Source organism: Hydrogeniiclostridium mannosilyticum, from assembly GCF_003268275.1.
GTDB classification, from domain to species: Bacteria; Bacillota; Clostridia; order Oscillospirales; family Acutalibacteraceae; genus Hydrogeniiclostridium; species Hydrogeniiclostridium mannosilyticum.
In genome coordinates, this window is record NZ_QLYR01000011.1 from 1 (window position 1) to 57,671 (window position 57,671).

General features: G+C 56.2%; 48 protein-coding genes, 2 tRNA genes and 1 pseudogene (1 of these 51 running past the window's edge). 42 read left to right on the forward strand and 9 right to left on the reverse strand.

What is annotated here, in order from left to right; genetic code table 11:
• The 5 genes from DPQ25_RS12210 to DPQ25_RS12230 form a co-directional block, all read left to right on the forward strand.
• The coding region (locus DPQ25_RS12210) for an ABC transporter permease subunit (RefSeq protein ID WP_112333460.1) at positions 1-722 on the forward strand (722 nt) is incomplete at its 5' end.
• A gap of 19 nt (positions 723-741) precedes the next feature.
• Entirely contained in the window at positions 742-1,659 is a 918-nt protein-coding gene (locus tag DPQ25_RS12215; RefSeq protein ID WP_177577059.1) for a carbohydrate ABC transporter permease, read from the forward strand.
• Positions 1,660-1,857: 198 nt separating this feature from the next.
• Positions 1,858-3,618 (forward strand): type 2 periplasmic-binding domain-containing protein, encoded by a 1,761-nt coding sequence (locus tag DPQ25_RS12220; protein ID WP_112333462.1) that lies wholly within the window; start codon positions 1,858-1,860, stop codon positions 3,616-3,618.
• A gap of 276 nt (positions 3,619-3,894) precedes the next feature.
• On the forward strand, positions 3,895-5,901 hold the full coding sequence (locus tag DPQ25_RS12225) for an alpha-amylase family protein (protein WP_112333463.1): 2,007 nt from the start codon (positions 3,895-3,897) through the stop codon (positions 5,899-5,901).
• A complete protein-coding gene (locus DPQ25_RS12230) occupies positions 5,901-6,863 on the forward strand; it encodes a D-2-hydroxyacid dehydrogenase (protein WP_112333464.1) in 963 nt (320 codons plus the stop codon). Before DPQ25_RS12225 ends, DPQ25_RS12230 begins: the two co-directional genes overlap by 1 nt.
• Before the next feature lie 316 nt (positions 6,864-7,179).
• On the opposite strand, the gene DPQ25_RS12235 is transcribed toward DPQ25_RS12230, so the two are convergent.
• The 3 genes from DPQ25_RS12235 to DPQ25_RS12245 all read right to left on the reverse strand — a co-directional run bounded on the left by DPQ25_RS12235 (position 7,180) and on the right by DPQ25_RS12245 (position 14,346).
• A complete protein-coding gene (locus DPQ25_RS12235) occupies positions 7,180-10,284 on the reverse strand; it encodes a glycosyl hydrolase (protein ID WP_112333465.1) in 3,105 nt (1,034 codons plus the stop codon).
• A gap of 295 nt (positions 10,285-10,579) precedes the next feature.
• Positions 10,580-11,866, reverse strand: a complete 1,287-nt coding sequence (locus tag DPQ25_RS12240; RefSeq protein ID WP_262510522.1) for a cation:proton antiporter — start codon at positions 11,864-11,866, stop codon at positions 10,580-10,582.
• Positions 11,867-11,994: 128 nt separating this feature from the next.
• Positions 11,995-14,346: an ATP-dependent DNA helicase gene (locus DPQ25_RS12245; RefSeq protein ID WP_112333467.1), complete on the reverse strand. Its 2,352-nt coding sequence runs from the start codon at positions 14,344-14,346 to the stop codon at positions 11,995-11,997.
• Between the two features lie 273 nt (positions 14,347-14,619).
• On the opposite strand from DPQ25_RS12245, the gene DPQ25_RS12250 reads away from it, so the two are divergent.
• Both DPQ25_RS12250 and DPQ25_RS12255 read left to right on the forward strand, forming a co-directional pair.
• Entirely contained in the window at positions 14,620-16,104 is a 1,485-nt protein-coding gene (locus tag DPQ25_RS12250) for a DUF1846 domain-containing protein (RefSeq protein ID WP_112333534.1), read from the forward strand.
• A gap of 15 nt (positions 16,105-16,119) precedes the next feature.
• The gene (locus DPQ25_RS12255) at positions 16,120-16,614 is read left to right on the forward strand and encodes a gamma carbonic anhydrase family protein (RefSeq protein ID WP_242978338.1); all 495 of its coding nucleotides are present in this window, start codon (positions 16,120-16,122) and stop codon (positions 16,612-16,614) included.
• Between the two features lie 5 nt (positions 16,615-16,619).
• Here the strand turns inward: DPQ25_RS12255 and DPQ25_RS12260 are convergent, their stop codons facing one another.
• The 3 genes from DPQ25_RS12260 to DPQ25_RS12270 form a co-directional block, all read right to left on the reverse strand.
• Complete coding sequence (locus DPQ25_RS12260) at positions 16,620-16,952, reverse strand: branched-chain amino acid transporter permease (protein WP_112333469.1); 333 nt, start codon at positions 16,950-16,952, stop codon at positions 16,620-16,622.
• Entirely contained in the window at positions 16,949-17,650 is a 702-nt protein-coding gene (locus tag DPQ25_RS12265) for an AzlC family ABC transporter permease (protein WP_112333470.1), read from the reverse strand. Before DPQ25_RS12265 ends, DPQ25_RS12260 begins: the two co-directional genes overlap by 4 nt.
• Positions 17,651-17,835: 185 nt before the next feature.
• A complete protein-coding gene (locus DPQ25_RS12270) occupies positions 17,836-18,846 on the reverse strand; it encodes an ECF transporter S component (protein ID WP_177577061.1) in 1,011 nt (336 codons plus the stop codon).
• A gap of 140 nt (positions 18,847-18,986) precedes the next feature.
• On the opposite strand from DPQ25_RS12270, the gene pdxR reads away from it, so the two are divergent.
• Positions 18,987-20,375, forward strand: coding sequence for a MocR-like pyridoxine biosynthesis transcription factor PdxR (pdxR, locus tag DPQ25_RS12275; RefSeq protein WP_177577063.1), 1,389 nt, complete (start codon positions 18,987-18,989; stop codon positions 20,373-20,375).
• 55 nt (positions 20,376-20,430) lie between these two features.
• Here pdxR and DPQ25_RS12280 read toward each other — a convergent pair whose 3' ends face one another.
• Positions 20,431-21,720 (reverse strand): PepSY1/2 domain-containing protein, encoded by a 1,290-nt coding sequence (locus DPQ25_RS12280; protein ID WP_112333473.1) that lies wholly within the window; start codon positions 21,718-21,720, stop codon positions 20,431-20,433.
• Between the two features lie 291 nt (positions 21,721-22,011).
• On the opposite strand from DPQ25_RS12280, the gene DPQ25_RS12285 reads away from it, so the two are divergent.
• The 11 genes from DPQ25_RS12285 (at position 22,012) to tnpA (ending at position 33,150) form a co-directional block, all read left to right on the forward strand.
• Positions 22,012-22,719 (forward strand): gamma-glutamyl-gamma-aminobutyrate hydrolase family protein, encoded by a 708-nt coding sequence (locus tag DPQ25_RS12285; protein ID WP_177577065.1) that lies wholly within the window; start codon positions 22,012-22,014, stop codon positions 22,717-22,719.
• 94 nt (positions 22,720-22,813) lie between these two features.
• Positions 22,814-24,214 carry a UDP-N-acetylmuramoyl-L-alanine--D-glutamate ligase gene (murD, locus tag DPQ25_RS12290; RefSeq protein ID WP_112333475.1) on the forward strand — a complete coding sequence of 467 codons (1,401 nt, stop codon included), beginning with the start codon at positions 22,814-22,816 and terminating at the stop codon, positions 24,212-24,214.
• Positions 24,215-24,237: 23 nt separating this feature from the next.
• A complete protein-coding gene (locus tag DPQ25_RS12295; protein ID WP_112333476.1) occupies positions 24,238-25,269 on the forward strand; it encodes a zinc-binding metallopeptidase family protein in 1,032 nt (343 codons plus the stop codon).
• Positions 25,262-26,311 carry a M42 family metallopeptidase gene (locus DPQ25_RS12300; protein ID WP_112333477.1) on the forward strand — a complete coding sequence of 350 codons (1,050 nt, stop codon included), beginning with the start codon at positions 25,262-25,264 and terminating at the stop codon, positions 26,309-26,311. The genes DPQ25_RS12295 and DPQ25_RS12300 overlap by 8 nt, the downstream gene beginning before the upstream one ends.
• A 36-nt stretch (positions 26,312-26,347) precedes the next feature.
• Positions 26,348-27,106 (forward strand): GNAT family N-acetyltransferase, encoded by a 759-nt coding sequence (locus DPQ25_RS12305; protein ID WP_242978346.1) that lies wholly within the window; start codon positions 26,348-26,350, stop codon positions 27,104-27,106.
• A gap of 20 nt (positions 27,107-27,126) precedes the next feature.
• Complete coding sequence (locus DPQ25_RS12310; RefSeq protein WP_177577078.1) at positions 27,127-28,395, forward strand: methionine gamma-lyase family protein; 1,269 nt, start codon at positions 27,127-27,129, stop codon at positions 28,393-28,395.
• A gap of 85 nt (positions 28,396-28,480) precedes the next feature.
• On the forward strand, positions 28,481-30,586 hold the full coding sequence (locus DPQ25_RS12315; protein WP_112333480.1) for a beta-galactosidase: 2,106 nt from the start codon (positions 28,481-28,483) through the stop codon (positions 30,584-30,586).
• A 32-nt stretch (positions 30,587-30,618) separates the two neighbouring features.
• Complete coding sequence (locus tag DPQ25_RS12320) at positions 30,619-31,590, forward strand: N-acetylglucosamine kinase (protein WP_112333481.1); 972 nt, start codon at positions 30,619-30,621, stop codon at positions 31,588-31,590.
• Positions 31,591-31,607: 17 nt separating this feature from the next.
• Entirely contained in the window at positions 31,608-32,528 is a 921-nt protein-coding gene (murQ, locus tag DPQ25_RS12325; protein WP_112333482.1) for an N-acetylmuramic acid 6-phosphate etherase, read from the forward strand.
• Positions 32,529-32,622: 94 nt separating this feature from the next.
• Positions 32,623-32,707 (forward strand) — tRNA-Leu (locus DPQ25_RS12330).
• 164 nt (positions 32,708-32,871) lie between these two features.
• Positions 32,872-33,150 carry an IS200/IS605 family transposase gene (tnpA, locus tag DPQ25_RS12335; protein WP_177577069.1) on the forward strand — a complete coding sequence of 93 codons (279 nt, stop codon included), beginning with the start codon at positions 32,872-32,874 and terminating at the stop codon, positions 33,148-33,150.
• A 75-nt stretch (positions 33,151-33,225) separates the two neighbouring features.
• On the opposite strand, the gene DPQ25_RS12340 is transcribed toward tnpA, so the two are convergent.
• Positions 33,226-33,738 (reverse strand): flavin reductase family protein, encoded by a 513-nt coding sequence (locus tag DPQ25_RS12340; RefSeq protein ID WP_112333484.1) that lies wholly within the window; start codon positions 33,736-33,738, stop codon positions 33,226-33,228.
• A 450-nt stretch (positions 33,739-34,188) separates the two neighbouring features.
• On the opposite strand from DPQ25_RS12340, the gene DPQ25_RS12345 reads away from it, so the two are divergent.
• The 14 genes and pseudogenes from DPQ25_RS12345 to DPQ25_RS12410 all read left to right on the forward strand — a co-directional run bounded on the left by DPQ25_RS12345 (position 34,189) and on the right by DPQ25_RS12410 (position 50,135).
• Positions 34,189-35,421, forward strand: coding sequence for an argininosuccinate synthase (locus DPQ25_RS12345; RefSeq protein WP_112333485.1), 1,233 nt, complete (start codon positions 34,189-34,191; stop codon positions 35,419-35,421).
• Between the two features lie 131 nt (positions 35,422-35,552).
• Positions 35,553-36,971 (forward strand): argininosuccinate lyase, encoded by a 1,419-nt coding sequence (gene argH, locus DPQ25_RS12350; RefSeq protein WP_112333486.1) that lies wholly within the window; start codon positions 35,553-35,555, stop codon positions 36,969-36,971.
• Positions 36,972-37,001: 30 nt separating this feature from the next.
• Positions 37,002-38,048, forward strand: coding sequence for an N-acetyl-gamma-glutamyl-phosphate reductase (gene argC, locus DPQ25_RS12355; RefSeq protein WP_112333487.1), 1,047 nt, complete (start codon positions 37,002-37,004; stop codon positions 38,046-38,048).
• Positions 38,049-38,086: 38 nt separating this feature from the next.
• On the forward strand, positions 38,087-39,238 hold the full coding sequence (locus DPQ25_RS12360; protein WP_112333488.1) for an MGDG synthase family glycosyltransferase: 1,152 nt from the start codon (positions 38,087-38,089) through the stop codon (positions 39,236-39,238).
• 18 nt (positions 39,239-39,256) lie between these two features.
• Entirely contained in the window at positions 39,257-40,471 is a 1,215-nt protein-coding gene (gene argJ / locus DPQ25_RS12365; protein WP_112333489.1) for a bifunctional glutamate N-acetyltransferase/amino-acid acetyltransferase ArgJ, read from the forward strand.
• 29 nt (positions 40,472-40,500) lie between these two features.
• Positions 40,501-41,358, forward strand: a complete 858-nt coding sequence (gene argB, locus DPQ25_RS12370) for an acetylglutamate kinase (protein ID WP_112333535.1) — start codon at positions 40,501-40,503, stop codon at positions 41,356-41,358.
• Between the two features lie 36 nt (positions 41,359-41,394).
• The gene (locus DPQ25_RS12375) at positions 41,395-42,570 is read left to right on the forward strand and encodes an aspartate aminotransferase family protein (protein WP_112333490.1); all 1,176 of its coding nucleotides are present in this window, start codon (positions 41,395-41,397) and stop codon (positions 42,568-42,570) included.
• Positions 42,571-42,610: 40 nt separating this feature from the next.
• Positions 42,611-43,513, forward strand: coding sequence for an ornithine carbamoyltransferase (gene argF, locus DPQ25_RS12380; RefSeq protein ID WP_112333491.1), 903 nt, complete (start codon positions 42,611-42,613; stop codon positions 43,511-43,513).
• A gap of 209 nt (positions 43,514-43,722) precedes the next feature.
• A complete protein-coding gene (locus DPQ25_RS12385; RefSeq protein WP_112333492.1) occupies positions 43,723-45,009 on the forward strand; it encodes an FAD-dependent oxidoreductase in 1,287 nt (428 codons plus the stop codon).
• 33 nt (positions 45,010-45,042) lie between these two features.
• The gene (gene pepT, locus DPQ25_RS12390; protein ID WP_112333493.1) at positions 45,043-46,278 is read left to right on the forward strand and encodes a peptidase T; all 1,236 of its coding nucleotides are present in this window, start codon (positions 45,043-45,045) and stop codon (positions 46,276-46,278) included.
• Positions 46,275-46,577, forward strand: a complete 303-nt coding sequence (locus tag DPQ25_RS12395; RefSeq protein WP_112333494.1) for an Asp-tRNA(Asn)/Glu-tRNA(Gln) amidotransferase subunit GatC — start codon at positions 46,275-46,277, stop codon at positions 46,575-46,577. Before pepT ends, DPQ25_RS12395 begins: the two co-directional genes overlap by 4 nt.
• Positions 46,574-48,027: pseudogene (gene gatA / locus DPQ25_RS12400) on the forward strand (Asp-tRNA(Asn)/Glu-tRNA(Gln) amidotransferase subunit GatA). The gene DPQ25_RS12395 and the pseudogene gatA overlap by 4 nt, the downstream one beginning before the upstream one ends.
• The gene (gene gatB, locus DPQ25_RS12405) at positions 48,017-49,438 is read left to right on the forward strand and encodes an Asp-tRNA(Asn)/Glu-tRNA(Gln) amidotransferase subunit GatB (protein ID WP_112333495.1); all 1,422 of its coding nucleotides are present in this window, start codon (positions 48,017-48,019) and stop codon (positions 49,436-49,438) included. Before gatA ends, gatB begins: the two are co-directional and overlap by 11 nt.
• Before the next feature lie 22 nt (positions 49,439-49,460).
• On the forward strand, positions 49,461-50,135 hold the full coding sequence (locus DPQ25_RS12410) for a hypothetical protein (RefSeq protein WP_112333496.1): 675 nt from the start codon (positions 49,461-49,463) through the stop codon (positions 50,133-50,135).
• 178 nt (positions 50,136-50,313) lie between these two features.
• Here the strand turns inward: DPQ25_RS12410 and DPQ25_RS12415 are convergent, their stop codons facing one another.
• Entirely contained in the window at positions 50,314-51,120 is an 807-nt protein-coding gene (locus DPQ25_RS12415; RefSeq protein WP_112333497.1) for an alpha/beta hydrolase, read from the reverse strand.
• A gap of 215 nt (positions 51,121-51,335) precedes the next feature.
• Between DPQ25_RS12415 and DPQ25_RS12420 the strand changes: the two genes are divergently transcribed.
• From DPQ25_RS12420 to DPQ25_RS12460, 9 genes are all read left to right on the forward strand, one after another.
• Positions 51,336-51,962, forward strand: coding sequence for a cytidylate kinase-like family protein (locus DPQ25_RS12420; protein ID WP_112333498.1), 627 nt, complete (start codon positions 51,336-51,338; stop codon positions 51,960-51,962).
• Between the two features lie 107 nt (positions 51,963-52,069).
• Positions 52,070-52,146 (forward strand) — tRNA-Arg (locus tag DPQ25_RS12425).
• Between the two features lie 405 nt (positions 52,147-52,551).
• Positions 52,552-53,193 (forward strand): DUF6883 domain-containing protein, encoded by a 642-nt coding sequence (locus tag DPQ25_RS12430; protein ID WP_242978340.1) that lies wholly within the window; start codon positions 52,552-52,554, stop codon positions 53,191-53,193.
• 1 nt (position 53,194) lies between these two features.
• Positions 53,195-53,446 carry a hypothetical protein gene (locus tag DPQ25_RS12435; RefSeq protein WP_112333499.1) on the forward strand — a complete coding sequence of 84 codons (252 nt, stop codon included), beginning with the start codon at positions 53,195-53,197 and terminating at the stop codon, positions 53,444-53,446.
• Between the two features lie 643 nt (positions 53,447-54,089).
• Positions 54,090-54,947 carry a hypothetical protein gene (locus DPQ25_RS12440; RefSeq protein ID WP_112333500.1) on the forward strand — a complete coding sequence of 286 codons (858 nt, stop codon included), beginning with the start codon at positions 54,090-54,092 and terminating at the stop codon, positions 54,945-54,947.
• Entirely contained in the window at positions 54,944-55,645 is a 702-nt protein-coding gene (locus DPQ25_RS12445) for a hypothetical protein (protein ID WP_112333501.1), read from the forward strand. Before DPQ25_RS12440 ends, DPQ25_RS12445 begins: the two co-directional genes overlap by 4 nt.
• Positions 55,638-56,399 (forward strand): hypothetical protein, encoded by a 762-nt coding sequence (locus DPQ25_RS12450; protein ID WP_112333502.1) that lies wholly within the window; start codon positions 55,638-55,640, stop codon positions 56,397-56,399. Before DPQ25_RS12445 ends, DPQ25_RS12450 begins: the two co-directional genes overlap by 8 nt.
• A 14-nt stretch (positions 56,400-56,413) precedes the next feature.
• Complete coding sequence (locus DPQ25_RS12455) at positions 56,414-57,082, forward strand: ATP-binding cassette domain-containing protein (protein ID WP_112333503.1); 669 nt, start codon at positions 56,414-56,416, stop codon at positions 57,080-57,082.
• A gap of 5 nt (positions 57,083-57,087) precedes the next feature.
• Positions 57,088-57,671 carry the 5' portion of a hypothetical protein gene (locus DPQ25_RS12460; protein WP_112333504.1) on the forward strand. Its footprint extends 178 nt past the window's final position, so the window shows 584 of its 762 coding nt (coding positions 1-584); its start codon is at positions 57,088-57,090; the stop codon falls past the right edge of the window.

Genomic DNA, 57,671 nt, shown 5'->3' on the forward strand with positions numbered 1-57,671 from the left:
TCGAGGTTTTCCAGGAGCCGGAGATGCTGAACCTGATCAAGAACACGCTGGAAATCAGTATCATGCGTTTGTTCTGGGGCTTCTGGCCGCCGATTTTGCTGGCCATCTGTATTTTTGACATCCTCACCCCCTGGTACAAGAAGTTCTGCCAGACCATGGTCTACATCCCCTACTTCTTCTCCTGGGTTATCGTTTACGGCATTGTCTTCGCGTTTTTCTCCGGCAATGGCCTGATCAACAGCATTATGAAGGATCTGGGCATGGGGAATGTCGACTTCCTGACCAGCAAGGATGCTTTCCGCCCGCTGCTGATTGGCTCGCAGGTGTGGAAGGGCGTCGGATGGGGCACCATCCTCTACTTCGCGGCGCTTACCAACGTCAGCCCGGACCTTTACGACGCGGCCAAGGTGGACGGCGCGGGCCCGCTGCGCAGAATTATGGCTATCACCCTGCCGACCATGATGCCTGTCATCACTTTCCAGCTCATTATGAGCTTGGGGCAAATTCTGAACAATGACTTCGAGCAAATCCTGATGTACTACAACGCCGCTGTTTATGATGTTGCCGACATCATCGACACCTGGGTGTACCGTGTCGGCCTGGGCAAAATGCAGTACAGTTTAGGCCAGGCAGTCACGATGATGAAGGCGGTCATCGGTATGGTCCTCATCATCGGCTCGAACTATGTATCCAACAAAGTCGCCGGACGCGGCATGTGGTAAGGAAGGAGGAACGAATATTATGGCTTTATTTAAGAGAAATCCGAATAAAATTAAGCTTACCCATGCGGAGCGTCTTTATCAGGCGATCATCATCATCATCGTCGGCCTGGTCACACTGACCTGCCTATTCCCACTGATCTATGTCATCGGCATGTCTTTTACCGGCCAGGCGGAGATGGTTGAAAAGAATTACTTTGTCATCATCCCGGAAAATCCGACCCTCTTGGCTTATCAGACGATTTTAAAGAAATCGAACTTTTGGAGCTCCTTTTTGATTTCGGTTTTCCGCGTATTACTCGGCGTTCCGGCAGCTCTGCTGCTGACGGTGCCCGGCGGCTATGTGCTCGCCAACAAGCAGATGCCCGGCCGCAGATGGTTTATGATTTACTTCATCATCACCATGATCCTCGGCGGCGGCACCATTCCCACCTACCTGCTCATGCGCGACCTGCACCTGCTGAACACCTTCTGGGTCTACATTGTGCCTGCCTTCGGCGGCGCGTTTAATATGCTGATTGTCAAACTCTTTGTGGAGGGTATTCCCACGGAGATCATCGAGTCCGCGGATCTGGATGGCGCTTCTGAAATGCAGAAGATGCTGCACATCGCGGTGCCGCTGCTGGTTCCCACACTGTGCGCTCTCGGTTTGTTCGCGGCGGTCGGCCACTGGAACTCCTGGTTCGACGCCATGCTATACATACGTGACGAAAATCTGAGAACTGTACAGTATGTCATCCGTGAACTGCTGCTTTCCAGCGGTTCTGCAGAATCTTTGGATAGTCTCGGTAATACAACTTTGGTTATTACCGGCAAGGTCACCTCGGAGGCACTCAAGATGGCGTCTGTGGTCGTGGCATTGATCCCAATCCTCTGCGTCTATCCGTTCCTGCAAAAATACTTCATCTACGGCATGTACACCGGCTCTGTCAAGGGCTGAGCATACATACTCAATAGCCTTACGGCTTGAAAACAAAAAACTCATTGGCCAGCAGGCAAAAGCTGACTTCTATCAAATGTGTTTCGGATTAAAGGCGGAAAGCCTTAATCATATCGGGGTTGTATCAATTCAGGCTGGATAGCCTGAAGGGCTATGCGCTGAAAAGCAACAAACGAACTTCTTTAAGGAGGAAGAGAAATGACAAAACGAGCACTTGCACTTATGCTGGCGCTGAGCATGTCGGTGGGCATCGTTCTCTCCGGCTGCACGGATTCCGGCAGCACGTCTTCAGCCGGCGGCGACACAGCTTCCGGTGGCGGGGGATCTTCCGGCGCCACGGATGTCGGATCCTTTGACGACATTGAGTTCCCGGATTCCCTGCCTACCACCATCGTCATGGGCGACGGCTTCGACTACAGCTATGACGACATGACCGAGAAGTACAGCATCGAGATCATGTCTACAAGCTATGGTAAATCTCCTTTGCCGGTTGAAGAGGACCCGGTCAACCAGTGGCTGAGCGACAAATTTAACCTGGATATTACATTGACTGCACCGGCTGCGGACGATTATCAGACGCTGGTTTCCACCCGCTTCTCCGCAAATGAATATCCGGATATCCTTCAATTGCCGAGCCGTGAGTACGGCTTTACCCTGTCCGATCAGGGCCTGCTGGTGGATGCGAAGAACATCTATCCGTATTTGCCGCTCTCCAACAACTACACCACAAAGAACATGATTAAGTGGAGCACCAATACCAGCAACGGTGAAATCCCGTTCATCACCAAGTACGCCATTCAGGACGGCGTTTGGGGCTGGGTTATCCGTCAGGACTGGCTGGATGCGCTGGATATGGAAATCCCGACCACGAAGGAAGAGCTGCTCGAATATGCCAAGGCTGTTACCTTTAACGACCCCGACGGCAACGGCAAGGACGACACCTACTTCATGACCGGCGGCGGACAAGGCAAGGGCTGGGGCAACCTGGACGGCTTTGCCACTATGTTCGGCAACCCCGCTATCTATGTGGAAAACGGCGAGCTGCAGCATCCGTATTTCAACGATGTAAGTAAAAATAGGCTCAGCTTCTTTAAAGAGCTGATTGACGCGAAGGTTATGGCCCCCGACTGGTTCACTAAGAACTGGGATCAGGCGTGCGCTGATATGGCGAATTACCAGGTCGGTATGGCCTGGTTCCCGGCCGGTACATTTGAAGCGCAGATTGTCACCAACTTCAGTACAGTCAGAGAAACGGACCGTTTCGTGTGGACTTATCTGGAGGATTCCCCGACCGAGGAAGGCAAATACCCTGCTAACGGCAACCCCGGTTACATGTGGGCGTTCCTGAAAGAGAAGTTCGATGGCCAGGACGGCAAGCTGAAGAGAGTCGCGCACATGATCGACACCATGACCATGGGCGGCGAAAACTACTTCCAGACCATTCAGCAGTCCATTCCTGAGGTTTATGAGGCCGCAGGCATTGAGGTTAGCGGCAGTGAGCGCCCCCATGGCTACACCGACGATAACAAGTCGTTCTACATTCAGGATGCCATGCAGGCCGGCTTCCTCACGCAAGACGAGTTTGATAAATATGAGCCCTCCGGTATTTGGCAGATGTGGGGCCTGTGCACCTCCTACCAGATCGACTATGAAGATCCCGATGCCGATGAATTTACCAAGGCGTATGTCGAATCTGGCAACAACGGCAGAGCGGCTATTGCTGCTAATGAAAAATGGCCGAACGACGGACTGCTGGTTACCCTGACTGGGGAAGCCGCCGAGTTCCAGACCAGCAATGCCGACTGGGTTATGTCTCAGGAATATGCTTTTGCTACCGGCGAAAAGAGTTTTGACGATTGGGATTCCTTCACGAAGGAATGGCTCGACAAGGGCGGTAAGCTCGTTATCCAGCAAGCCGCAGAGCAGCTCGGTGTTGAGGTTCCCGATTACGCAAAATAATCCAAGCTTATAAGCTCAAAGCTTTAACTAAAAGCCCCTGAACCCCTTTTATTGTATGAAGACGGCGCACATACAATAAGCAAAAGGCTGTTTCACAATTACTGTGAGACAGTCTTTTTGTTTTACGCTTGTGCCTGCTGAAACGGCAGGAGTTTCAGGCTTTTTTCATTAAAAAGCATTGTGTTCCCGGCGTGCTTATAGTAAAATGTGTTTGATTTCTATTCGGTGGGAACTCGGCGTGAAAAAGCCCTGTTTCCCGATAAAGGAGGAGTAAAGATGAATTTTAGACAGGTGCATGCCGACTTCCATACCTCAGAAAAGATACCGGACATAGGCGCGCGCTTTTCAAAGGAGCAGTTTCAGGAGGCCCTGAAAACCGGCTGTGTAAATTCCATAACCGTTTTTTCAAAGTGCCATCATGGCTGGGCCTATCATCCGAGCAAGGCCAATGAGCCACACCCGCATTTGAAAATAGACCTGCTGGGCGCGCAAATTGAGGCTGCCCATGAAATCGGGGTAAAAACACCGGTTTACCTTTCCGTTGGCTTTGATGAAAAGCTGGCGCGCCGTCACCCGGAGTGGCTGGCAAGAAACCGGGATGAAACGGTGGTAGGCACTCCGGATTTTGCCAGGCCGGGCTACCATAAGTTCTGCCTGAATACCCCTTACCTAGAGATAGTGCTGGCTCAGATTAAAGAGGTGGCTGAAAGCTATGACGCGGACGGGATCTTTCTTGATATTGTCGGCGTACAGCCCTGCTACTGTCAAAGCTGTATCCATACCTTGCTGGAGCGCGGCCTGGATCCCTACGATGAGCAGAATATTTATAAGCTGGCGGAGGAGGTCTATGAGACCTATGCCCGGCGCGTCAGAGAGACCGTGGACGCGGTTAAGCCGGGCTTGCCGGTGTTTCATAATTGCGGGCATATTAAGCGCGGGAATCGTGCGGCGGCCCATTACAGCACCCACCTGGAGCTGGAGAGCCTGCCGACAGGCGGCTGGGGCTATGACCACTTCCCACTGTCGGCCCGCTACGCCCAGACCCTGGGGATGGAGTACCTCGGCATGACGGGTAAATTCCATACAACCTGGGGCGAATTTGGCGGCTACAAGCATAAAAATGCCATTCGTTATGAGGCCGCGCTCAGCGTTGCAAATGGAGCGAAATGCTCTATTGGGGATCAGATTCATCCCAGTGGGGCGATGGATTTAGCCACCTACAAGCTAATAGGGGCAGGCTACCGGGAGGTAGAACAGAAGGAGCCCTGGCTGGACGGCGTTGTGCCGGTAACAGACATCGGCCTGCTTTCGGCCGAGGCGATGCAGTCCGCGGGTGGAACCGTCCGTGATGAGAATACCACCGCGCATGATGCGGGCGCCGTCCGTATTTTGCTGGAGGGAAATTATCTTTTCAATGTAATCGATGCCGAGGAGGATTTTTCGCATTACAGGGTCCTGATCTTACCGGACGTTATTACAATTTCTGCTGCGCTCAAAAATAAGTTGAATCGTTTTGTCCAGCAGGGCGGTAAGATATTGGCGGCCGGAAAATCCGGCCTTTGGGAAAATAAGACGGATTTTGCGCTCGATTTCGGCGTCAGCTATGAGGGGGTATGCAGTTTTCGCCCATCCTATTTTCATCCCTTTTTTACACCGGAGGATATGGAGGAGGCCGCCTACATTTTCTATGCGGAGGGGGAAAATATTAAGCTGCGGGGCGGCCGGGAGCTTGGCCGCCGGGAACTGCCCTATTTTAACCGTGAGACGCTGCGCTTCTGCTCCCATCAGCATGCGCCGGACAGCGGGGAAAACGGCGGACCCGGCATGGTACAGGGCAGGGACGGTATTTATATTGCCTGGCAAATTTTTGAGGATTATTTTGAAAAGGGAAGCCTGATTTTGAAAAAGACGGTTTGCCATGCGCTCGACCTGCTTTTGGGCGAGGACAAAACCTTAACGACAAACCTGCCCGCACAGGGAATTGTAACCCTGATGGACCAGCCCAGGGAGAGCAGGCTGGTGAACCACCTGCTCTATGCGGCGCCGGTGCGCCGCGGGCAAAATGTTGAGGTGATTGAGGACATCATTCCGCTTGTCAACATTCAGGTGCGCCTGAAGACCAAGCGCGCTGTCCACAAAGTGTACCTGGCGCCGCAGATGCAGGAAATACCCTTTACTCGGGAAGGGGACTTTATTTCTTACCTGGCGCCGCGGCTGGAATGCCACCAGATGGTGGTACTGGATTATACGGACCCCCGCGAACAGAAAGGAAAAACAGATTAATGGAAAAAACAGTTTTGGTGGTTCTTCCGCTGCAGGCGCATCACCGCGCGCTTTTAGAAGAGAGCGCCCCGGGCTATGCGTTTACTTATGCGGCAAAAGAGGCGGTAACGGCGGAAATGGTGAAGCAGGCAGACGTTATCATCGGCAATGTTCCGGCCCAATGGCTGCGGGCATCGCCAAGGCTGGCGTGGCTACAGCTCGATTCAGCGGGCGCGGATGCTTACATAGCACCCGGCGTTCTCGCGGAGCACACGGTTTTGACCTGTGCGACAGGCGCATACGGAAAGGCGGTAGCGGAGCATCTGTTTGCAATGCTGTGGATGCTGCAAAAAAAGCTGCACCTGTACCGCGACCACCAGAACCGGCACGAATGGACGGATGAGGGCCCGGTGACATCGGTCGCGGGGAAAACAGTCCTGGTGGTGGGGCTGGGGAATATCGGCCTTTATTTTGCCCGTCTGGTTAAAGCGGTGGGCGCCCATGTAATTGGGGTAAAACGCCGCCCCACGGAGCAGCTGCCGGATTGTGCCGACGCGGTTTACCAGATGGACCGGCTGCAAAGCCTGTTGCCGCAGGCGGACGTTGTAGCCTCCGTACTGCCCGGCACTCAGCAGACCCGGCGGATATTCGGGGCATCGGCCTTTGCGGCGATGAAACCGGAGGCGTTTTTCCTCAACGCCGGGCGTGGAATCAATGTGGACACCGATGCGCTCTGCAGCGCGTTGAAAAGCCGCCAAATTGCCGGAGCAGGCATTGATGTGACCGACCCGGAGCCGCTTCCCGCCGGGCACGCGCTTTGGTCCTGCCCCAATGCACTGATTACCCCGCATATTTCCGGGCAGTTTCATCTACAGGATACCCTTGAACAGATTGTGCAGATTGCGGCTGAGAATTTAAGACGCTTTGCGAATGGACTGGAGCTGAAAAGTGTAGTGGACTTTGAAAGCGGCTATAGCCGTTAAACCCATGCTGCGCGCTTTGTGCGCGGCAGGCTTTAGTATGGCCGCGAATGACGCCGCACTGGTTTTAGAAGGCTACGGCTTCGGGAGATCGGCCTCCTTGCCGCGAAGTATGAGTACTGCTCGTGAAATATAAGCTCCTTATCGCTTGGTAAAAGGCGCTGAGAAAGCTTCGCCTGGGGGAAGCGGCTTAAATCGCCTTTTTGGCGGAATTGGCTTGGCTCCCCTGCAATCATAAACAAAACCCGCTTATGGAGTGTTAGTCCATAAGCGGGTTTTTATCGTTCTACCGGCTTCTTCGCTCGTAAGGGAGGAAGCTTTATTTCAGGTATACATTAGGGGAAGAGAGCAGCCCGGTGGGCTTCAGCTGATATTCATAGCTCCAGCGGCTGCCGGTGGTGCGCCAGGAATCCGGGCCGAACCAGCGGTAAACACTGTCGAAGAGGTGAACCTCGCCAAAGGTATTATAGCGGTTGCCAAAGGCCGTAATATCCAGAACGTGGCGTCCTTCAGTAATGGGACGGCTTTCACAGGTATAGGGAGGAATAAAGATTCTGCCCAGGTTTTCACCGTCAAGCGCAGCGCTTACGAGTGCGCCGCGGAAATGTGTGGCCTCAAGCACCAGCCGGCCCGCCTCGGTTTGCAGGTTGACATGGTAAATGATATTTCCGCCGTAGAAGGGCAGGCCCTGCGGCACAATGTCCGTAAAGCTCAGGAAACGCACCGGCTCAGTGATGGTTTTGTCACGCCCGGCAACACGGACGCCAAAGTCGCCGAGAATATAGCACCACTCAATGTTGGTCCGGCGCCCGAAGGGGATGGAAACTTCAAGGACGTTGTTGCCCTTGACGATTTTCGGCAGGGCAACGGTTTTAATGGCGTGGTCCACGTACCAGCCGGTTACATTGGAGGGCACTTTTTCTCCGTTGAGGCGGATAGCGACGGTTTCCGCATCTTCAATGGCCAGCTTGGCGCCGCACACCTCGACCTCACTGTCAAAGGTAAAGCGGAGCGTTACCTCATGGGTGATTTCTTCCTTTTCGATAACCCAGGGTTGGGCAACAGCGCTCTTGCGGTCCGGCCAACCGAGCTTTTCACGGCAGATATTGTCGGCGATCAGGAGCTCCTCCACGGGGTGGAAGGGTTCGCCGTCAAGCGCATATTCGGCCATGTCAAGCAGGAGTACGTTCGGCTCGCAAAGGGTGACCGGCACGCGGTCCGGAATCTGGACTTTTTTCATCGGCATCATGGTCGCGCCGCTCCTATCTGCATCGCCCTTGGTTTCATCGTTTTTAGGCGTGAATTGGATGAGCAGGCTGTCGTAGTCGAAAAATTCACAGGGGATGACGGTCCTGCCGTTTTTGTAGTAGCAATCGAGGGGCTTGGTCTCGCCGGTCAAGGTATCATACAGAACCGGCGTGTACAGGCCTTTCAGGTTAATAAGCAGGTCCTGCTTATTGACAACATCCTTGTTGTAGGGCTCGGTGCCGTGCGCGACGAAGAGCCACAGCTTGTCGCCGTCTTGACGAAGCTGATGCAGCAGGTTCTGCGTATAGGTGCCGTCGCTGTTGCGGATGTCGAGTAGACGCAGGCCCTCTAGGGATTGCAGGATCGCCGCGCGGGAGAACGGGATATTTTCAGCTTCGGCCGCAAGCCTGGCGGGCTCGTCATTCTCAACCGCATCCATCAGGGTGGGAACGCTGCCCATGAAGATCAGCTTGCCGCCCTGGCGGCGAAATTCCTTCAGGCGCTCGACTGTGCTGGCGCGCAGCGTCTCACAGCCGGGGACAATGATGGCATCGTATTCCATCTTGCCGACACGAAGCGGGTTACTGCCAGCCTCGCACTGCGCCGGCAGCAGGGACTCGCAGATAAAGTCAAAGTCGATGGAGCCGAAGAGCAGCCATTCCGTAATGTTCTTAAAGTTTTCGTCGAGCTGTTCACGCACCAGAGAAGTTTGCTCAGAGGGGCCCCAGTGCAGCCAGTAGCTTTCGATGGGATGAACCACACCGACCTTGACCACCGGCTTACCGCGGGTCATTGCCGTGTTGACACGGGCAAAATGGTCCTCAATCAGCGGATACTCACGGAACCAGGGAGACTGGTAGTTGATGGAGGCCGGATAGTCACGCTTGGCTTCACCCGCCATGGAGACCCAGGAGAGGTGGTGCACGCGGACGGTAACGCCCAGCGCTGCCTGCCAGTCGCCATGCAGCTTGTGGCTGCGGAAGTCAAAGTCCCAGCCGGTTACGCCGTACAGCTCGGAGAGCATGCCCTCGTAGCCGTATTGGTGCACCGCGGACTGTGCCTGCTTGGCTGTGGTGTACTCAAAATAGGCGCAAAGCATATCGATGCCGGGCAGGTCAAAGGAGCGGTAAGACCGCATGGCCTCGCCCAGCGCGGCAGTCTGGGAGCGCAGCGTGGGCTCCTCCATCATATGGCCGGTCAGCTTCAGGCCGTTTTCACGGCACCAGCCTCCGCAGGTGTCCGCAAAGGCGGAGGCAAAGCGCTCCGCGATATGGTCGTGGTAGTGGTAACGGATCAGGGACGGTTTGCCCTCGGGCAGGTCCCAGAAAAGCTGGGGAATATTGGCCATAAGATCCTCGCCATAGGCTGCGGAAAAGGTGTCTGCCAGGTCATCGGTCCAGGGAAGGGTAACATCGTTGGCCTGGGTGGCAGAGGCAAGGGTGGTTTTGTGAGAGAACTGAGGTTCATCGGTAAAAATGGCAGGAATGGCCTTGCCAAATTCATCGCCGACCTCCCGCTTATAGGCCTCGTGGGTGACCTCGATAAAGCGGTCGATGGCCTTCTTGTCCAGCGTGTTTACATAGGTCTGATTGTTGTACCAGGGGTTGGGGGCGGGCATCTCCAGGTATGCGTACCATTTTGTACCCTCGGCGGCGTCCTTTTCGCCAATCTGGCGGTACGCCTTCAGGGAACCGTCCTCGTTCAGCTGAACGTCGTAGCAGGCCAGCAGGCGGCCGTTCTCGGTCCGGACCGCCCGGGCGCTTGAGTCGTCTGTACTGGGGCCGCCGTCGTCGTTCTGGCCGTAAGGCTCACAGGTAAAAAGGAGGTAGCGCGCACGGTATTGCTCGTCCTTGGTGACAAAGCCGCCCGCCGCGCCGGAGGGCCAGCGGTCCTCATCGTAGAGCCAGGTCAGCATCTGCTCTTTCTTGCCCTTTTCAACGCATTCCTTAATCAGGTTCATATATTCTTCGCTGAGATATCGGGTATCCATACCGGTACGGACATGAATGTGGTAGCCGCCCATACCCATTTCCTTTAAGTACTCGATTTCTTCCATGAGCAGCTCCGGCGTAAGGCTGCAGTTCCACGCCCAGAACGGCGTGCCCCGGTATTCACAGGTAGGGTTCTGGAATAGCTCTTGCGAAAGCTCCCGGCTTCCGTTTTTTTCATATAGCATTGACATGGCCTCCTCTGTAGGCTGCTGTATTTTCTCCCCGTTTAAGCGGGCGCTTAAGGCGTTCCGGCTTTGGGGCTATAGTGATTATAAGCGATTCCCCCTGAAAAGTATAGAGGATTTCAAGAGTTTTTTATGGGAGAGCCGATGAATTTTTGCAGCGGTTTTTGTGGAACTCTCACACTTTTTGTTATGGTACGGCAAGGCCGTAAAGAGGCAGCCTGCGGCAAGAAAAAAGAGCCCGGCCGCTTTCCTGCGGCAGGCTCTTAGAAGGGCTTCTCCCCGCGGGGGCCGCCCGTTATTTTTTATGGCTTTCGGGAATATCCCTTTCATAAGCGGAAAACTCGCTTTTCGGCCCCGCCAGCTTTTCGACCTCGGCGGTCAGCTCCAGCTCCTCGTGGCCTTTCCCGTTGCGGAAGGCGACCTTGAGCAGAATGGGGGCTATAATGGTGGTGGCAACTACCGTAATGATGACCGGGCCAAAGAACTGTTGGGACATCAGCCCCAGCGTCATGCCCTTTGTGGCGACGATGAGGGCCACCTCACCGCGGGAGATCATGCCGGTGCCGATTTGAATGGACTCACGGTTAGAAAAGCCGCAGAGCTTAGCGCCCAGACCGCAGCCAATTACCTTGGTGAGAACGGCGACAATGACCAGCAGAATGGAGAAGACAAGAATGGAGGCCGTCATCTCGGGCAGCTGCACCTTCAGGCCTATGCTGGCAAAAAACACCGGCGAAATTAGAATATAGGAGAGGGTCTCAAACCGCGAGGCAATGTAGGGGGTGCGCTGTGTGTTTGAAATCAGGATGCCGGCGATATAGGCGCCGGTGATGTCGGCAACGCCGAAGAAATATTCCGCGCAGTAGGAGAGCAGCAGGCAGAACACAAAAGCAATGATGACAAAGCGCCGCATATCCTTGTGGTAATGCTCCTGAAATTTCTTAAAGAAGCGGTAAAAGAGATAGCCGGCCACGGCGGCAACCACAAAGAAGGCGGCAATTTTCAGCAGAACAACGGCAATGTTGACGCTGGGGTCCGCCATGCTGGTGATAATGGTCAGGGCAATAATGCCGAGCACGTCGTCGATGATGGCGGCGCCGAGAATGGCGTTGCTTGCCTTGGTGTTGAGCTTGCCCATTTCCTTCAGGGTTTCTACCGTAATGCTGACGGAGGTAGCGGTCAGCACAACGCCGATAAATACATTTTGCAGGAACGTGGAGGCCAGCCCCGCTTCGGCGGGCCCGTTATTGAAGAAAAACGCCAGCCCTGCCCCGCCGACCAGCGGCACAATCACGCCGATTAAGGCGATGATAAACGAGGCCTTACCCGTCTTTTTAAGCTCCTTGACGTCTGTTTCAAGGCCGGCGGTGAACATTAGAACAATGACGCCGATTTCGGACAGCTTGTCAATAAATTCTGTTTCCTTTAAAACGCCGAGCATCATGGGCCCGAGGATGACGCCTGCCAGCAGCGCGCCGACCACCTGCGGCATCTTAAATCTTCTGGTCAAAAGCCCCAGCAGCTTTGTGCTCAGCAAGATTAGGGCCAGGTCAAGTAAAAAGTTATAAGATTCCGTATCAATCGCCCCTTCATAATCTAATTTATTATATCCTTCAAAACGGTCTAAGTATAGTATGTTTTGTCAAAAAACACAAGGTATAATTTGTATAAAAATACCCTCTGGCCCTTCGCGTTTTCTTTTGATTTTGTTTAGTCGAAATGGGGCTGCCGCCAGAACTCCTCCAGGCTTTTCCGCAGCTCCTCCGTGCTGTAGATGCGCCGGGCACCCGACCAGTGCACAGGAAACAGGGCGCGGTAATCCCGGCGGGAAAAGCGGCTGTCAACCAGCAGCACGACGCCGCGGTCCCGCTCTGAGCGGATGAGCCTGCCAGCAGCCTGCAGCACCTTGTTCATGCCCGGGTACTGGTAGGTAAAGGCAAAGCCGTGGCCGCGGCTTTCCTCGTAATAATCCCGCAGGATCTCCTGCTCCCGGTTGACCTGGGGCAGCCCCACCCCAACCACGGCGACCCCAATCAAACGGTTCCCCTGGAGGTTGATGCCCTCGGAGTAGATACCGCCCAGGACACAGAAGCCCAGCAGCGTGGTTTCGGGCGCATCCTGGAACCGGCTGAGGAACTCCTCGCGGGCGGCCTCATCCATATCGGCGGTTTGCAGCAGCGTCTCCACCTGCGGGTATTGCTCGTGAAAAAGCTCGTAGGCCTGCCGCATGTATTGGTAGGAGGGAAAATAAACCATATAGTTTCCGGTCTGGGCCCGAACCATTTCGTAAAGCAGCGCGCAGAGGCCGTTCAGGCTCTTTTCCCGCTCGGTGTATTTGGTACTGATGTGGCAGGCAGAGAGCAGGCACAGGTTTTCACGCGGAAAGGGGGAGGGCAGCGCGGCGTAGCGGGCCTCCTCGCCGCCCCCGAGTACGTCGATGAAATAACCGGCGGGGGAGAGAGTCGCGGAAAAAAGGACGGCGGCTTTTCCGCGCTTCATGGCGTTGTCAAGAAATGCGGAGGGGTCCAGGCAGAGCAGCTTGGGCTGCACCTCGCTGCCCTTGCGGTAGACGCAGGTAATATAATGGCTGTCGTAGAGCTCGGTGATTTTTAAATAAAACCGCACCTCAAAATAAAGCGGCAGCAGGGCATCGTGCGCCGCGCCGTCACGGTGGTCCTCCAGCCAGGCATCGCAATAGGCGGAAAAGCGCGCCAGCGCACGGTTGAAATCCTCCAGGGGCTCCTTGCTGGTAAAGACGGCCTCATCCCCGCACTGCTTGCGTAGGGCAGCCATGGCAGTGTTGAGGCGGTTCAGGGCGCGTGCCAGGGGAGCATCGCTTTTGCCGATCGCCTTTTTTAGCTCCAACACCTCGGATTTTTTGAGGGAAGCCGTGTACATATCCCGCGCCCGGTCCAGCAGGTTGTGCGCCTCGTCAATGAGAAACACATAATCCTGCGGGCCGCCGTCAAAGAAGCGGCGCAGGTAGACGACCGGGTCGAATAAGTAGTTATAATCGCAGATGATGAGGTCGCACCACAGGGAGAGGTCCAGCGCCAGCTCAAAGGGGCAGACCTCGTGGGCCGCGGCAGCCTGTTCAATGGCCTCGCGCGTAAAAAAATCCTCCCCGCGCAGCAGCCCGCTCAGAACCCCCGAGATCTTATCGTAGTAGCCAGCGGCGTAAGGGCAGGCAACCGGGTTGCAGTCGGTTTTCGGCATCGGGCAGATCTTTTCCTTTGCCGTCAATGTGACTGCTTTCAAACGCAGGCCGCCGGGCCGTAGTATAGACAGGGCCTCCTGAGCTGCCTGGCGCGTAATGGTCTTGGCGGTGAGGTAAAAGATGCGGCCGCTTTTCCCCTCGCCCATGGCCTTCAGGGCTGGGAAAAGGGTAGAGAGCGTTTTGCCGATGCCGGTCGGCGCCTGGCAGAAGAGCCTGGAGCCGCTTGCAATGGCGCGGTAAACCCCGGCGGCCAAGCGGCGCTGTCCGGGGCGGTAGGCCGGAAAGGGAAAGGCGAGCGCCTTTAAGGATTGTGTGCGAAGCACAGCCCAGTCCCGTGTAAGCTCGGCCCAGGGGCGGTATTTTTCCAGCAGTCCGTCGAAAAAAGCCTCGAGCTCATCAAGGGAATAGGTGCGGCGGAAACGCTGAATCTCATCCGTGTCGGCCTGGTAGTAGGTGAGCTGGACGCCAATGGCGGAAAGTGTGTTCTGCCGGGCGTAAAAGCAGGCGTAGCACATGGCCTGTGCCCAATGCAGCGGTTCGTAATCCGCGCGGATATGCTCCATCGGCACAGTGACGGTTTTGATCTCGTCGATGACAAAGCCGCCGGGTTCCTCAAAGATACCGTCGGCACGCCCCTCAATGATGTAGGTGAACCCGTCCCGTTCCACTGTGCGGGAAAGAAATACCTCGGCTGCGTAGCCGGCGCCGGCCTCCTTTTGCAGCTTTCGGTGGATGCGGGAGCCCTCTCCAGCGCGGTCGGCGCCGGCGTAGCGGTTGTCGATGCTGCCGTGCTGCAATAAAAATTCGACGAGCGTTCGCACGGATAGGCGGATGGCGTTGTTCATACGGGTTGTCCTTTCAGGTTGTTTGCCGCGGTTCCAATTTTAACGGCAGGGTGATGCTTAAATTATATCAATAACGCCAAATAATTACAAATGCCAATGCGGCTATTGTTTTTTTACGTCGGATTCATTATAATATTTTTATATGTTATTTTCGGGTCCTTACCTCCAAACCGCGGGACGCCGGCAGAGCAGCCGGGCGGGGTTTGGCGGCAAGGGCCGTCCATTTTTTTGTTGTTTTGGGAAGTATATAAAAGGATTAGGGAAGGCGGAATCATGAAAGCATACGGATTTGACAATGAAAAATACCTTGAAATTCAGTCACAGCAGATTCAAAAGCGCATCAATATGTTTGACAATAAGCTTTACCTGGAGATGGGCGGAAAATTATTTGACGATTATCACGCCAGCCGGGTGCTGCCCGGCTTTTTGCCTGACAGCAAGGTCAAGATGCTTTCGCAGCTTGCCAGCCAGGTCGAGATTGTCATTGCCATTAATGCAGGGGATATTGAAAAAAATAAGGTGCGCAGCGACATCGGCATCACGTATGACGCGGATGTTCTGCGGCTGATAGATGCCTTCCGGGGCATCGGCCTTTATGTGGGCAGCGTGGTTTTAACGCAGTACGCGGGCCAGCCCTCCGCTGATGCCTTCCGCAACCACTTGGAGTCGCTGGGCGTTAAGGTGTTTCTGCATTATCCGATTGAGGGATACCCTTCCGGCGTTTCCCGCATCGTCAGCGAAAATGGATTTGGCAAAAACCAATATGTCACCACCAGCCGACCGTTGATTGTGGTGACCGCGCCGGGGCCGGGCAGCGGTAAAATGGCGGTCTGTCTTTCTCAGCTTTACCATGAATATAAGCGGGGCATCAGGGCGGGCTACGCAAAATTTGAAACCTTTCCCGTGTGGAACCTGCCGCTGAAGCATCCGGTGAACCTGGCCTACGAGGCCGCCACGGCAGATCTGAACGACGTGAACATGATCGATTCCTTCCACCTGGAGGCCTATGGGGAGACGACCGTTAATTATAACCGCGATATCGAAGTGTTCCCGGTTTTAAACACTATGTTGGAAAAAATTTGCGGCGAGAGCCCTTATAAGTCGCCCACCGATATGGGCGTGAATATGGCGGGCAAGTGTATTTTTGACGATGAAGCCTGCCGGGAGGCTTCCCGGCAGGAGATTATCCGCCGCTATTATAAAACGCTGTGCGCCCACCTGCAGGGGCGCGACAGCGAGGAAGCGGTCATGAAAATTGAACTGCTGATGAACCAGGCGCACATTACGCCCGACATCCGGCGCACAGTAGCGGCTGCCATGGAGCGGGCCGCGTCAACGGGAATGCCTGCCGCCGCGATCGAGCTTGAGGACGGGCGGATTATCACCGGGAAGACCACCTCGCTGCTCGGCGCGTCTGCGGCAGTGCTGCTCAACGCGCTCAAGGTTATGGGGAATATCCCCCATGAGCAGACTTTGATTTCACCGACGGTTATTGAACCGATTCAGGAATTAAAAATCAAGCATCTGGGGAATCATAATCCTCGTCTGCATACAGATGAAATTCTGATCGCCCTTTCCATCTGCGCGGCGACGGATGCCACGGCGGCGCTGGCGCTGGCGCAGCTGCACAAGCTGCGCGACTGTGAGGTGCATTCCTCCGTGATTCTATCTTCCGTGGATGAGACCACCTTCCGCAAGCTGGGCATGAACCTGACCTGCGAGGCGAAATATCAGACAAAAAAGCTTTACCACCCATAAGTAAGGAGGCCTATTTTGAACCAGCCCATCATTCATTCGTCCGTTTTTGTAGCGCCTGGCGCTTTCGTCACCGGCGACGTCGTCATTGGAGAAAACAGCTCTGTTTGGTATAATGCGGTTCTGCGCGGCGATATGGCGCAGATTATTATTGGAAAAAACACCAATGTGCAGGATGGCTGCATCCTGCACACGGACCCCGGCAGCCCGCTGCGGCTGGGCGATTATGTGACCGTGGGCCATGGGGCCATCCTTCATGGCTGCACCGTTCAGGAGGGCAGCCTGGTGGGGATGGGCGCAATTATCCTGGATGGCGCCGTCATTGGCAGAAACTGCCTGGTTGGGGCAGGCGCGCTGGTGACGCGCAGAACAGCCGTGCCAGACGGTTCCCTGGTCTTGGGCAACCCGGCAAAAATTAAGCGCAGCCTTTCCGCCAAAGAGCTGGAAAACCTGCGCGACAATGCCTATGAATATATTGCGCTGTCTCAAAAAATGCTGAAAGCAAACGCATAGCCCCGTCAACCGGGAAAGACAAATTGAACGAGCACCATGTACAGGATCGTGCCCCCGCCGATGCTGAGCATGGTGTTCTTTTTCCATAAGTGCAGGCCGGCCACCGCCGCAACGGAAAGAAGCTCCGGCAGGGCAAAGGGAAAAGCCGTGAAAACGGCGCCCTTGAGGCAATAGACCACCAGCAGTGCAATCATGGCGGGGGGCAGATATTTGCCCAGGTACAAAATAAAAGCAGGCTGCTTTTTTTTGCCGGGGAACAGCAGGAAGGGCAGCGCCCGTGTGGCAAGGGTAACGGCGGCGACCAGAAAAATTACGCCGAGGGCCTCCCAGGTGCTCATGCGCCGTCACCTCCCCGTTCAAGCCGCCTGCGGCAGAGCAGCAGCGCGGCCAGAATCAGCAGCAGCGCCGGCAGCAGAAAATTGTCCGCCCCAAATACCAGCAGGCATAAGGCTGTAAGGCCTAGTCCGCAGAGAGCGGGAAGATGCTGTTTGCTTTCACGCCACTGGTTGACAAAAATCACGACAAAAAGCGCGGTCATAGCAAAATCGATGCCCTTGGTGTTAAACGAGAGCAGGGCGCCCGCCAGGCCGCCGAGCGCGGAACCGGCGACCCAGTAGACTTGGTCCAGCAGGGAAATGAAGAAGTAAAAGAGCCCGCGGTCGACCCCTTGAGGCGGATCCGCCGAGCACAGCAGCGAAAAGGTTTCGTCCGTCAGTGAAAAAATCAGGTAGGGCTTTTTTTTACCTGTTCCCCGGAAGCGCTCCAGCATGGAAAGCCCGTAAAATATATGGCGGATATTGACCATCAGCGTCATAAAAATAATGGAGAGGACCCCCACGCCCGGGGTCAGGAAATTGATGGCTAGAAACTGCATGGATCCGGCGTAAATAACGGCGCTCATCAGGATGGCCCAAAAAACGCCGTAGCCGTTTTTTTGCAGGAGAACCCCGAAGGCGACGCCCAGAAAGAGGTAGCCGACCATAACGGGGATGGTAATTGGAAAAGCGGCCGCTAAGGCCCGTTTTGCTTTTTGCAAGATGGATTTCCTTCCTTTTTTACGGTTTGCTGTATAAAACAGTCGAATAACACGGCTGCCGGGTGTTATTATAGCATAAAAGGGCCGGATATACAACGAAAAGGAAACGCCGCCGGGCTCCCTGTGAGTGGGAACCGGCGGCGTTATTAGAAAATTCGGTTTTTGAAACGGCCCGGGGCGATAAGCTATTTAGCGGACGGCTTTTTTTGCGCCCTCCGTTGCCCGGAAAAGAAAAAGAACAGAGCGGCTGCCAGCAGAACGGTAAAAATAACGCCGATCGGCAGGTATTTTACCAGCACAGGCGACGCCAGGCTTGAGAAGAGGAAGAGCGCTGCAAGGACGAGCGAAAGCAGGTTGCAGGCTCCGGCTGCATAGGCGTAGGGACCTTTTTTCCAGGAGTAGAGCAGCGCGCAGATAATTTGTACGGCGCTCAGCACTGCTGCGGCCCAATAAAGCGGCGCCGTTACCGTAGGGGTGGGGGCAAGCTCTGCCGCAGCCGTCTGGATGCCCGGCAGAAGCACGGCGATGCAGACAATTTGCAGCACAGCCTGAATGACCAGGAGCACGGCGGTGAGCAGGCGGTGCAGCTCCACTCTGGAAAGGCGGCCCTGCGCCTGGCTGACCACGCCCAGGTACATCTTGTTGCGCTCCAGGGATTTGCGTACCGCGATGGAGAGCGGTACGGCGACCACATCGGCAATGACGGCGTTGACCAGGGTGGCGAGCAGTTTGGTTGTAAGCAGCACGGCGATAGCCTCCTGCGCGTTGCCTAGAAGGGAGGCTTCAATCAGCGACTTGGTCATATAGAGGACGCAATAGGTCAGGGAGCCGCTTACAGCACCGAGGATGATCCGGCCGGCCTTGCGGCCCTCGCTCTTGCCGGACCAGGCGATTGCACCACAGACAAAGGCCATCATAAATTTGTTGATCAGGGTGGTTGGCGCGCTGGTAGCCCAGCCGCCGATGAGGTCAAAGACCCCGGAACCGATGCCCGCTGCCGCTCCGCCGTATATCGGGCCCAGCAAAAGGCCGGAAAGAATGCAGAATACATTGCCCAGGCCAATCATGGTGCGGTCGCCCAGGACGGGAACCGGAATATTCAAAAAAGTACCCACAATGACAAGCGCGCCCATCAAGCCTGTCAATGCAATGTTGACGGTTGTGTTCTTTTTAGTGGCGTTGATATTTAAGCCCATATTCATACCCTCTTTGTCTTATTTTGCAAGCAAAGGCACCGGTACCGTTGATTTGCGGTATAGATTCTGTTATTATAATAGCAGAGAACTGTGCATGTAAAAATACACAGTTTATAAAAAAATAAAGGACACAGATGGTTATGCTTTACGACTTTTTACAACTAGACCGGAAGAGCAGGCTTCCCCTTTACCAACAGCTGTACAGTTCCCTGCTAACGGCTTTGGAAAAAGGGGGAATTCATAAGGGCGAGCGCCTGCCGTCCATCCGGCGGCTGACCGAGGACCTGCAAATCAGCCGGACAACGGTGGAGGCCGCCTATCAGCAGCTTTGTGTGGAGGGCTACCTCCGCAATATTCCGAAAAAAGGCTATTTTGTGCTGGCGGAGGGCGGCGGCAGTAAGGCGATGCCCCGTCCCGCGGCTGAGTGGCACACAGCGCGTGCGCGCTATGACCTGGGAACGGACCGGGTCGACAGCCGCTACTCCGACATCAAAATCTGGCGCAGGCAGCTGCGCGAGGTACTCAACACACAGGAGTCCATTACCTCCTACGGCGAGCCGCAGGGGGAAAGAAACCTGCGGCTACAGCTTTCATCCTATAGCCATGGCGCGCGCGGCGTTTTTGCGCCGCCGGAGTCCATTGTGGTGGGGGCGGGCCTGCAGCCGCTGCTCTACCTGCTGTGCGGGCTGCTGGGCAGAGAAAGGGTGGCAATGGAGGATCGCGGCTTTCCGCAGGCACAGCAAGTCTTTTCCGATTGCGGCGTAACGTGCCGGGTGGTTCCATCCGATGAAAACGGAATTTCGATCCGCGCCCTTCGTGAGAGCGGCGCCAAAATCGTTTTTGTACGCCCGTCAGCTTCCGTACCCGGGGCATCGGCAATGCCAATGCCCCGCCGCATGGAGCTGCTGGCGTGGGCGCGTGAAAGCGGCGGCCTGATTATTGAGGATGACTATAACGGTGAGCTTCGTTACACCGCGCGGCCGATCCCGGCCCTGCAGGGGTTGGCGGGCGGCGGAGCGGTTGCCTACCTGGGGTCCTTTTCCAAGCTGCTGCTGCCGTCTGTGCGTGTGAGTTACATGGTGCTGCCGGGTTCCCTGCTGCCCGCATACCGCCGCCGTGCGAACCGTTATAACCAGACGGCTTCAAAAATCGAGCAGCTGGCACTGGCGGAATATTTAAAAAGCGGGCGGCTGGAGCGCCATCTTCGCCAGCTCCGAAAGCTATATGCCACAAAGAGCGCTTCTCTGCTCGCCTGTATGCGCAGCAGCTTCCCTGGCCTTTCCCTGACCCTGCAGGAGACCTCGCTTTATCTGAGCTTTCCGGTGACGGACAGCGGCGCCCGGCTGCTCTGCGCCGCCGCGGAGGCCGGCGGCGTGCGCCTGCGGGCCCAGCGGGATGGTTCCATGGCCCAGATTCTGCTGGGGTTTTCGGGCATCCCGCTGGAGGAGATCCCGGCGGCGGTGCAGGCTTTGAAAAAGGCCTGGCCGGCAGAGCTGCTGGCGCGGGCCTGCGCGCATAGGGGCGCATAAAGAAAACCGCACGCAGGGCTTACACCGTGCGTGCGGCTGGGGCCTGGGAGCGGAATCAGCGTACCAGAATGCCCTCGTCACTTTCGACGATAATTAGGATCTGTTCCTCGTACCCGGTGCTCGCGTTGATATAAACCAACACACGGTCGCCGTTTTCGCCCGTGCAGTGAAATTCATAGGTGAGCACTTCATTTAAGCCCGGCGTCGGAATCAGGGCCAAACCGCCTTTTTCCACCTTCAGAAGCGGGCTGACCTGCTTTTGCGCCTGCTCCAGAGAAAATGCGGGAGCCTGCGGCTTGCGCTCGGTGTGGTTCATCAGATAACCGGAGGCATTGTATTCGACGACCTCGCCGTTGTCCAGCGCCACGGAAATTTTAATCAGGTCGGGATAATAAAGAACGCCGTCCTTCGCATAAGCATAGTTAATGGTGCAAATATTGTCATTGATGACATAGTAGCTTTCCTGCATATCCGCCAGCCCGCGCTGCTCCATGAACGCACGGGCCGCCTGGCTGGCTTCCTCGTAGCCGAGCTCCGCGCTTTCGACTACCCGGTCCTTGATGAAGCTGACGGCATAGCCGCCGGCCTTGGAGATGGAGATGCGCAGGCCCTCGCCGCTGAAATTATAGGTGGGCAGGTTGCCAGCACTGTCCGTCTCGTCCTGCAGGTCCGAGCTGTTCAGCTCAAGAAACCCGGCGGCCTTTTCCCGGGCCTGCTTTTTGCCGGTTTCCTGTTGATCTTTCAGAAAAACGGATTCCCGCTCCATAATATGGTCGGAGAAGGGGCCGTCGTAAATGAGGGAGGGATAATCCGAGAAATCGTCGGAGATGTCCTTAAAATTACTTTTTAGGGAATCTTCATCGAAGTTCGGCGCCGAATAGGTGAGGTTCCCCCGCAGGGATTTCGCATATTCCTCCAGGCTGCGCAGCTGCTCCAGCTCCTCCTCTGAAATAGATCCGCCCGCCGAGACCTTTGCGGAAAGCGCCATGGCGAAGTCGCCGGTCTGCGCGATGAATTTGCTGACGTTGGTCAGGCTTTCATCGTCGACGGGCAGAACGGCCAGGGAGGCCTTGGCCATGCTTGTCTCCCGCATGAGCTTGGCGGCGAGGCCGCTTTGCTGGGTAGCCGTGTTGGCGTAAATCCCCTTATTTAATGTGGATTCAATGGAGCTGACACAGTCGTTCAGATCCGTAATGGCCCGTTGATAATTGTACTCCAGGCTGGTCCGGTAGCGGGCTGCCTGGGCATAGCCGGTAAAGGTGGTGCTGCCCAGCGCAATGATGGCTGTAATTAAAAGAATAAAAATGAGTGTACGCCATTTTCGTTGCTTCACTATTTTTTCCATACTAACTTTCCTTTTCCAAAAATAGAGTAAGTTTGTTTCTTAGTGTAACCGCTTCGGGCATGCGTATTCTTAAAGTTGTGCGGTGGCTTCACGGTAAGCGATTTTTTATTGGGATGTCTTTTGCGGCATTGTTTTGCGGGCACAGTGGCAAAACAGCGGCGGAAAAATCAGCGAAACGTTTTTATTTTTTTATGGGGATTGTATTTTTCCCCAATATCCGATACGCTGGAACCAATGAGATTTTTTGTTTGCTCCAGCAGAGCAGACGGCGAAAGGTTAGGGGGAATGATGATGGCAAGGCCTGTGATAGGAATTACGCCCGGATTCAACGGTGCGGTGACGGCAAACATGACTTATATCAACGCGATTGCGGCGGCCGGCGGAGCGCCGTTGATCCTGCCCGTTTTGGAGAATGAGCAGGCGATGGCGGAGGTTGCCCGCGTTTGCGACGGCGTTTTGTTTTCAGGAGGGGGTGATATCAACCCGCTTCGCTATGGAGAAGAGCTGCTGCCCGGAGTGGGGGAGATGTCCGCGCCCAGAGATGCGGCGGAGTTCCTGTTGATGAAATGCCTGCAGCAAATGCGGCAGAAGCCGGTATTGGGCATTTGCCGGGGCATACAGGTAATGAATGTGGCGCTCGGCGGAACCCTGTACCAGGACCTGCGGGCACAGGGAGCCGCAACGCTGGAGCACCGGCAGGGATCGGCCTACGAGCGTCCCTGCCACCGGGTAAGGGTTGAACGGGGGACGCTGCTGCATCAGATCTTGCAGAAGGATGTGCTTGAGGTCAACACCTCTCACCACCAGGCGGTCAAGGAGGTCGCGCCCACACTGTGTGCGGGTGCGTTTGCCACGGACGGCGTCATCGAAAGCGTTTGCAGCAGGGACGGGCGCTTTTTCCTGGGGGTACAGTGGCACCCGGAGTGCATGGCGGAGCAGGATGCGGATTCTCAAAAGCTTTTCCGGGCATTTATTTCGGCCTGCCGGTACGAGGGTTGATATTTTGGCAAAAGAACCGTATAATAAGGGCATAGCTTAAGAAAATGTGAGGCCGCGCGGCGGCCTCTGATTTTGAAACGGAGCGGGGGAAATCATGAATAAAGTCGAGAACCGGGCAGAACGTTTTTTTCAACAGATGCAGGGGAAACGCGTGGCCTTTTGCGGCATTGGCGGCAGTAACCTGCCGCTGATAAAAATTTTTGCCCAAAGGGGCGCGGTTGTTTCGGCACGGGACCGCCGCGGCTATCAGCAGGTGCAGCAGGCCGCTGAGCTGGAAAAAATGGGCGTTCGGCTGGTTCTGGGCGATGGCTATTTGCAGGACCTGACGGAGGAGGTTGTCTTCCGCACACCGGGCATGCCCTATCATCTGCCCGAGCTGGAGGCCGCCCGTAGGCGCGGCGCTGCCGTTACCTCTGAAATGGAAGTGTTTATGGACCTCTGCCCCTGCAAGGTTTACGGCGTAACAGGCAGCGACGGTAAAACCACAACGACCACCATCTTGGCAAAAATGCTTGCCGCCGCGGGGAAAAAGGTTCACTTGGGCGGAAATATCGGCCGTCCGCTCCTGCCCGACATCTGGCAGATCGGCCCGGACGATGTAGCGGTGGTGGAGCTTTCCAGCTTTCAGCTGATTTCCATGCGCCGCAGCCCGGATGTGGCGGTGGTGACCAACATCAGCCCCAACCATCTGGATGTCCATAAGGATATGCAGGAGTATGTGGAGGCAAAAGAGAATATTCTGCTGCACCAGAATGCCTTTGCCCGCACGGTTTTAAATTTGGATAATGCATACACGGCCGGTTTTGCCGGTGATGTCCGCGGCAGCCTCTACGGCTTCAGCAGCCTGCAAAGGCCGGAGCGCGGCGCTTTTTTGTCGGCTGAGGGCTTGCTGGTCATGACGGACGGCGGGCAGGAGTTTCCCGTGCTCCGGGCAGAAGAAATCAAGCTTCCGGGCCGGCACAATATTGAAAATTACCTGGCGGCATTCTGTGCCCTGTGGGGGGATGTGGCACCTGAGACCATGGCGCAGGTCGCACGCAGCTTTGCAGGCGTGGAGCATCGCACGGAGCTGGTGCGGGAGCATCGCGGCGTACGCTGGTATAATGATTCGATAGCGACGACCCCTTCCCGCACGGTGCAGGGAATGCTGTCGCTTTTCCCACAGAAAATTTTGCTGATTGCCGGCGGCTATGATAAAAAGGTGCCCTTTGAGCCGATGGGACAGCCCGTGGTGGAAAAGGTAAAGACGCTGGTGCTGATCGGCGCAACGGCCCCGGCTATTGAAAAGGCGGTGCGCGAGGCGCCCGGGTACAGGGAGGGCGCGCCCGTGATTCTTCATGCCGCCACTCTGGAGGAGGCGGTCCGGCTTTGCGGCAAGTATGCGCAGCCGGGGGATATTGCGGCCCTTTCCCCAGCGTGCGCCAGCTTCGATATGTTCCCGAATTATGAAACACGCGGAGATTTATTTAAAGAATACGTACAAAAATTACCTTGAATATGAATAAAAGAGGTGTTTGCATGGAGGATCTACAAAAGCTCAAAAAGCTGCTCGTTGACCTGTGCAGCGCGGCAGGCCCCTCCGGCGCTGAGGAAGGCGCCGCAGACGTGGCGTTGGCGGCGTTGGCGCCCTATGCGCAGGCAGAGGTGGACGCAATGGGGAACGTCCGCGCGCACCTGGGCAGGAAGGGGGCTGCCAGGCATATTTTATTGGATGCGCATAACGACCAAATTGGATTGATTGTGACCGGCATCGACGGAGACGGCTTTTTGAATATAGCGCAGGTAGGCGGCGTAGATCGCCGGATTTTGCCCGGCTGCCCGGTGACCGTGCTGGGGCGTGAGCGGCTGACGGGAATTGTCTGCTGTGTGCCGCCGCATTTGAGCGACGGCGGGGACAAGCTGCAGGAAATTAAGGACATGCATGTGGATGTGGGCCTGCCCAAGGAGGAGGCCGAGCGCCTGGTTCGCCCGGGCGACCGCATTCTGCTGCATTACGAGCCGGTGGAGCTCCTGAACGGGCGGGTATCGTCCGGCGCGCTGGATAACCGCAGCGGGGTTGCTGCGCTGATTCGCTGCGCGCAGCTGCTGCACGGCGAACCGCTCGATTGTGAGGTTACCCTGCTGCTGAGCAGCCGTGAGGAGGTCAACGCGGCGGGCGCGCAGACGGGAACCTTTGCTGAGAACCCCGACGAGGCGATCGTAGTGGATGTGGACTTTGCAGTGCAGCCTGGCCTTGAGGGCAGGGTCAGCGGCAGACTCGGCGGCGGCCCGATGATTGGCTGCACGCCCGGCGTAAACCGCAGGATGACCAGCCGGTTGGTCGCGCTGGCGAAAAAGCTGGATATGCCTTATTCGGTCGAGGTAGCCGGCAGCGACAGCGGCACCAACTGCGCGGTGGTGATTCCATCGCGCGCCGGGGTGCAGACCGCGCTGGTGTCCATACCGCTGCGCTATATGCACACGGCGATAGAGGTGGTAGATGTGGCTGACGTGGAAAAAGCCGCCCGGTTGCTTGCGGAGTATATCAAGGGGGTGCGTGAAAATGGCTGATTGGTCGCTGCTGCGGAGGCTCTGCAATACCTCCGGGGTATCCGGCGCGGAGGATCAGGTGCGTGAGATTATCCTGGAGGAAATCAGGCCCTACGCAGATTCGATTGAAATAACGCCGCTGGGGAACCTGATCGCGGTGAAAAAAGGCCGGGAGCGCGCCCGAAAAAAGCTTATGCTTGATGCCCACATGGACGAGGTTGGCTTTTTGGTCACCTTTATTCGTGAGGACGGGCTGCTGAAGATGACGGCAGCCGGGGGAATCAACCTGCAGGTGATGCCCGGCCGCCCGGTGGCGATTGATACGGTCCACGGCTTGGTTCCCGGCGTTATCGGCGCTAAACCCATCCATTTGCTGGATGAGGAGGAGCGCGGCAAAGCAGTGCCGCTCAAGGATTTGTATATTGATATTGGCGCCGCCAGTAGAGAGGAGGCAGCAGCGTTGGTTTCTCCCGGCGACCGGGTGGTGTTCCGTTCGGTCTGGGACGAAAGCCATGGACGCCTCAAAGCGCGCGCGCTTGACGACCGTGCCGGCTGTGCCCTGCTGGTGGATTTGATGAAAAAGGACCTGCAATATGATATGACCTTTGTTTTTGCCGTCCAGGAGGAGACCGGGCAGAGCGGATCCAGGACAGCGGCGCACATTGTGGCCCCGGATGCCGCAATTGTGGTGGAAGCCACTACCGCCGGGGACTCTGCCGGAGTGCCGGAGGAAAAAAGGATATGCAGCCTCGGCAAGGGGCCTGTCGTGACCTTTATGGATCACGGCGCCATTTACGACCGGGATTATTACCGCCTTGCTTTTGAGGCGGCCGCGGAGGCGGGCGTCCCCTGCCAGAGCAAGCTGGGGGTTGCGGGCGGCAATGATGCCAGGGTCATCCATGCTTCCGGCGAGGGGGTCCGTCCGGTGTCCGTCAGCCTGCCCTGCCGCTATATCCATTCAGCGGTAGGGATGATTTCGCAACAGGACTACCATGACACGCTGGCCATGCTTCAGCGTCTGGCGGAGAAAATAGCCGGCGGGGAGCCGGCTGCGGCGGAGTGACGCCCGCATATGGTTCAGGCTGTTACAGTGTCCGAAATGTTGTATGGGCATGGGCTGGAGGCGGATTTTTTCGGCTGCCGGATTGTCGCATTGGCTGGAGCCTATGGCCTGGCTCAGCCGTTTGTGCGGTTTTGGCGCCAAAGCCAGGGCGCCTACCTGGCCTGCCTGGATGGATCGGCGGTGCTTTCGGGCACAGGAACGGCAGATTGGGAGGAACTCCAGGCCTTTTTACCCGCCGCTGGGGTGCGCTCCGTTCTGTGTGATGCGGCTGTCGCCGTCCATTTGCCGGCGTTTCCAGTACAGGCCGATGGCGTGGTGCTGGCACGCATGCGGGAGGGCGGCGCCGCTGTGCCCGAGCATGAGCTGAACCCGGGGCCCCGGGAGTTATATAGCTTGCTGAAGCAGTGCGAGACCAATACCTTTCGGGCGCCGCCGTTTGAGGGCTTTTACTTGGACCTTTCCCACCGTACCCGGCATGGCGCGGCGGTCAGCGTTGCGGTACGAGAGAACGGCGGAGAACTGGCGGCCTGTGCTTTCAGCACGGTGCAGACCGCTTCCCTGGCGGTAATCTCTGGGGTTGCGGTCCGCCCTGGCTGCCGCGGCAAGGGCCTGGGCAGCCAGGTGGTGCGTGCGCTGCAGGCGCACCTTTCGGCTCCGCGCGTGTGTGTTTACCGGGCGCGGGGGGAGAACGAGGCTTTTTATCGGGCGCTCGGCTTTCAGCAGAGCGCCTCCTTCGTAGAATTGCGGGTACTGCCGGAACAGCCGGAGCGATTGATGAGAAGATTGATAGAGTAAGGAGTAATAGAGCTTTGCAGATTCATCCTTTTTTTGAAATAGACCCCAGCATCATCCAAAATGCAGAGGCCGCGGCGGCAAGACTGGCGCCGGTATTTGCGCGTATTGATGAGACAACGGACTATAACCAGCAGAAGATGCTGGCGGCTTTCGGCAATGCCGGTGTCAGTGAAAGCCATTTTGCCGCCAGCACCGGCTATGGCTACGGGGACCGGGGACGGGAGGCGCTTGACAGCGTCTATGCTTATGCCTTGGGCGCGGAGGATGCGCTGGTGCGCCATAACTTCGTCAGCGGCACCCATGCCCTGACGGTCGCGCTGTTTGGCATTTTGCGCCCGGGCGACACCATGCTTAGTGTGACGGGAAAGCCCTATGACACCCTGCAGGGTGTCATAGGGCTTACGGGTGACGGCAACGGTTCGCTGAGGGAGTTCGGCATCCGCTATGAGCAGCTGGATCTCCTGCCCGGCGGTACGCCTGATTATGCGGGAATGGAGCAGCGCATCCATCCAGGCATTCGCATGGTGTACATACAGCGTTCACGCGGCTATAGCCTGCGCCCCTCCCTGTTTGTTGCGGAGATTGAGCGAATCGCGGCGGTTGCCAAGCGCTTAGCGCCGGACTGCATTGTCATGGTGGATAACTGCTATGGGGAATTTGTTGAGAAAGATGAACCGGTCAGCCGGGGAGCCGATCTGATGGCGGGTTCGTTGATCAAAAATCCAGGCGGCGGCGTTGCGCCTACCGGCGGGTATATCGCGGGCCGGCGGGATCTGGTAGAGAGCTGCGCCTACCGGTTGACCACCCCGGGCCTCGGCAAGGAGGTGGGGGCAACGCTTGGCAATAACCGCGAGCTTTTTATGGGCGCCTTCCATGCACCGCATGTGACTGGCGAGGCTTTGAAAACGGCGGCCTTCGCGGCGGCGTTGTTCAGCGGCTTCGGCTATGAGGTTACCCCTCGCTGGGACGAGCCGCGGGCGGATATTATCCAGGCGGTGCTGCTAGAGAAGCCGGAGGCCCTCATCGCCTTTTGTCAGGGTGTGCAAAAGGGAGCGCCGGTGGATTCGTTCGTGTTACCGGAGCCGTGGGATATGCCCGGCTACGACAGCCCGGTCATTATGGCGGCGGGCGCCTTTACGTTGGGCGCATCCATCGAGCTTTCGGCCGACGCGCCTCTGCGTGAGCCCTATGCGGTGTGGCTGCAGGGCGGTTTAAATTTTCACAGCGGGCGTCTGGGCATCCTCCTCGCGGCACAGTCCATGCTGCGCCGGGGCCAACTGAAGCAATGATATATTTATTTACAAAAGGCGGGCGGATTTTTCTGCCGCCTTTTGTCATTAGGGGTCCGGAAGGACTCATAGGGTGGGGGATAGGATGAAAAATTGTGCGGTTATTAAGCAGGGGGAAGCTTTTTTGCTGGATGTGGACGGGCGGACGCTTCCGCTTTACGCCTACATGACCTACCAGCCTGAAAAGGGGCGCTACCGGGATTTTTTGGACGCGGGCGTCCGGTTGGTGTCCGTGGCAGTGTACGCCGGGGACAGGGGGATTAACCCCTCATCGGGTATTCGCCCGTTCCGGCCTGGTTTTATGGCCGGCCCGGGCGTCTATGATTTCCAGTGGGTGGAACAGGATTTTAGAAAGGCGGTCTGTGGGGAGCGCCCGGGCGAGGTGTTTATCCTGCCGCGCCTGATGCTGGAAATGCCCGGTTGGTGGGAAAACGCGCATCCGGAGGCTCAGTGCCTGGATGCCTCCGGCGCGCCGGTCCGGTGTTCCTTTTCATCGCCGGTCTGGCTGGCGGCCTGTGAGGAGGCAATGGATCGCTTCGAGGCTTGGCTGCGGGAGAGCGGCTGGGCGGATTATGTGATTGGCTGGCACCTGGCTGCGGGTTCTACCGAAGAGTTTATCCGCCCGGTATTGCACCCGCTGCAGTACTGTGACTACTCTCAGGCTGCCTGCGCCCATTACCGGCGTTGGCTTGGGGAGCGCTACGGCTCCGTCGAAGCGCTGAACCGGGCCTGGGGCAGTGCCTGGACCGGCTTCGCGGCCATAACTCCGCCGTCGCCGGCGGCGCGCCGCTACAGTGGGAAGGGCGTTTTCCGTGACCCGGCAAGAGAGCAGGAGCTTCTTGATTTCTATGCCTTTCACAGCGAATCGCTGGCCTGGTTTATCCGCGAGCTGAGCGCCCGGGCAAAACGGATTTTGAACCGCTCCAAATTGGTGGGAGTGTTTTACGGGTGCATCAATATCGTCGATCCCGAGCTTGCCCACAACGCTTTGGAGGGGTTGCTGGACTGCCCGGATATTGATTTCTTTGCCAGTCCGTTCTGTTACTCAGAAAATCGCTCCACAGAGGTGGACTGGCCCTTTCAGGCCGCGCTGGAGTCGGCTAAGCTGCATGGAAAGCCCTGGTTTGTGGAGGCGGATGTACGCACCTACCTTTCCCGGCCCATCAGTCAATGTATGGCCTTTGCCAATCCAGCGGCGAACGACCTGTATGAGGGGCCGGTCTGGTGGGGGCCGGAAACACAGGAAAAGTCGCTGCATGAGCTGCTGCGCGCCTTTGCGCGCGTACTAAGCCATGGTGCGGCGGTGTGGTGGTTTGATATGTGGGGCGGATGGTATGATGACGAAGCCCTGCGGGCCTTTCACCGCTGGGCCTTTGATTATTACCAGCGCGCCGTGCGCGGCTCGTTGATCTGCCATGCGCAGCTTGCGGTCTTTCTCGATGAAAAGGCGCTCAACGGCATAAACGATGCCGGTTTTGCAGCGGTTCTTGTGCATCAGCAGCTTATTGAGGCCGGTTGGTGCGGAGTACCCTATGACGTCTATCTCCTGAGTGATCTGGAAGCGGTAAATCCTGAAAAATACCGTGCGGCGCTGCTGCTTTCCCCAGCAGGGCTGACGCCGGCCCAACAGGTGGGACTGTCGCGGTGGAAGAGCGAGGGCCGCACGCTGATGTTTACCGGGCTTCCCGGCTACCTGGGGGGCAGGCCCGGGGAGGGGACGGGTATAGGCTGTGAGCTGTCCGGCGGCATGATGCCTCTTCAGGCCCGGTGGCGGGAGGGCGTGTACCCGCCGCAGCCCTTTGACGGGCCGTGTGTATCGCTGAACTGCGCAGATGGAGACGTGCCTCTTGCCAGCTCGGAAGAGGGGCGGCCGGTGGCGGTTCTGCGGCGGTTGAGGGATCATCAGGTTTTCTGGAGCCTGGCGCCCTGCATCCCGCAGGAGCTGTTGCGTGAACTGCTGCTGATCTCCCGCGCCCATGTCTATACCTATTCGGGAGACTGCATCTATACGAGCGGGGATAATATCGCCATTCACGCCTGCTCTGAGGGTGCAAAGCGGGTGTACCTGCCCTACAAGGGCCGGGCGGTCGACGTACGTACCGGCGAGGAGCTCCCCGGTACAGAGGTTTTCTTTGAACTGCGCATGAAAAAAGGCGAGACGCGCCTTCTCCGTATTGTATGGGCGAAATAAACGGTGCTGTGTAGAGTAAAGGGGTTGGAGTCTTGATTATTGGTATTGACGGCGGCGGAACTAAGACCGAGGCAGTGCTTGGCAGGGAGGACGGAACGGTGCTTGCCTATGCCGCGGCAGGCAGCACAAACCCGGTAGATATAGGCGTTCATACCGCGGTTGAACGCCTGAATAGCCTGCTGAAGCAGCTCTTATGTTCCTGCTCCTGCGGAGAAAATGAAATATCGGCGCTCTATGCGGGTATTTCCGGGGCAGCGGGCAGAGAATTGAGCGCACAGCTGCGTGATGGCATGGCTGCTTGCCTGCCTCACGCTGAGCGGATCATTTGTACCAGCGACGCATTGAATGCTTTTTACGGTGAACTGGGAGGGCGCGACGGCGTAGCGCTGATTGCCGGGACAGGATCTTCAGCCTTTTGCGTGCAGCAGGGCCAGGCTCTACAGGTAGGCGGCTGGGGTTATCTTATTGATGACGCGGGCGGTGGTTTTTGGATTGGCAGCTCGGTTCTGCGCGCCGCATTTCGTGCGGCGGATGGACGGGGGCCTGAAACGGCGCTGAGAGGGCTGGTGCAGGAGAAGCTAGCTTTGCCCCTGCAAGAGGGAATCGGTCGAATCTATGCGGGAGGGAAGCGCTATGTGGCCTCCTTTGCACCCCTGGCCTTTGCGGCTGCCGGGGCGGGGGACACCACTGCACGGGCGATTGTTGAAACGGCTGCCGTGGAGCTGGCGCTGCTTCTGGCAGCCTGCGCCCAGCGGTTTCAGGCTGGCGGGCAAATTGACTGTGTTCTTTCCGGCGGCCTTTGGCGGGCGCCCTTGCTGTGCACGGCCCTTAAGCGGCAGCCGGGCGCAAGGGGCTACCGCTTTGTCCATGCAAGCCTGCCGCCGGTTTATGGAGCGCTGACTGCCGCTGCCGCCTGTACCGGCGCGGTACAGCAGGAGGAATTTCGTACACGGTTTTCCGGGAGCCTGGCAGGGTTCCGGGCGGCCTGTGACGGTCAAACCTAAAGGAGGAGTCGACAGACATGAATTATCAGGCGCTTTCAACGGAGGAATCCAATCCCAAAAGTGAGTTTCTCGACCAGATGCCGGCATTGGAGATTGCAACACTGATGAATACGCTGGATGCCACGGTTATAGAGGCAGTCCGGCAGGCATTACCCCAGATTGCCGGGACTGCGGAAGAAGCAGCCCGCAGGATAGCGGCGGGCGGACGGCTGTTTTATGTGGGGGCAGGCACGTCGGGGCGCCTGGGGGTGTTGGATGCGTCCGAGTGCCCGCCAACCTTTGGCGTCAGCCCGGAAACAGTCGTTGGCATTATGGCGGGCGGCAATGCCGCGTTGCGCAATGCGGCTGAAGGAGCGGAAGATGATGCCGCGATGGGCGAAGAGGACCTGCGGAGCCATATGCTTTGCAGCCGGGATATAGTAGTGGCTATTTCTGCCAGTGGGTCGGCGCAATATTGTATTGGCGCGCTTCAATATGCCGCCGCGGTCGGTGCATTTCCGGTGGCAATGTGCTGCAACAGCGGTGCGCTTCTTTCAAACTATGCACGAATCGCGATTGAAATGCCCACCGGGGCCGAGGTGCTGTCCGGGTCAACCCGGCTGAAAGCGGGGACCGCAACAAAGCTGGCGTTGAATATGGTTTCAACAGCGGCGATGGTACGCCTCGGTAAAGCCTACGGGAACCTGATGGTGGACGTGCAGCCCTCCAACGCAAAGCTTCGCAACCGCGCGCATAGGATTGTGATGAAGGCCTGCAAAATTACTGAGCCCGAAGCAAAGGCGCTTCTTCAGGCCGCAGGCGGTAATCCCAAGCGGGCCATTGTCATGAAGCTGGCGGGGACAAATGCCGGCGCTGCGGAACAAGCCCTGGAACAGGCAGGGGGATTTGTACGGACGGCGATTAAGAAAATAAAAGAAGAGGATTCGGCTAATGGATAAATGCGGGTAAGTACATCGAAATAGGGACTTGCAGAAAACGCCTTTATCCTGTATAATAATTATACAAGGCAGAATGCTGGTCTGCCTGTTATTTGCGGATATGGTGGAATTGGCAGACACGCCAGATTTAGGTTCTGGTGCCGTAAGGCATACAGGTTCAAGTCCTGCTATCCGCACCAAATCGGAACGAGTTATGCTCGTTCCGATTTTTTTCTTGTTGCCCTTAGGCTTAAGAACCCCCCTGGTTCTACCAGGGGTAAATAAAAAAAGCCTTGGTAAATAAAACCTCCATGCTACAATCGAGATGGTTGGCAACCGCATCACGAAAGAGCAAGGAGGTTTTATGCAAGTGAAAAATGAGGTAAAGCATACAGCACACTCCAGTTATCGGTGCGAATACCAGATGGTATTCGCACCGAAGTATCGCCGGAAAGTAATCTACAAGGCAGTGCGCAGGGACATCATTGAAACCATCAAAAAGCTATGCAAGGAGATGAAAGTAGAGATTATCGAGGGCGAGGCATGCCCGGATCAGATTCATCTTCTAGTGAGTATTCCACCGTACATGAGTATCTCCCATTTTATAGGACGTCATACCAAACCGGAAGAAACCATCCGTTGATTTCGTGCAAGCAAAAACAACCATCTGTTGAGAATAAGGTCAACCTCTGGTTGTTTTGCTTCAAACTATTGAGTTTTAGGCGTTTTTGCCGAGCACCTTCACGATTTCGCCGATATAAGCGGTGTGCAGGTCGTTGCCCGGATAATTTTGCTTCAGCAGCGCGGGATCCGCGAAGCTTTCGGCGGCCATGTCCTGATGGTACAGCTTTTTGCAGAGGAGGACGAGCTCTGCCTCCTCGTAATAGGGAATACCGTCGCAGAAGGCGGTGGTCAGCTGGCAGGCCTTGGCCTTGTCGCCATCCCGCCCGCTGTGGCTGCCGCAGTAATTGAGCGCGGCGCGGTGGCTTTCATCAAAAAAGCAAAGGGAATAGCCAGCCTCCCGGTCGAGAAATTCCTTTGTATAGCGCTGGGGGCGAATGAAGATAAAGGAAACGGGTTTGTTCCAGATAAAGCCCACGCCGCCCCAGCTGGCGGTCATGGTGTTGCTTTTCTCCTCACTGCCGGCGGTGACGAGCATCCACTGCTTACTGATTTTTGTGAAGGGGTTGAAGGAGAGCTCCTTCCAGTCCATTTCATGAAAGCTTGCCATATTGCAGGACCTCCTTGTTTTCGTTTATTCAGGGGCTTTCGGTTTGTACCGTGCTGAATTTCAGCTGCTTCTGCGGGAAAGTAAGCGCTGCTTTGGGTTGCCAAAAGCACAGGGAGAAGGGCCTCCCTGTTTATTGATATGTGCCGGGCCTCAGGTTTACGCCGGGGCCCGGTATTTTAATTTACCGGCCCGGCGGCCTACAGTGCCATTATAGCATAACCGGCCCCGGATTTACCAGCCTTAATTCACCGTTCAGGCGGAAAAAGCCCGCAAAGTGCACAAGCAGCGCTGCTGGACAGGTGAAAATTTATGCGGAACAAATAATCGTGAATAAATATTCATCTAATACTTGATTTTTTGCATAATCGGTGTATAATAAAACACAACGACGGTTAATCATTATAGGCCCTCATCTCATGATAAGGCCGGAAAGATAAGGGGTTTAAACATATGGAGCAGAAGATTAAAAAGGTAGTGCTGGCGTATTCCGGGGGTCTCGATACCTCCATCATTATTCCGTGGCTGAAGGAAAACTATGACAACTGCGAGGTTATTGCCGTGGCGGCGGATGTCGGGCAAGGCTCCGAGCTGTCGGGGCTGGAGGAAAAGGCGAAAAAGACCGGCGCCTCCAAGCTGTATATCGCGGACCTCAAAAAGTCCTTTGTAGAGGATTACATCTGGCCGACGCTGCAGGCCGGCGCCGTCTATGAGAACAAATACCTGCTGGGCACCAGCTTTGCCCGCCCGCTGATCGGCAAGCGCCTGGTGGAAATCGCTAAGGCGGAGGGTGCGGACGCCATCTGTCACGGCTGCACCGGCAAGGGCAACGACCAGGTTCGCTTTGAACTGGCGATTAAGGCCTTTGCACCGGATATGAAGATCATCGCCCCTTGGCGTGTTTGGGATATTAAATCCCGCGACGAGGAGATCGATTATGCCGAGGCGCACAATATTCCCCTGAAAATTACCCGTGAGACGAATTACTCCAAGGATAAGAACCTGTGGCACCTCTCCCACGAGGGCATGGACCTGGAGGACCCCGCCAATGAGCCGCAGTATAATAAGGAGGGCTTTCTGGAGCTGGGCGTTTCCCCGGAGCAGGCGCCCGACGAGCCGGCCTATGTGACCATTCATTTTGAGAAGGGCATTCCGGTGGCGCTGGATGGGCAAAAGCTGTGCGGCGTCGACATGGTGGCAAAGCTCAATGAAATCGGCGGCGCAAACGGCATCGGCATTGCCGACATCGTCGAGAACCGGCTGGTGGGCATGAAGTCCCGCGGCGTTTACGAGACGCCCGGCGGCGCTATCCTCTACCATGCGCACAACAAGCTGGAGGAGATTTGCCTGGATAAATCCACCTACCACTATAAGCAGCAGGTTGCCATTAAATTTGCCGAGCTGGTCTACGACGGCCTGTGGTTCACCCCGCTGCGCGAGGCGCTGACCGCCTTTGTCGATTCTACCCAGCAAACGGTAACGGGCGATGTTAAGCTTAAGCTCTATAAGGGCAACATCATCGACGCGGGCGTCACTTCGCCGTATTCGCTGTATGACGAGGATATCGCAACCTTTAGCGAGGATGAAGTATACAACCAGGCTGATTCGGCCGGATTTATCAACCTCTTCGGCCTGCCCGTCAAGGTTCAGGCCATGAAGAAGCAAAAATGGGCTGAAAAGGAATAATAAAAGCCGGGGTTCAAGCAATTGAACCCCGATTTGTATTTGACGGCGCGCGCCGGCGCTTGCATTGGCTCCGGGCAGCAGGGGAAAAGGCCCGCTTCGTGCGGGGAAAATCATCATTAGGAGAGAGTAGCATGAAGCTTTGGGCAGGACGTTTTCAAAAGGAAACCGACCAGAAGACAAATGATTTTAACAGTTCAATTTCTTTCGACAGCCGGATGGCCAGGGAGGATATAGAGGGCAGCATTGCGCATGCGGCGATGCTCGGCGCCTGCGGGGTGATTGACAAGGACGAGGCCGGTAAAATCTGCATTGGCCTGGAACAGATTCTGCGGGACCTGGAGTCCGGCGCTCTGCAGATCGATCCCTCCGCCGAGGATATCCACACCTTTATCGAGGGGGAGCTGACCCAGCGGCTGGGCGACGCGGGCAAGCGCCTGCATACGGCCCGCAGCCGCAACGACCAGGTGGCGCTGGATGTCCGCCTTTATCTGCGAAAGCAATGCGACGCGCTGAGCGGCCAGCTGCGTGACCTGACGCAGGTTCTGTGTAAAAAGGCCGCCGGATATGCCGAAGCCGTCATGCCGGGCTACACCCATCTGCAGCGGGCTCAGCCCATCACCTTTGGCCACCACCTGATGGCCTATGCGGAGATGTTCCTGCGCGATCTGGACCGCTTGAGGGACGCCCGGAAAAGGATGAATTTCTGCCCCCTGGGCAGCGGCGCGCTGGCGGGAACGACCTATCCGCTGGACCGCGGCATGACGGCCTCGCTGCTGGGGTTTGACGGCCCCACGCACAACAGCCTGGACGGCGTTTCGGACCGGGACTTCTGCATGGAGCTGGCTGCTGCGGTTGCTATTACCATGGTCCACCTTTCGCGCTTTTCAGAAGAAATCATCCTCTGGTGTTCCTGGGAGTTTAAGTTTATTGAGCTGGACGATGCCTTTTCCACGGGCTCCAGCATTATGCCCCAGAAGAAGAACCCGGATATCGCGGAGCTGGTCCGCGGTAAGGCAGGGCGCGTAATTGGCGGCCTGACGGCGCTGCTGACGATGATGAAGGGGCTGCCGCTGGCGTACAACAAGGATATGCAGGAGGATAAGGAGGCCGTCTTCGATGCGGTGGATACCCTGTCCATGTGCCTGACAGCCTTTGTCCCGATGGTGGAAACCATGAAGGTGCTGCCCGAAAATATGCGCCGGGCGGCGGCCCGCGGCTTTATCAACGCCACAGACTGCGCCGACTATCTGGTGGGCAAGGGGCTGCCCTTCCGGGACGCCTACAAGGTGACGGGCTCCCTGGTGGCGTACTGTATTGAGCATGGCCGCACACTGGAGGATTTGCCGCTGGAAACCTACCAGGCGTTTCACCCGCTGTTTGGCGAGGATGTCTACGAGGCCATTTCCTTGGAACGCTGCGTAAATGGGCGTAAGGTATTGGGCGGCCCCGCGCCCGAAAATGTCCGCGCCGAGTCCGAGCGTGTGCTGGCCCTGCTGAGCGCCTGCGAGGAACAGCCGGAAGCCGTACCCGGCGGGGAGCTGTGGCTTTAAGCGATTTTGTAAGGAAAGGGATTTTTAAGCATGGAGAATAAAAAGATCAAGGCCGGCGTAGTGGGGGCGACCGGGTATGCAGGCGCAGAGCTCTGCCGTATTTTATGCGGGCATCCGGGCGCGGAGCTGACGGCTATTAGCTCGGTCAGCTTTGAGGGGCAGAAGCTGTCGGACGTTTACCCGGCTTATTTTAAGATGTGCGATCTGGTCTGCGAGACGCAGGAGGCGGTCGTGGAGCGCTGTGATGTGATCTTTGCGGCATTGCCGCACGGGCTCTCGCAGGAGCTCGCCGCACAGTGCCAGACGGCGGGCAAGGCGTTTATTGACCTGGGCGCGGATTTCCGCCTGGAGGATGAGGATGTTTACCGGGAGTGGTATGCCGGGGAATTCCTGGATAAGGGCCTGCATCAAAAGGCAGTTTACGGCCTGCCGGAATTTTTCCGGGAGCAGATCCGCGGAAAGCGGCTGATTGCCAACCCGGGCTGCTACACCACGGCGGTACCGCTGGCTTTGGCGCCCGCGCTGGAGGCCGGGCTGGCGGATACGCAGGGCATTGTGGCCGACTGCAAGTCCGGTGTGACCGGCGCGGGCCGCAAAACGACGCAGAACACCCATTACCCCGAGCTGAACGAGGGCTTTACCGCCTATAAGGTGGCGGCGCACCGGCATACGCCGGAGATGGAGCAGACGCTGAGCAGGCTTTCAGGTACGGATATCCGCCTTACGTTTGTGCCGCATTTACTGCCGGTCAACCGCGGCATTCTGGCTACCTGCTATGCCCGGCTGAAGCCGGGCGCTACCCTCGCACAGCTGCGGGAGGCCTACCGCTCGCGCTACGACGGCGAATTTTTTGTCCGGCTGCTGCCGGAGGGGCGGGTGGCGGATATCCGCAATGTGCGCTACTCCAATTTCTGCGACCTCTCCCTGCACGTAGATGAACGTACGGGGACGCTGGTGGCGGTTTCGGCGATTGACAACATGGTCAAGGGCGCTGCCGGGCAGGCGGTCCAAAACATGAACCTGGCCTTCGGCCTGGACGAAGCAGCCGGACTCAAGCTTTTTCCGCCGGCGTTTTAAGCAGGAATTGCCCCGGGGGTATTTGGAGGAAAAATAAATTGAAGGTATTGATTTTTTACGCAATGGCGGGCGGCGGGCATAAAATGGCGGCGCAGGCGCTGGCGGACGCGCTTGCGGCGCAGGGGGATGAGGTTTGCCTGGACGACTCGATGAAGCGCGCCGGCCGTTTTGTGAACTGGTTTTGCTGCGATGTCTACAAGTGGCTGGCAAAGCATTGGCCCTGGGCCTTTGGCTTCGCCTACCGCTGCTCGGATAAAAAAACCGGGTTTGGGCGCTTTGTGCCGTGGGTGACGGCTAAGCTGAGTAAACGGCTGCTGCCGCTGCTGGAGGAATTTAAGCCGGATGTGGTCGTTTCTACGTTCCATTTTGCGGCGCAGATGATCTCCGCGCTGCGGGAGCAGGGCCGGACGGATGTGCCGCTGGTGTGTATGCTGACGGATTATGCGCCCTGTATGCCCTGGATTTGTAAAAACCTGGATGCCTACATCACTGCGGCGGAGGATATGCTTCCGCAGATGACGGAGCGCGGCGCCGCGGCCGAACAGGTTTATCCGTTTGGAATCCCGGTGCGCGCCGCCTTTTTACAGAAGGAAGAGAAAAAAGCGGCGCGGCGGCAGCTGGGGCTGTCGGAGAACCTGCCGGTGGTTTTAATAATGGCGGGGAGCTTTGGGGTCAAAAAAAGCCTGGGGCTCTATGAGCACCTGGCGGCGGCAGAGCTGCCGGTACAGTTCGTGGTCATCACCGGTAATAACGAAGCGCTTCGGCAGGGCTTTACCGAAGCGGCGGCCCGCTATCCGAATGTGCGTACGCGGGTGGAGGGCTTCCGCGCCGACGTTCAGCATTTTATGTTCGCGGCGGATCTACTGGTGACAAAGCCCGGGGGGCTGACGGTTTCAGAGGCGCTTGCCTGCGGCCTGCCCCTGGCGGTGTTCGACGCGATTCCCGGGCAGGAGGAGGAAAACGCCTTCTTCCTGGAAAAGCGGGGCATGGCGATCCGGCTGGAGGCAGGGCGATGCGGCGAACAGATCCGTGCGCTGCTACAGGAATCGGGGCGGCTGGAAGAGATGCGGGCGGCGTGCAGGGCCTTTGACAAATCCGATGCCGTCCCCAGAACCCGCGCGCTGCTGGAAAAGCTGGCGGGCGGACGGAAAGAGCCAAAAAAGAACCCGGATGGTTTCAACAAGGAATAATACATAGAGGTGGATATCATGAAATTTATTGACGGCGGTGTTACGGCGGCAGAGGGGTTTATTGCAGGCGGAATGTATTGCGGCATCCGGCATAACCGCTCTAAGCCGGATTTGGCGATGATTTATTCTCAGGTTCCGTGCGCGGCGGCGGCGGTGTATACGAGCAACCTGGTCAAGGGCGCGCCGATTCAGGTAACGAAGCGGAACTTGAAAAACGGCAGGGCTCAGGCGGTCATTTGCAACTCCGGCAACGCCAACACCTGTAACTTCGACGGGGAGGAAAAGGCCTGGCGCATGTGTGAAATTGCCGGAAAGGCCCTGAACATCCCCGCGGAGGACGTGGTTGTCGCGTCTACGGGCGTCATCGGCCAGGTGCTGCCCATTGAGCCGGTTGAGCAGGCGGCGCCTCAGCTGGCGGCTTCCCTCAGCAGGGAGGGTTCCGCAGCAGCGGCCCGGGCGATTATGACCACCGACACCGTGGAAAAGGAGGTTGCCGTTGAGCTGGAGCTGGGCGGCAAAACCGTGCGGCTGGGCGGCATTGCCAAGGGCTCCGGGATGATCCACCCCAACATGGGCACCATGCTCTGCTTCCTGACCACCGACGCGGCGGTCGCCGGGCCGGCGCTGGACCAGGCCATTCGTCTGGCGGTGCGCGATACCTTCAATATGGTGAGCATCGACGGCGATACCTCCACCAACGACACCCTGGCCATTTTGGCCAACGGCATGGCCGGGAATGAACTGCTGACGGAGAGCTCGGCGGATTACCCCGCTTTCTGTGAGGCGCTTAAGGGCCTTTGCGCCCGCCTGGCGCGCATGCTGGCCAAGGACGGCGAGGGTGCTACCAAATTATTGGTCGGAAAGGTGACGGGCGCGGAGACGGACGAAATTGCCCGCACGGTCGCAAAGAGCGTGATTTGCTCCAGCCTGGTCAAGGCGGCAATGTTCGGCGCGGATGCCAACTGGGGCCGCGTGCTGTGCGCCATCGGCTATGCCGGCGTCGAGGTGGACGTCAACCGGGTGGATGTGTCCTTTACCTCCCGGGCGGGGACCATCCCGGTCTGCCGCGGCGGCGCTGGGATTGCATTCAGCGAGGACGAGGCGAAGAGGATTCTTACGGAGGATGAAGTCGACATCAATGTGGAACTTCATGCGGGCAGCGGCAGTGCCGAGGCCTATGGCTGCGACCTGACCTATGACTATGTAAAAATCAACGGGGACTACCGGACCTGAGCCGGAGAAACGGAGGAGAAGCGATGACCATGAATATTTCCGATGCGGACCGGGCAAAGGTGCTGGTGCAGGCGCTGCCGTATATTCAGAAATATGCGGGCAAGACCGTAGTGGTAAAATACGGCGGAAACGCGATGATCAACGAGGGTCTCAAGGATGCGGTGATGAGCGACATCGTGCTGATGCAGCTCGTTGGCATCAATGTGGTGCTGGTGCATGGCGGCGGGCCGGAAATTAGCTCCATGCTGAAAAAAATCGGCAAGGAGAGCCGCTTTGTCAACGGTATGCGCTATACGGACAGCGAAACCATGGATATTGTACAGATGGTGCTGGCAGGTAAGGTCAACAAAGACCTGGTTCAGCTGCTGGAGCAGCATAGCGGGCGCGCCGTCGGCCTGTGCGGCCTGGACGGAAAGATGATCCTGGCGGAAAAAATGGCCTCCGCGGAGGATTTGGGCTATGTGGGCGAGATCACTGAGGTAAATACCCAGATCATTAAGGACGCGACGGACCGGGGCTATATCCCCATCGTGGCAACCGTAGGCGGCAGCCGCAGCGGGGAGATCTACAACATCAATGCAGATATTGCCGCCGCCCGTATTGCGGCGGAGCTCGGCGCGCTGAAGCTGATCCTGATGACGGATATCCGCGGCCTGCTCCGCAATAAGGAGGATGAAAACACGCTGATCCCGGTTGTCAATGTAAGCGAGGTACCCAAGCTTCGCCATGAAGGGATCATCTCCGGCGGAATGATTCCTAAAATCGACTGCTGCGTCGAGGCCGTCCGCCGCGGCGTGGGCCGGGCCCATATTATCGACGGGCGCATACCGCACTCAATTTTAATTGAGCTGTTCAGCGATGAGGGCATCGGCACCATGCTGTATTGACCACGCCGGATGCTTATATGAAAGGGGCATGTCTTGATGACGTTTGAAGAAGTAAAAGAACAGGACAACACCTATTTTATGCCCACTTACGGGCGTTTTTCCGCCGCGCTTGACCGCGGTAAAAACGCTACCGCCTGGGATGTGGAGGGCAAGGAATATATTGATTTTACCAGCGGCATCGGGGTGAACGCCCTCGGCTGGGGCGATGAACAATGGGCGGCGGCGGTTGCCGCCCAGGCCGGCCGCATGCAGCACATGTCCAACCTGTATTACAGCCCGGTGTCCGCTGCGCTGGCAGAAAAATTGTGTAAGGCTGCCGGTTATGCCAGGGTGTTTCTCGGCAACTCGGGCGCGGAGGCCAACGAGTGCGCCATCAAGCTGGCCCGGAAGTACGGAACGGAAACACACGGCGAGGGCCACGATGAAATTGTGACTTTGGTCAATTCTTTCCACGGCCGTACGGTGACAACGCTGGCGGCTACGGGTCAGGATGGCTTTCACCAGTATTTTATGCCCTTCACAGAGGGCTTCGTCTATGCGGAGCCGGCGCTGGAGAGCGTAAAAGCGGCTGTCGGGCCCAATACCTGTGCGGTCATGGTGGAGTTCGTCCAGGGCGAGGGCGGCGTGCTGCCGCTGGATCCCGGTTTTGTGCAGGCGCTGGCCGCCTTCTGCGCGGAGCGGGATATCCTGCTGATTGCGGACGAGGTACAGACGGGGGTCGGCCGCACCGGAACCCTGTATTGCTGCGAGCAGTACGGGGTAAAGCCCGACGTGCTCACCAGCGCAAAGGGCCTGGGCGGCGGCTTGCCGGTTGGCGCGTGCCTTTGCACCGAGCGGCTGGGGGCCGTCCTTTCCAAGGGCATGCACGGCTCCACCTTCGGCGCGAACCCGGTTGTGTGCGCCGGCGCGCTGCAGGTGCTTGAACGCGTGGCGCAGCCGGGTTTTCTGAAAACGGTGCGGGAAAAAGGCGCCTATTTGCGCAGCGGCCTGGAAAAGCTGCCCGAAATCGGCGAGGTGCGCGGCATGGGCCTTATGCTCGGCGCGGTGTTGAAAAAGGGCGCGGCCGCAGAGGCCGCCGCGGCCTGTGTGGAAAAGGGCCTGCTGGTGCTGACGGCTAAAACGCTGCTGCGCTTCCTGCCGCCGCTGACCATTACCTATGAAGAGCTGGACAAGGGGCTTGCTATTTTAGCGGAGGTCCTGAAGAATTTGTGATTTTTCTCCCGTGGGAGATTTTGATAAGGAGAGCATGCAGATGAAACATTTATTAAAAATGCTGGATCTGACCGGCGAGGACATCAATGAGATTTTGAATTTGGCAGACCAGCTCAAGTATGAGCAAAAGCATAACATTGAACATCGCCGCCTGGCGGGCAAAACCCTCGGCATGATTTTTGAAAAGGCCTCCACCCGCACCCGTGTTTCCTTTGAGGTCGGTATGTATCAGCTCGGCGGCATGCCGATTTTCCTCTCGGCCAACGACCTGCAAATTGGCCGCGGCGAGCCGGTGCAGGACACGGCGCGCGTTCTTTCCCGCTACCTCGACGGCATCATGATCCGTACCTATAAGCAGAGCGAGGTGGATGCCCTGGCACAAAACGGCACGATTCCGATTATCAACGGCTTGACGGATTTCGCCCACCCCTGCCAGATCCTGGCGGATTTGATGACCATCCGTGAGTATAAGGGCAGCCTGGACGGCCTGAAGATGTGCTTTATCGGCGACGGTAACAATATGATGAACTCGCTCATTGTCGGCTGCCTGAAGATGAAGATGGAGGTTGCGGTGGCCTGCCCGGCAGATTACCGCCCCGCGGCTGAGGTACTCGATTTTGCCGTACAGCATCCGGCCTTCAGCATGACGGCTGACCCGGTTGAAGCCGCCAAGGGCGCAGATGTCGTCATTACCGATGTGTGGGCCTCCATGGGCCAGGAGGAGGAGGCCGTCAAGCGCCGCAAGGCCTTTGAGGGATACCAGATCAACGACACCGTCATGGCGGCCGCCAAGCCGGACGCGATGGTCCTCCATTGTTTGCCCGCACACCGCGAGGAGGAAATCACCACCGCCGTGTTTGAAAAGCATGCCAAGGAAATTTTTGACGAGGCCGAAAACCGCCTGCATGCACAGAAAGCAGTATTGGTCAAGCTGCTTGGCTGATGAAGCCGTTTTCATAGAATGACTGAAAAGCCCGCTGGAAACAGCGGGCTTTTCTTGCGTGAATCCCTTGTCAATAGAACATAAATCCTCTATACTGAATACATACCGGAGAAGAAACAGGGCTTATATTCATAAGAAGAGCGCTTTAGGGGCGGGGCCTCTTTGCCTGTAAGCGGATGAAGCGCATGAGTTAATAGGGGTGAAAGCATATGAAGATTTTAGAGGGGAAATCCTATGATGTGCTGGTATGCGGCGCGGGCTGTGCGGGTTTCTGTGCCGCGGTACAGGCGGCGCGTGCCGGAATGAGAACGGCCCTGGTGGAGAAATATGGGATGCCGGGCGGCATTATGACGGTGCTGGGCAACCAGGATGTGGCCCAGTTCAATGCACATGGCAAGATGGTGATTGAAGGGATTGGCTGGGCGTTTTTGAAGGAATTGGAAGCGCAGGGCTATGCTGAGATTCCCGACATGAGCGTGAAGGGCCTTCCGCACCCGCTCTATGGCGTACGTGTCAATATTGTGGCGGCTGCCAAGCTGATGGACGATTATTTCCAGCGCGAGGGAATCGACCTGTATTACAACCAGCCGGTGGTCTCCGTAGAAGTAGAGGAGGAAACGGACGGCGCCCGGATTACAGGGGTTTTGATAGCCTCCAAGCAGGGAATCCGGCGCTTGAAGGGAACCGTGGCGGTCGATTGTACGGGCGACGGTGATGTCTGCGCCTGGGCCGGTGCGCCGTATGAGTGCGGCGGGGAAAGCGAGACCGACCTGCAGCCGGGCACCCTGCGCTATTATTTGGACGGCAGCCCTTCGCAGGAGGGGCTTGCGGCCCTCTCTGCCGGGGTGGAGCGCGCTTTGCAGGAGGGACGGCTGCTGCCGGAGGATTTTGCAGGGCACAGCCTGGGCAATGTTTTGGAGGCCCGCGGCGACAACATTAACCATATTTCTGGTTTTAACGCGGCGGACAGCGATAGTAAGACCGCGGCCGAGATTCGCGGCCGCCAAAGCGTGCTGCGTATGCTGGAGGCCTTCCGGCGTTCCGGCGCAGGCGTGACAATAGCAGGCTGCGCACCGGAGGTAGCGCCGCGCGAGAGCCGCCGTATTCTGTGCGACGGCTATATCACCGGCGAGGATTATGTCTCGGCGCGGCGTTATGCGGATGCCATCTGCTATTCCTTCTATCCCATCGACCTGCACCGCAGTGGGGCCAACGGTATTTACCAGGTTTTTCTGGAAGAGGGCAGGGTGCCTACTATTCCGCTTTCCGCGCTTCAGCCCCGGGGCCTTGTCAACGCTTATGTAGCGGGCCGGTGCGCTTCGGGCGACCGGCTGGCAAATTCAGCCTACCGGGTAAAGGCTTCCTGCATGGCAATGGGACAGGCCGCGGGCGCTGCGGCTGCGGTGGCGGTGCAGGAAAACGGCGGCAGGGCGCGCGGCTGCCGTCTGGAGCATATCAAACAGATTTTGCTGGAAAACGGCGCGATTGTGCCCTGAGACAGCTTGGATCAATAAAAGGAGCGAATGAGAATGAGAGCCTATGAGCGGCTGCTGAAATATGTGGCCTTTGACACAACTTCAGATGAGGATAGCCCCTCCTGCCCCAGCACTCCAAATCAACTGCTGCTGGCGCAGGCATTGGCAGACGAGCTGCGCGGCCTGGGGGTTGCCGATGCCCGTGTGGATGCGTATGGCTATGTGTACGGCAGCCTTCCGGCGACGGCGGCGGACAGCGGTCCGGCGCTGGGCTTTATCGCCCATATGGACACAAGCGCGTCGGCGCCCGGGGCCAATATCCGGGCGCGCATTGCACCGTGCTATGACGGAGGGGAGCTTGTGCTCAACAAAGCATTGAACATTGTGCTCAGTCCGGAACGGTATCCGGTTTTAAAGGACTACATCGGTCAGGATCTGGTTGTTACCGACGGCTCCACCTTGCTTGGGGCCGATGACAAGGCGGGAATAGCGGAGATTATGACGGCGGTTGAGCGCATCCAGCGGGAGGCACTGCCGCATGGCAAGCTCTGCTTTGCCTTTACCCCGGACGAAGAGATCGGCCGCGGCGTGGATCATTTTGACGTGGCGGGCTTCGGCGCTCAGTTCGCCTATACGGCGGACGGCGGACGTCTGGGAGAGATTGAATACGAAAACTTCAACGCCGCCTCCGCAGTGGCGACGATCCGCGGTGTCAGCATCCACCCCGGGGATGCCAAAGGAAAGCTGAAAAATGCGATTTTGATTGCAATGGAGTTCAACGCCATGCTGCCCTGTAATGAAATTCCTGCGGCGACAGAGGGGTATGAGGGCTTTTACCATCTGCGTTGGATTGAGGGCGATGAAGAGAAAACAATCCTGAAGTATATTGTGCGCGACCATGATGAAGGCCGCTTTACAGAGAAAAAGGAGCGGCTGAAAAAGATTGCCGCCTATCTGAACGACCGGTACGGCGCAGGGACCGTAGAGCTAGAGCTCACCGATTCCTACTATAACATGAAGAGCAAGGTGGAGCCCTATCCGTTTCTGATTGAAAACGCAAGAAAAGCGCTGGAGGCTGAGGGTGTGGCGCCCGCGGTCGTGCCCATTCGCGGGGGAACGGACGGCGCAATGCTCTCATTTATGGGGCTGCCCTGCCCGAACCTCTGCACAGGCGGGCATAACTACCATGGAAGGTTTGAGTTTATCCCTGTGCAGAGCATGGATGTCATGGTGAGCGTGCTGGTACGACTGATGGAGCAGAACAGCAGTGCACGGGATTTCAGCTCATGAGGACGCCAGAAGAAATTTTAAAGCTTGCCAGGCTGGCAAGGCTCTCCGTCTCGTCGGAGGAGCTTCCGCTTGTAGCCAGGGAACTGGAGCTGCTGCTGCGATTTGCAGCGGAACTGCCGGCTGGCCTGCCGGAGATTTCATCAGAAAATCCGATGGAGGCGGCTCAGACGCAGACGGAATGGCGGGAGGATGAACCAGTACAGGGCCTCTCTCAGCAGGAGGCGCTGCAAAACGCATTACACCAGGCGTCGGGGTTCTTTCTGGCATTGGACAGTACGGCGGAAGGAGAGGACCCATGACGATAACGGACTGCTGCCGGGCGCTCGAAAACGGGCGCTGTACCAGCCGGGAATTAACCCGGCAGTTCCTGGCGAGGATTGAAGAGCAAAATCAAACGCTGAACGCCTATGTAACGGTCACAGCGGATCATGCCCTGGAGAAAGCCCGGCAGGTGGATGAAAAACGGGAGCGGGGGGAAGGCCTTTCGGCCCTGGCGGGTATCCCTATGGCGCTTAAGGACAATATCAGCACGCGGGGAATCCGCACCACCTGCTGCTCGCGTATGCTGGAAGATTATTGCCCGGTCTATGATGCGGATGCCTGGTCGGCGCTGGATCAGGCAGATGCCGTTTTGCTGGGAAAGAATAATATGGATGAGTTTGCGATGGGCTCCTCCTGCCGGGACTCCTGCTTCGGCCCAACCCGGCACCCGGACGCTCCGTCTCGGGTGCCGGGCGGGAGCTCGGGCGGGACTGCCGCCGCAGTACGCGCCGGCCTGGCGGTCTATGGCCTGGGGTGGACACGGGCGGCTCTCTTCGCCAGCCGGCGGCCTTTTGCGGGGTGGTGGGCTTTAAGCCGAGCTATGGCACGGTTTCCCGCTACGGCCTGGTTGCCTACGCCTCAAGCTTTGACCAGATTGGGCCGGTTACTGCCTGCGTAGCCGACGCGGCACAGGTGTATGATGTGATAACTCGGTGCCGCTCAGGGGATGCGGCCTGCTCCGGCCCGGTACAGTCCACTGTGCGGACGCTGCGGCGGAGCATCCGAGGGCTGCGGATCGGGGTGGATGAGACGATGCTGCGCTATGCGGATGGATCCGTGATCCGGGCAATAGAGAAGAGCATGCGGGTGCTGCGTGAGGCTGGGGCGGAGCTGGTTCCGGTGTCGCTGCCGGAGCTTTCCGGGTGCCTGCCGGTTTATTACATTCTGGCATGTGCGGAAGCCTCTTCCAACCTGGGGCGCTATGACGGCTTGCGCTATGGCGGAGGCTCCGGAGAGGCTGCAGGCTATGAAGAGGCGGTCTGCCGGACGCGCAGCGAACGCTTCGGGCCCGAGGTGCGGCGCCGGATTCTGCTGGGCACCTATGTGCTGAGTGCGGGGTATGGGAAGGCCTATTACCAGCGGGCACAGCAGCTGCGCAGGCAGTGGTGCGGGTACTTTCAGCAGGTGTTTGAGCAATGCGGAGCGCTGCTGATGCCAGTGACCCCCTCGGTGGCGTTTGCGCAGAGCTGGCGGCCGGTAGACCCCGCCGGGCAATACCGGCAGGATATTTACACGGTTCCGGCGAACATCGCGGGGCTGCCTGCCATTAGCCTGCCCTGCGGGACGGGGGAGGCTGGCCTGCCGGCTGGCATCCAGCTGGTGGCGCCGCGGTTTGCGGATGCCCGGCTGCTGAACGCCGCCTGGTGTTTTGAACGGATAGCCGCTTGCGGTACAAAGGGGGAGGAGGCAGATCCGGGTGGAATATGAATTGATCTGCGGGCTGGAAACGCATGTGGAGCTAGCGACTGCAAGCAAGCTCTTTTGCGGCTGCGCGGCCTCCTTCGGCGGGGAACCCAATACCCGTTGCTGTCCGGTTTGCCTGGGCTTGCCCGGGGCGCTGCCGCGGCTTAACCGCCGGGCGGTCGGCTATGCTGTACGGACCGGGCTGGCGCTGAATGCACGTGTTATGCCGGTTTCGCGCATGGCCCGAAAAAACTATACCTATCCGGATCTTCCCAAGGCCTACCAGATCACGCAATATGCGGAGCCGATCTGCCGGGGAGGAGGCCTGCGCCTTTTCAATGGACGCGTGGTCCCCATTGAACGCATTCAAATAGAAGAGGATGCGGGCAAGCTGATTCGCCGGGATGGAAAGCTGTGGGTTGATTACAACCGTGCCGGTGTTCCGCTGCTGGAAATTGTGAGCCTGCCGGCGATCTACAGCGCGGAGGAAGCACGGGACTATCTGGAGCGAATGCAGCAGCTCGTGCGTGCCATTGGGGTATCCGACGGCAGAATGCAGGAGGGCTCCATCCGCTGCGATGTCAACGTTTCGGTACGCCCTAAGGGCAGCACGGAGCTGGGAGCGCGTACGGAAATTAAAAACATGAACTCACCGGCCTTTATGGTCCGGGCTATTAACTATGAGTACCGGCGGCAGGTGGAGGTGCTGCGGGCTGGGGGCGCGGTTGTACGGGAAACACGCCGCTATGTGGAGCAGAACGGTACAACAGCGCCGATGCGCGGTAAGGAGGCGGCAGATGATTACCGCTTTTTCCCTGAGCCGGATTTGCCTCCCATTTTTGTGACGGCGGAAGAGCTCGAGGCGGCCCGGGCAGCCCTGCCGGAGCTGCCGGACGACCGTTGCCGGCGTTTTGTCACACAGTTTGGCCTGACGGAGGAGGAGGCCGGGCTGTTGGTGCGTTACCGTCGGGTGGCCGATTATTTTGAAGAGGCCGCCGGGGGGCTGAAAAACCCGTCACTGGTGGCGCGGTGGCTTCTCGGCCCGGTGTACAGCCGCATGAGTGGAGATGCAGCGCGGGAGAATTTTGCGCCGGCCGTGTCCGCCGCACAGCTTCATGAGCTTGCCGGGCTGGTGGAGGGAAGAGGCCTGAGCACGCATGTGGCCCGGCAGGCACTTGAAAAAATGCTGGACACAGGCGAGCCCTGCAGGCGCTTTTTGACGGAGCAGGATTTTGCCGGACTGGATTCAGCGGCCCTGCGTGAGATTTGCCGGGTAGTGCTGGCGCGGGACAGCCGGGCGGCAGCCGACTACCGTCAGGGCAAGGAGCGCGCGCTTCAAGCACTGCTGGGCGCGGTTATGCGTGAGACCAGGGGCCGGGCAGAGCCCGCCGCCGCGCGGCAGCAGCTGCTGAGCTTGCTGCGGGAAAACCCCTGAGAATATTCTAAAGGAGAGAATCATGGAGAAAAGAGAGGCACGTTTCAAAAAGATAACCCCGGTCTACCTGACGCTGTTCTGGGCGGTGCACCTGGTACTGGGCTGCTATTATACCGCCCGGGGCCTGCCGTATTATGCGGTTTTAGGCTTCTGCGGGATTTTGTTCCCCCTTGCCCTGCGCCTGGTCTATAAAATTTGCCGCTTCAGGCCAATTTACCAGCTTGACTTTCTGCTGACCCTGTTTTTCTTTCTGCTCTACACGGTGGGCCTGGATTTAAGGGGGTATTCAGTGATTCCCTATTACGACAAATTTGCCCACACGCTGACAGGGGTTGTGTTTGCCCTGATCGGGCTGATTGTGTTCTATTACCTGAAGCCGGAGAAGAAAATTTCGGAAAAGGATCTACCGCTTGTCTGCGTGTTTGAAATTTGCTTTTCCCTGGCCATTGCCGCTCTGTGGGAGCTCTCGGAGTTTACCGTAAGCCTTCTGTTTGGGACCGACCCGCAGAACGTGCTGACAACGGGTGTGACAGACACCATGCTGGATATCCTGGTCTGCCTGATCGGCACCCTTGTGGTATTGATTCCGGTGTCCTTCTATTTCAAGAAGAAACGGGCCTCGCTGCTGCTGGGGATCTTCGATGTGATGTTTCACCGTAATATTGTCAAAGAAGAGGAGAGCACCGGGCAGCAATAAGATAAGAGCAGGTAAACAGAACCTGCTTACCGCCGTGCGGAAAAACGCTTCATGCGGCGGTTTAGCGCTAGGCCGCGAGATTTTGAGGTAAACGTGCAATTTCAGGGCTTCCGTTAACGCATAAGAGACGCCGGGCCGCCATGTCGGCGGCCCGGCGTCTCTTATGCGTTAGGCATGTTCAATCCTTGAACCCAAATTGCTTATTTAGCCATGCCAGGCTCAGATCCACCCATTTGCGGCTTTCCGGGTTGGGGGAGCCGACCTCCTCGTTACAGGTGGAAAGGCCATGCGGCCCACCGGCAAAAAGGTGCAGCTCAAAGGGAACCTTCGCCTGCCGCAGCGCCGAGGCAAAAAGCAGGGCGTTTTCCACCGGTACGCCGTCGTCGGTAACGGTGTGCCAAATAAAAGCGGGCGCGGCGTCTGCCGGGACATTTTTCTCTAAAGAGAAATAATCCCACAGCGGGCAAGGGGTTTTACTGCCGCTGACCCATTCAATGGAAGGCCGGTGCGCCCATGGCCCCGCGGTGATAACCGGATAACATAGGATCATGGCGTCCGGGCGGTTAAGACCGTTTTTGGTGTCCATTTCGGCGCGCAGCTCCGGGCTGTTCCAGCGCACGCCGAGGCTTGCGGCCAGGTGCCCGCCTGCGGAAAAACCGGCAACCGCGACGCATTTGGGGTCTATGTGGTAGACGGCAGCCTTTTCACGGACCGTCATGACAGCGGCAGAGAGCTCCTTCAGCGGGTGCAGTCCGCAGGCCCTCTCCTTCAGGGAATACATTAAAATAAAAACATTATAGCCGCGGGAAAAAAATTCCAGCGCGGGCGGATCCTTCTCGCGGTCGGAAAGAATTTCATAGCCGCCGCCCGGGCAGAAGATGACGGCCGGCCGGCTGGCGCGGTGTGGCATTTCAGGGCTTGCATCGTGCAGGTAGCCGGTTAACTCGACTCCATATTCCGTAAGCTTATCCAGTGTTTTGACCATGTTATTCTCCTCTTTTGCTTTAAATTGTTTCTGCTGTAGTCCATTATAGCATTCTGGGCGGAAATCACAAGAAATCCCTGAAAGATTTCTTGAATTTATCTGGATTTTTTCAGGACTTTGCGCTATAGTTATCTGAAAAATTTAGAGATGATTGACCTTTTTATTTCTTTGTTCTATACTTGATTTGTAAATATCCTGAACACGGAGGGATTACGGTGAAAAATTTTGTCATTACCATCGCCCGCGGTTATGGCAGTGGCGGGCGTACAATTGGTAGGATGCTTGCCAAGGAGCTGAATATACCATATTATGACCGTGAGCTGCTGCGGCTGGCCTCGGATCAAAGCGGGATTAACGAAGCGCTCTTCGCCAATGCCGATGAAAAGATTAAGGGAACCCTTTTATTTAAGAAGGCCCGTGCGGCCTATATGGGGGAGTTGATTCCTCCGGACAGTGAGGATTTTGTCTCCAATGACAACCTGTTCAACTTCCAGGCAAAGGTTATTCGCGACCTGGCGGCAACAGAATCCTGCGTGATTGTGGGCCGCTGTGCGGATTTTGTGCTGAGGGGCCAGCCCAATGTCCTGCGGCTGTTTGTACATGCTCCGTTTGATTACTGCGTTGAGCGGGCCCAGGAGGTTCACCCTTCCTTGTCCAGGGAGGAGGTTAAAAAGCTGATTATCCGCACGGATAAACGGCGGGCAGATTACTACCAGTACTTTACAGGGAAAAACTGGAGGGACGCCGATAATTATGACCTGTGCATAAACAGCAGCCTGATGAGCTGGGAAAAATCTGTAGCGCTGGTGAAGGCTTTTCGGGACATTAATCTGGCCCCCTAAAGCAGCTTCAGAAGCACCCGGTAAAAAACCGGGTGCTTTTTTGAATTTGCTCTTGAATTTTGCCGCAGAATCTTTTATAATAATTAAACATGGTTAAAGTTGAATATGCGCCCGTAGCTCAGTTGGATAGAGCGTTAGACTCCGACTCTAAAGGCCACTGGTTCGAATCCAGCCGGGCGTACCAGTCGAGAGCCTCGACACGCAATTCGCGTGCGGGGCTTTGTTTTTATCTATAGTCTTGTGCGCGCGCTTATAGTTGGCATCTTTTTTGTAGCGTAAACCCACACCTGCGGTAAGCAAGCTGCGCACCGCAGGTTTTCTATATTTAAAGCTTTTCCGCCCGCATTTGTAGCGGGCATCTTTTTTGTAACACGAGCCCATGAAGGTTCGGTAGAAATAAATGTACTTTTGTCTGTTTTTACTTCACTTTTTTGATATATTGGAGATGTTTCTAAATTCTCTGTAGTTTGTTTTTGTAAATTTCTTGTGAATAATTTTCTAAAGTTGCATGGTTCTATGCAACTTTTGCTCGCTTTTTCCCTATTAGTGAAAGGATTTTTTCCTTATCATGAAATAGGAGATGGTTTAAATGTATATCCAGAAAGCATGTGGTTACGTTTTGCCATATGGTAAGCTATCACCCGTATCGAAATCTTTGCCAGCTCTGCCAGGAGTTAACGGCAGTTATCACAAACGATGGTCCGCTTTCCTCGTTGTTCAGAAATCTGCTGTGCCCAGCTGGATTCAGTGGACACACCATTCAGAAGGGAAAACCCATTGTGATGAGTGTTTAAAGCTAGATGGATGTTGGTTTCTGGAAAGCAAGTCGCCCACGTGGCCGCATCATCCTTTCTGCCACTGTACTTTAGACCCAATTGATTACGCGGTGGTTTTAATGGATGCAACGACATACAGTGAATACAGTAAATTTGATCCTTACTTATTTGACCCTGACAACGTTTATAAGCATGGAAAGAACAGAGCCTTTGAAAGCTGGGGCTATACAGTTACCGACGCACGGTGGCTGCAAGCCGAAATAGAAAAGCAGGCTCTTGAAAAGTATATTGCAGGAGATTATACTTTAGGAAAATTAAATGAGCACGGGCAAAGAATTAACATTAGAGTTACCATTCCAAGAAAAGATGGAACTAGCGAAGTATCGTTTATGGCGGGATGGATGGTAAAGTCAAACGGTAAGTTGAAATTAAATACGCCATATGGAGGTAAATAGCATGAAAGAAATGGATTGTGTCGAAGTAATTAACGAAAAAGACAGATATGTGAAAGATGGTGTACACAAAGGGATGCAGGGATGGATCTGTGATCCGGACTTTATTAATGGGACTTGGCTGGTTAACTTTCCGCAATATGGTGAAAAAGATGACATCGCAGAAATCCCCATTTTAGAAGAAGATTTAATGCTGCTGCCGAATGGGATGGATGCTCGGGTAAATGAGCGGATCAAAGCGCAGTTTGGGGATTGATGCAAACGTATATGTCGCAACAGTTCTTTCGTGATGAGCTCACCAGCCGTTTTTCATTCAGCTGCTTGACCAGAAGCGGGCCTCTTTTTTTGTAACCTAAACCCACATCGGGACGAGTTATGCTCGTTCCGATTTTTTATTTCATAAAAAATTAGTCACCGGATCCGCTGCTCCTCCTTCTCCGCAAAGAGTCACGCCGCGCCTTTGCTGTTCGCCTGTAGATGCGTTCACAACGCTTTTCGTTTTTACTTTTTTCATAGAAGGTTCCCTCTGTGCAGAGGTCTAAATTGAATAGAATCGGTGCCTTATATTTCAAAAGATGACAGAAAATTTATAAAATAATTGATTTTTGATGTTTAATATATTAATATAATTTTATTAGAGTTCAATTAATTTATGAAATTAGTAGAAAGGGTGTTTCCGATGTTTTAATTATTTGCAATATTATGAGTTGCCGTGGTGTAGTACCTTATTTAGTTACACACAGATGGACCGGGCCTGTTGAATTTAGAGCGCACGCGTCCAATTGGGGTCTAAGTTCGACTTCAATTAGCGGAACTGTTGATTTAGGCTAAGGCTGATATTGTCAGGGAATATTTTTGGACGGAATATTCCCTGACACTTAAATAAATGGAGGGCACAAATGGAAAAGCATGGGAATACCGGCATCTTTCGTATGCAGTTGGTTCGCATGGCGACCCGGGCAGAATTTAAAATTGCTTGTGTATTGAGCTTTTTATTTATCGTATTAGCTTTTGTTGAGGAATGCTGCTCGCAATGGGGCGCCGACCAGTCGGATTTATACACGGCGGCATCTGGTTGGGTGGGTAATATTACACAGGTGATGGGGGTCACTTTACAAGCTTTTTATCTGCTGGCAATCTCCTTAATCGCGGCGTTACCCTTTGCTGATAGCTTTTTAGAGGATCGGAAAAGCCACAATCTGGCGTCGGTGCTGGTGCGCACAACGTGGGGGGCATACCGCCGGACTGGGATTTTTTTATCCTTTGCCGGGGGTTTTTTGGTTATTTTAGCGCCGTTGCTTGTGTCGCAGCTGCTGTCATTTTTATTGTTTCCCGCTACAGGAGGGAAAATAGAAGGTTATGCTAGTTGGGGTGCGTGGATGTTTTCTCCTACATTATCGGAGGCCTACGTGTTTCCATATTTGCTGCTGAACCACCCTTACCTCCATAATCTTGTTTTCATATTCTATGCTTCTCTGTTCGGGGGCATGAACGCGGTAGCCTCTTACTTGCTTTCTTTATTAGGTGTTCATAAAAAACTGTTGGTTTTGGGCCTGCCTGCTGTTTTTTGGTTGTGCTATGATTTGCTCCTTACATTTATCAATCCCTCTTTGATTTTCGAGATCTACTTATACCCGAATGACAGCGTTTTTAAACAACCATGGTTTTTCTTCGCCCTACCGCTCTGTATGCTGGCGGTTCTACTGCTTGGCGCCGCCGCGGCTAAAAGGTACAGAACGGAGGCGGCGCTGCAATGACACGGGAATATCTGCGGCTGCTAACCAAGCGCTGCAGCCAATGGTTGTTTCTAGTTTCTTTGCTGGTGATACAAGGAGCCGAGTGCCTGAGTACGCCATATGGAGAAAATGCGGCCGAGGCCTTCATGTCTATTCGTAGCCTTAATAAATTTGGACTTTTATTTACCCCGCTGTTCTGCCTTTGGAATACGCCTGTTTATCAGGTGTGCAGCGAGACAAAGCTGACGGTGCGCATGGAGTCGCCCTTCGGGTACATTGCCTGTTATGCCCGGCTGTCGGCAGTGAGCTCGCTGTTGTACGTGTTTATGTCCAACTGTATAGCGGTACCCCGGGCACTGCTTTTTGCTGGGAGTGCGGAAGGCGGAGAAAAATTATTGCCGCTGCTGTTTCTTCAGCTGCTCTTTTACATGAATTGCTCGCTGATTTTTTATTTGGTTTCAGTTATTGGCGGCGGTAAAACTTATCTGGGCTTTTTGGCTGTTGTTGGCTATGGTGTGCTGGATTATGCGGTCTCCAATTTAACGTGGTTTTTTGTTTCGACTTTCTATGTTGTGTGCAGCCCGGAGGTTTTTCAGAGCCCGCCGCTGCTGCTGCGCAATTTTTCGGTGCTAACCGGCACCCTTTTGTGCCTGATATTGATTGATGTTTTTGCAACGGATAGGCGGGATTTTATGGAGCGGGGAAAAGCGGATGCTTAGAAAGCGATGGTTATGGAAAACGTTTCTGGCTGCCGCCGTTTATGGCTTTTTGCCTTGCTGGGCGGCATTGCTGCGGCATGGCGAGAATTTAAATGAGTTTATACTCTATGTCCTGGGCGGAAAGATCTTCTCACCGCTGAATAACCCGCCGGTGCTGCTGTTCGCATTCATTCCCACGGTGCTGCTGCTTTTTTTATTCAGTGATTTTATTTCCGGGGATTTTGAAGCGATGGCTGTTTATATTCTGACCCGCGCGCCGCGCCCAATGCGCTGCTTTGGTCCCAAGCTGCTGTACCTGGCGGGGTGCATTGCGCTTTACAGCGTTTTAGGAGCGGCGGCATCCCTATGTGCCGGCTTGGCATCGGGCGCATCGCCGGAGGAATTCAACTGGCGGATGTTTACCGTAGAGGTAATATTGTTTTTCTTAAATAACCTGATGCTGGTTGGTCTGGTCAGCATCAGTGCGCTGAAAACCGGAAGCTTCTACGCCTTTTTGGCGGTAGCGGCTCTGCATGTAATTAGCATTCTGGCGGCGACCTTTTCCAGCGGCTTTCTGAAAGAGCTTTTTTGTTATGCCAACCCGTTTTGTCAAGGGATATATGCCTGGCATGAAGAAGCGTCTGCCGGATTTTATGAACCGCATGGAAAAACGGTGTTTCCGCCTGCCTTTTATTCCGTAGTCTATTTACTGCTCATAGCGGGCGTAGAATATTTGGCCCTTCGGCATTATCTGAAGCGGGCTGATTTTTTTTAAAGGGGTGGAGGAAGATGGATCAGATTATTGTACGTAATGTGACAAAAGAAATAAAAGGAGCGCTGGTGCTGGATCATATCAACCTGGAGCTGGACCGTGGCGGCATATACGGCTTTATTGGAGTGAACGGCTCGGGTAAAACCATGCTTTTTCGGGCAATTTGCGGTTTGATCCGTCTGACCGAGGGCGAGGTGGAGGTCTTTTCAAAAAAGCTCCGGGAGGATGTGACTTTTCCGGAAAGCCTGGGCGTTATGCTTGAATCCGTAGGCTTCTGGGATGAGTACACCGGGTTTGAAAACCTGCGCCTGCTGTCTAAAATCAGAAGGGTAATCGGAGACAACGAAATCCGCCATGCCATTACGCGGGTGGGGCTGAATCCAGACGACCGGCGCACCTATAAAAAATATAGCTTGGGCATGAAGCAACGCCTAGGTATTGCTGAGGCCATTATGGAAAGGCCGGAGCTGTTGGTGCTGGACGAACCGACAAACGCCTTGGATGAAGACGGTGTGGAGCGGGTGCGCTCAATTCTCCGGGAGGAGCGGGACCGCGGCGCGACCATCCTGCTGGCTAGCCATAACAAGGAGGATATCGCTGCTTTATGCGACCGGATTTTTAAGATGGCGGAGGGACGGCTGGCAGAGGTTATGGACAGTCAGGCGAAACCGGAAGGGGAGGCGTAAAGGGGATGAGACGTTTTTTACAAAGACAAGGTCCCTGGTTAATAATTTGCGTGCTGCTGCTAGGCTGTGTGCTGCTGGGGTTAGCAACTCGGGCCAGCTTCACAGATGTGGCGCAAGATCCGAATCTCGGCAAAGCGGTTTATTGGTATAACAGTGATATTACACCGCAGACGCTGGAGGATTCCGCACAGAATTTAATGAAACAAAGTAAATTGATAGCTGTGGTAAGATATCAAGGAGAACAAGATTATACAAATCAAACATTTCTTACCAAGGCGGAAGTGGTTTCTGTTTACCAGGGAGATGCTTCTCTGGAGGGAGATCACATCTTAATCTATGAGCCGGTGCGGCTATACTATTCACCGGCGCATGAATGGCTCCATGATGCGGAGGTCTATCAATTTATAGGAAAGATACCAGGAGCGGAGGCTGATGATAGATTTGTAAATGGCTTTCCGAAAACAGAGCCGATGTGTTACCATGCGCCGATGCAGGAAGGCCGGGAATATCTAGTTTTCCTGACGCCCAAGGAATATCCTAAGGAATCTCCGCTATATCAGCAGCAGGAGGAATATAACTATGTAGAAAG

Coding starts and splice junctions, on each gene's coding strand:
- DPQ25_RS12215 (WP_177577059.1), top strand. CDS start 742: ATGGCTTTATTTAAGAGAAATCCGAATAAAATTAAGCTTACCCATGCG.
- DPQ25_RS12220 (WP_112333462.1), top strand. CDS start 1,858: ATGACAAAACGAGCACTTGCACTTATGCTGGCGCTGAGCATGTCGGTG.
- DPQ25_RS12225 (WP_112333463.1), top strand. CDS start 3,895: ATGAATTTTAGACAGGTGCATGCCGACTTCCATACCTCAGAAAAGATA.
- DPQ25_RS12230 (WP_112333464.1), top strand. CDS start 5,901: ATGGAAAAAACAGTTTTGGTGGTTCTTCCGCTGCAGGCGCATCACCGC.
- DPQ25_RS12235 (WP_112333465.1), bottom strand. CDS start 10,284: ATGCTATATGAAAAAAACGGAAGCCGGGAGCTTTCGCAAGAGCTATTC.
- DPQ25_RS12245 (WP_112333467.1), bottom strand. CDS start 14,346: ATGAACAACGCCATCCGCCTATCCGTGCGAACGCTCGTCGAATTTTTA.
- DPQ25_RS12250 (WP_112333534.1), top strand. CDS start 14,620: ATGAAAGCATACGGATTTGACAATGAAAAATACCTTGAAATTCAGTCA.
- DPQ25_RS12260 (WP_112333469.1), bottom strand. CDS start 16,952: ATGAGCACCTGGGAGGCCCTCGGCGTAATTTTTCTGGTCGCCGCCGTT.
- DPQ25_RS12270 (WP_177577061.1), bottom strand. CDS start 18,846: ATGGGCTTAAATATCAACGCCACTAAAAAGAACACAACCGTCAACATT.
- pdxR (WP_177577063.1), top strand. CDS start 18,987: ATGCTTTACGACTTTTTACAACTAGACCGGAAGAGCAGGCTTCCCCTT.
- DPQ25_RS12280 (WP_112333473.1), bottom strand. CDS start 21,720: ATGGAAAAAATAGTGAAGCAACGAAAATGGCGTACACTCATTTTTATT.
- DPQ25_RS12285 (WP_177577065.1), top strand. CDS start 22,012: ATGGCAAGGCCTGTGATAGGAATTACGCCCGGATTCAACGGTGCGGTG.
- murD (WP_112333475.1), top strand. CDS start 22,814: ATGAATAAAGTCGAGAACCGGGCAGAACGTTTTTTTCAACAGATGCAG.
- DPQ25_RS12295 (WP_112333476.1), top strand. CDS start 24,238: ATGGAGGATCTACAAAAGCTCAAAAAGCTGCTCGTTGACCTGTGCAGC.
- DPQ25_RS12300 (WP_112333477.1), top strand. CDS start 25,262: ATGGCTGATTGGTCGCTGCTGCGGAGGCTCTGCAATACCTCCGGGGTA.
- DPQ25_RS12305 (WP_242978346.1), top strand. CDS start 26,348: ATGTTGTATGGGCATGGGCTGGAGGCGGATTTTTTCGGCTGCCGGATT.
- DPQ25_RS12315 (WP_112333480.1), top strand. CDS start 28,481: ATGAAAAATTGTGCGGTTATTAAGCAGGGGGAAGCTTTTTTGCTGGAT.
- murQ (WP_112333482.1), top strand. CDS start 31,608: ATGAATTATCAGGCGCTTTCAACGGAGGAATCCAATCCCAAAAGTGAG.
- tnpA (WP_177577069.1), top strand. CDS start 32,872: ATGCAAGTGAAAAATGAGGTAAAGCATACAGCACACTCCAGTTATCGG.
- DPQ25_RS12340 (WP_112333484.1), bottom strand. CDS start 33,738: ATGGCAAGCTTTCATGAAATGGACTGGAAGGAGCTCTCCTTCAACCCC.
- DPQ25_RS12345 (WP_112333485.1), top strand. CDS start 34,189: ATGGAGCAGAAGATTAAAAAGGTAGTGCTGGCGTATTCCGGGGGTCTC.
- argH (WP_112333486.1), top strand. CDS start 35,553: ATGAAGCTTTGGGCAGGACGTTTTCAAAAGGAAACCGACCAGAAGACA.
- argC (WP_112333487.1), top strand. CDS start 37,002: ATGGAGAATAAAAAGATCAAGGCCGGCGTAGTGGGGGCGACCGGGTAT.
- argJ (WP_112333489.1), top strand. CDS start 39,257: ATGAAATTTATTGACGGCGGTGTTACGGCGGCAGAGGGGTTTATTGCA.
- argB (WP_112333535.1), top strand. CDS start 40,501: ATGAATATTTCCGATGCGGACCGGGCAAAGGTGCTGGTGCAGGCGCTG.
- DPQ25_RS12375 (WP_112333490.1), top strand. CDS start 41,395: ATGACGTTTGAAGAAGTAAAAGAACAGGACAACACCTATTTTATGCCC.
- argF (WP_112333491.1), top strand. CDS start 42,611: ATGAAACATTTATTAAAAATGCTGGATCTGACCGGCGAGGACATCAAT.
- DPQ25_RS12385 (WP_112333492.1), top strand. CDS start 43,723: ATGAAGATTTTAGAGGGGAAATCCTATGATGTGCTGGTATGCGGCGCG.
- pepT (WP_112333493.1), top strand. CDS start 45,043: ATGAGAGCCTATGAGCGGCTGCTGAAATATGTGGCCTTTGACACAACT.
- DPQ25_RS12395 (WP_112333494.1), top strand. CDS start 46,275: ATGAGGACGCCAGAAGAAATTTTAAAGCTTGCCAGGCTGGCAAGGCTC.
- DPQ25_RS12410 (WP_112333496.1), top strand. CDS start 49,461: ATGGAGAAAAGAGAGGCACGTTTCAAAAAGATAACCCCGGTCTACCTG.
- DPQ25_RS12415 (WP_112333497.1), bottom strand. CDS start 51,120: ATGGTCAAAACACTGGATAAGCTTACGGAATATGGAGTCGAGTTAACC.
- DPQ25_RS12430 (WP_242978340.1), top strand. CDS start 52,552: ATGTATATCCAGAAAGCATGTGGTTACGTTTTGCCATATGGTAAGCTA.
- DPQ25_RS12435 (WP_112333499.1), top strand. CDS start 53,195: ATGAAAGAAATGGATTGTGTCGAAGTAATTAACGAAAAAGACAGATAT.
- DPQ25_RS12440 (WP_112333500.1), top strand. CDS start 54,090: ATGGAAAAGCATGGGAATACCGGCATCTTTCGTATGCAGTTGGTTCGC.
- DPQ25_RS12445 (WP_112333501.1), top strand. CDS start 54,944: ATGACACGGGAATATCTGCGGCTGCTAACCAAGCGCTGCAGCCAATGG.
- DPQ25_RS12450 (WP_112333502.1), top strand. CDS start 55,638: ATGCTTAGAAAGCGATGGTTATGGAAAACGTTTCTGGCTGCCGCCGTT.
- DPQ25_RS12455 (WP_112333503.1), top strand. CDS start 56,414: ATGGATCAGATTATTGTACGTAATGTGACAAAAGAAATAAAAGGAGCG.